Genomic DNA, 47,114 nt, shown 5'->3' on the forward strand with positions numbered 1-47,114 from the left:
CCCGTCCCGCACGCCGGCCGGGCCGGGGGCGCCGGGACGGCCGCGCGGGCGCCGCCGTCCGGCGCCGTCCCGCCGTTCCGCGTCGCCCGCCGGGACGGCCGTGCCGACCGTCCGCCCGACGTCCGCCGAGTCCACCGCACACCCCCTAGCACCGCACGGATCCCGCCAGTATTTCCGAACTTCGCGGATGGTGTGACCTGCACCGCGTTTCGGGGGCGCCGCGCGGGCGTCGTACAGGCGTCGCGCGGGCGTTCCGCGCCGTGCACGTTGACGTCGCGTAGTCGTTTACAAGGCGCTTCCGGTCCACGATCATGGCCGGGTGATTTGTCGGGATCCTGACTGACCAGGCTTGCCCCTTACCGTGTATGGGGTATCAATTCGGCAGGAACCGCCCAAGGACTGTTCAATGGGGGAGACTTGCCGGCCCTGTGCTCACAGTCCGTGACGACGCGTCCCTCCGGCGCGTCGTGCCCGCCGACAGCTAGGAGTACCAACACGTGACACTGGTGAACGACGCGGCCCCCGCCATGCGATCCACCGGTCGCAAGTTCCGCGCCTTCACGGCGAAGCACCTCGACGAGCTGACCGCTCGGGCCGGGCTCTCGCCGGCCCAGCGGCTCGCCACCCGGGCGGTCGCGACCGTCCTGCCGTTCCGGACGAACGCGTACGTCATCGACGAGCTGATCGACTGGACGGCGGCGCCCGACGACCCCATCTACCGGCTCGTCTTCCCGCAGGAGGACATGCTGCCGGCCGAGGACGTCGCGCGCCTGTCGGACCTGCTCGCCCGGGAGGCGCCCAAGGCGGAGGTGGAGGCCGCCGCGCACGCGGTGCGGATGAAACTGAACCCGCACCCGGCCGGGCAGATGGAGCTCAACATCCCGAGCTTCGGCGACGGCAAGATCCCCGGAATGCAGCACAAGTACGACGAGACCGTCCTGTACTTCCCCAAGCAGGGGCAGACGTGTCACGCCTACTGCACGTACTGCTTCCGCTGGGCGCAGTTCGTCGGCGAACCCGACCTGAAGATGGCCGGTGACGAACCCGCGCAGCTGCGCGACTACCTGGTCGCGCACCCCGAGGTCACCAGCGTCCTGTTCACCGGCGGCGACGCCATGATCATGGGCGAGCCGGTCCTGCGCCGCTACATCGAGCCGCTGCTCGACCTCGAGCAGCTCGAGTCGATCCGCATCGGCACCAAGTCGCTCGCGTACTGGCCGCAGAAGTTCGTCACCGACCCGGACGCCGACGACATGCTGCGCCTGTTCGAGCAGGTCGTCGAGTCGGGCAAGAACCTCGCGTTCATGGCGCACTTCACGCACCCGCGCGAGCTCGAGCCGCTCATCGTCACCGAGGCGTGCCGCCGCATCCGCGACACCGGCGCGATCATCCGCACCCAGGCCCCGCTGATCCGCACGATCAACGACGACGCGCGGACCTGGGAGACGATGTGGCGCGTGCAGACGCGCATGGGGCTCGTCCCGTACTACATGTTCGTGGAGCGTGACACGGGCCCGCAGGACTACTTCGCGGTTCCCCTGGCCGACGCCTACGAGATCTTCCGGGACGCCTACAGCAACGTCTCCGGCCTCTCCCGCACCGTCCGGGGGCCGTCGATGTCCGCGACGCCCGGCAAGGTCTGCGTGGACGGCGTCATGGAGCTGTTCGGGGAGAAGGTGTTCGCGCTGCACTTGATCCAGGCGCGGAACTCCGAACTGGTCGGCAAGCCGTTCTTCGCCAAGTACGACCCGAAGGCGGTCTGGCTGGACGACCTGAAGCCGGCCTTCGCGGACCGCTTCCCGTTCCAGGAGTGACCCCGGCGTGGCGTGTTCGTCCCGGAGCGACACGGACGGACACGCCACGACGCGTCGTCACGTCCGGCGCGCGCGCGGGGCGGTGCGGCCCGGCGTGTGCCCGTACTCCTTCGTGAACGCGGTGATGAACGCCGACGGGCTCGCGTACCCGACGAGCGGCGCGACCTGCGTCACCGGGGTGAAGCACAGCAGCACCCGGGCGGCGCGCAGCCGCAGCTTCGTGCGCCACTGCGTGTACGGCATGCCGAACTCGCGGACGAAGTCGCGCTGCAGCGTCTTCACGCTGACCCGCAGCCGCTCGGCCCACTCGTCCAGGCGCGTCGGGTCGGCCGGGTCGCGCGCCAGCGCCCGCCCGACGGTCAGCGCGGCGCCCGTCCCGGCCGGCCCCCGCCCGGGCGGGACGCCGAGCCCGGCCGTGATGCGGCGGCGCGCGGCGAGCGCGGTCGTCTCGTCGCAGTCGCGTCGGGCGATCAGCTCGATCAGCCGCGCCGCCTCGGCGTCGACCGTCACCGGCCCGGCGCGCAGCACCGCCAGCGCGGGGGGCACTTCGCGCAGGCAGATGCGGTAGACCGTCTGCCGGTCGCCCGCGCGCACCTCGTGGCTGACCGCCCGCCGCACCCAGTACGCCTCGCGGGGCGCGGTGATGAACCCCTGGGACGTCGCGAGCGGCCCGTCCGGCGACCAGTACAGCTGGTGCAGGAAGTCCTGCCTGCTCTCCCCGAACCCGATCCCGCCGGACGAGCGGTACTTCAGCACCAGCACCCCGCCGGGGTCGCCGAGCCCGTACCCGTACTCCTCGCGGTCCTCCGGATCCCGACTCCAGACTGGCACGGCCCCGTCCTCTCGCTGTCATGGCGAGGCACCAGCATCTCGCGCCGCCGCGGCGGCGTCGGCGTACTTTTCCGCAGGGTGGATGCCCGATCGAGAAGACGCCCGCCACGGGCGGCGGCCGAAGGCCCGGCCCTCCGGGGCGGCCGGGGGCCGGGCCGCCGCGGCGGGGTCAGCCGCCGTACTCGGCGACGATCACCGCGCGGGCCAGCGTGTGGGCGGTGATGTTGAAGCCCACCACGGCCGGGGAGGTGTCGGAGTCGAGGCCGAGGGACTCGACGTCCAGGGCGTGCACGGTGAAGACGTAGCGGTGCGGGTCGCCGGGGGGCGGGGCGGCGCCGCCGAACGCCTTCACGCCGTAGTCGTTGCGGGCGTGCACGCCGACCTTGGCGTCCTCGCTGCCGGCGCCGGTCTGCAGCTCGATGACCTCGGCGGGGACGTCGAACAGCGACCAGTGCCAGAACCCGCTGCCGGTGGGCGCGTCCGGGTCGAAGCACGTCACCGCGAAGCTCCTGGTCTCGGCGGGGAAGCCCGACCAGCGCAGGTGCGGGGACTTGTTCCCGCCGGTGAACCCCCAGTCGTCGAACACGTGCGCGTCCGGGAGCCGCCCGCCGTCGGTGATGTCGTCGCTGGTGACGGTGAACGACGGGACCTGCGGCAGGAACTCGTGCGGAAGCGGCGGCTTGGCGGCCATCGCGACCTCCTCGTGAGACGGATCTTCGTGTCGGTCCATCTCTACCAGCCGGGCGCCGCCGCGGTACGGCTCACCGGGGGACCGCCGGCACGCGGGGTGCCGCCGGCCCGCGGGGTGCCGGCGGTGGGTTACTTGCCGGTGGCCTCGTTGTACGCGGCGATGACCTCTTCCGGGGGGCCGTCCATGTGCATCTTGCCGTCGTCGATCCACAGGACGCGGTCGCACATCTCCTTCACCGTGTCGAGCTGGTGCGCGACCAGGAACACGGCCCCGGCGTCCTTGCGCAGATCGTCGATGCGGCGCTTGCTCTTGACCCGGAACTTGGCGTCGCCGGTCGCGAGCGCCTCGTCGATCAGCAGCACGTCGTGGGTCTTGGCCGCCGCGATCGCGAACCGGAGCCGGGCCCCCATGCCGGACGAGTACGTCCGCATCGGGTACTGGATGAACCCCTCCTTGAGCCCGGCGAAGTCCACGACCTCCTGGTACTTCGCCTTGGTCTCCGCCGGGGTCATGCCCATCGCGAGGCACCCGAGGACGATGTTGCGCTCGCCGGTCAGGTCCTTCATCAGGGCCGCGTTGACGCCGAGGAGGGACGGCTGGCCGTCGGTGTAGACGGCGCCGCGGTGCGGCGGCAGCAGGCCCGCGATGGCCTTCAGCAGCGTCGACTTGCCGGAGCCGTTGGTGCCGATGATCCCGATGGCCTCGCCCCGGTACGCGACGAACGACAGCCCCTTGATCGCGTGGACCTCGGTCATCGTCGGCCGGTGCTGCCGGCGGAGGATCCGGGCGAACGCGCTCGCGGCGGTCCCCTTGCCGCCGCCGCCGAACACCCGGTAGATGATGTGGAGGTCGTCCACGACGACGATCGGCTCCCGGGTGGGGTCGATCACGACGCCTCCCCGGACCTTGGTGTCAGCCACGGCCGTATCGCTCCTCGGCACGGTAGAAGTACAGGAACCCTCCGATCAGCATGGCCAGGGTCCAGCCGATCGCGTACAGCCACAACTGGGTCACGGAGGTCACGCCCAGGCTCGTCTGGACGTAGTCGCGGTACTCGCCCAGCAGGACGTACCGGCTCAGTTCGAGGAACACGTACGCGGGGTTCGCCTCCAGCACGCCGCCGAGCCACGCGTGCTTGCTCAGCAGATCGCTGCGCTCCATGAGGTCGGGGAGGCTGAAGATGACGCCGGACGCGTACAGCCACGTCCGCATGGCGAACGGCAGTAGCTGCGTGATGTCGCGGTTGAACGCGCCCAGCCGTGCCATCACCATGCTGATGCCCACGTTGAACAGCAGCTGGAGCAGCAGGATCGGGACGAACAGCAGCATGTAGAAGCTGAGGGGCTCGCCGAACGCGAGGATGATCCCGAACAGCACGAGCAGCGACACCAGCAGCTGCTGCAGCTCGACGACCGCGTACGACAGCGGCAGCGTCGCCCGCGGGAAGTGCAGCGCCCGGATCAGCGAGAGGTTGTCGCCCACCGACTTGGACCCGGAGGTGACGGACCGCTGGGTGAACCCGAACAGGAAGACACCGGTCACCAGGAACGGGATGTAGTCCGGGATGCCCCGGTTCAGCCTCAGCAGCAGCCCGAAGATCATGAAGTAGACGGCCGCGTTCAGCAGCGGCGTCAGCACCTGCCAGAGCTGACCGAGGCGAGAGTCGCTGTTCTTCGAGATGTTCTTGGCCGAAGCGAACGCCCAGATGAAGTTGCGCCTGGCCCACACGTCTCGGATGTACTCGCGCAGCGGCGGGCGTGCCGCGCTCTGCCTCAGCCCGTACCGTGCGGCGTAGTCGGACAGCTTCTCGTTCACGTGAGGAGGCTCCGCGATCGTGCCGACCGACTCGCCACCCGGGGAACCGAGCCGTTCCGGGTGACTCATGCCGGGAAGCTTATTGCAGTCGATGTTGTCCGAGTGACGTTCGCCCGCATGTGACCCCCGATTTGAGATCTTCCCGGAATCATGTCGGCGCCTCTGGGGATACCCGGAGCATGCGCGTCAACCACTCGAGGGTCCCGGCGGGCCCGCCCGGAGCCGCGCACGCCGCGTCCCGGCCCGTGCCCGCGGCCGAGCACCGACCCCGCCGTCACCGCTGGCCGTGGGTGCTGCGCCGGCTGGGGCGGGCCGACCGGTGGGCGTTCGACCGCGTCGCCGCCGCGCACCTGCCCGGGCTGGAGTACGTGCTGCCGCGGCTGTCCCGGTTCGCCGACAACGGTGTGCTCTGGTTCACGACCGCGGGCGTGCTGGGACTCGCCGGACGGCCGGCGCTGCGGCGCGCGGCGCTGCGCGGGTCCATCGGGATCGCGGTGGCGAGCCCGGCGGTGAACATCATCGGCAAGCACGCGTTCCGCCGGAAGCGGCCGGTCGTGGACCTGGTGCCGCCGATGCGGATCCGCTGGAAGCTGCCGACGTCGCACGCGTTCCCGTCCGGGCACTCCGCGTCGGCGGCCGCGTTCGCGACCGGGGTCGCGCTGGAGGCGCCCGCCGCGGTGGCCGCGCCCGTCGCGGCGACGGCCGCCGCCGTCGCGTTCGCCCGCGTCTACACCGGCGCCCACTACCCGGGGGACGTGCTCGCGGGCATCGGGATCGGCGCGCTCGCCGCCGCCGGGACGCGCCTGGTGTGGCCGCCGCGGCCCCCGGCGGCCCGCATCGGCCCGGGCGGCGTCGAGGACGTGCGCGTGGACGCGGAGGGGCGCGGGGTCGTCGCGGTCGTCAACACGGAGTCGGGCGACCGGGGTTCGGAGGTCCTGCCGGGGGCGGCCGGCATGGCGGTCGACGTCCTGGAGCGCGAACTGCCCGCGGCGGAGATCGTCCGGCTGGAGCCGGACGACGACGTCGACAAGGTTCTCGGGGAGGCCGCGGCGCGCGCGGAGGTCCTCGCGGTCGTGGGCGGGGACGGGACGGTGAACGCGGGCGCGCGCGCAGCGCTCGCACACGACGTTCCCCTGCTGACGGTGCCCGGCGGCACGTTCGACCACTTCGCCCGCGCGTACGGGATCGAGAGCCCCGCCGACGCGATCGCCGCCTACCGCAACGGGCGTCTGGGCCGGGTGGACGTCGGGTCCGTGCAGGGCCCGGACGAGGAGCAGCTGTTCCTCAACACCGCGAGCTTCGGCGCCTACACCGAGATCGTGGACCGGCGGGCGCGGCTCGAACGGCGGATCGGCAAGTGGCCCGCGCTCGCGGTGGCCGCCGTCCGCACGCTGCGGCGCTCCCGGCCCGTCGAGCTGGACGTCGACGGGCACCGGCGGCGGGTGTGGCTCGCGTTCGTGGGGAACTGCGCCTACGGCTCGCCGGGCGCCGCCCCCTCGTGGCGGCGGCGGCTGGACGACGGCCGTCTCGACGTCCGCATGGTCACGACGGGCCGCCGGGTGCCGCGCGCCCGCGCCGTTGCCGCCGTCCTGGCCGGTCACCTGCCCCTCATGCCGGGGTACCGGGCGTGGCGGGCCGCCGGGCTGGAGCTGTGGTCGCCCGCGGGCGGGCTGCGGGTGGCCCGGGACGGCGAGGTGTCGACGATGGCGGGCACCGTCCGGTTCGGCAAGCACCCGCGCGCGCTCGCCGTGTTCTGCCCCGCCTGAACGGGAAAGGTCCGAATGCTCCCGGAAGGCCCGGGTAGGGGACGGGGACGCCGCGAGAAGGAGGTACACGCGATGACGATGGGAATCGACCCGCGGGAGCTCCCCGACGACGATCTGTTCCGCGAGCTCGGGCACCTGTACGAGACCCGGTTCGAGACGCTCCGCCACGCGTCCGACCAGGCGTTCGAGGAGCACACCCGGCGGACGAACGAGCTCGAGGGCGAGTACCTGCGCCGCCGTCCGGCCCGGGAGGTCGACCCCAACCGTCTCCGCGAGGGCGCCCGCGCCCGCTGACCGGCCGCAGGTCAACGTGGAGGCCATCGCGCGCGCCTCGCGCGTTCGTTTTCCGCAGAGACTTCTCGAATAGAAGGTAAAGAGCGCCGGTTCGTCCCCCTCGCGTCAGGCAGGCTCCCGTCCCGGGGTCCCGAACGGGATCCGCGGGGGGTGTGAGCTGTGGGACGGACCCGGCGCCGTCATTACCGCCGATACCGCGCGGACCAGCGGGCGCTGCGCGACCACGTGCGGCGCTGGTGGCCGTTCGTGGCGGGCGCGCTGGCCGCCAACGGCCTCCTGGTGGCGACGTACCTGTGGGCGCCGCGCGAGCCGGCCGCCGGCGCCGTGCCCGCGCCCGACCCGGCGGCCGCCCGGCGCGCGGCTCCGGCGGAACGCCCGATGAGCACCTTCACGACCCGGTTCGACCGGGGCGAGCCGCGCGTCCGCAACATCGAGATCGCCGCCCGCCGGCTGGACGGCACGGTCGTGCGGCCGGGCGCGACGTTCTCGTTCAACGACGTCGTGGGCCCCCGCACCCGCGACCGCGGTTACGTGCCCGCGCCCGTCATCATGGGTCCCCGCCTGGTGAAGGACATCGGCGGCGGTATCTGCCAGGTCAGTTCGACCCTCTACAACGCGGTCTTCCGCGCCGGGCTCGACATCGAGAAGGCGCGCGCGCACACCATGTGGATGCCCGAGTACCCGGATGGACGTGAGGCCGCCGTCGCCTACCCCGACCTGGACTTCCGCTGGCGCAACGACACCGACGGCCCGGTCCGCATCGACGTCCAGTACACCGACTCGTCCCTGACCGTCAGCCTGTGGGGCGAGCGCCGGTACGAGGTCCGGTCGGAGACGTCCGAACGGTACGACTACACGCCCTACTGGACGACCGTCGGGAGCGGCACCCGGTGCGTTCCCACGAACGGCCGCAAGGGGTTCGAGATCGACGTGTGGCGCGTCCTGCTGGAGGACGGCCGCAAGGTCAAGCGCGAGCGCTACCACACCGAGTACCAGCCGCAGCCGAAGATCACCTGCGTCTGACGAGCGTCTCCGCCGCCGCGCGCGCCGTGGCCGCCGCGCCCGGGTCGCCGGTCACCGCGGCGGACACGATCGCTCCGTCCACGAGCATCACGAGCTGCGCGGCCAGCACGTCGTCGTCCACCAATCCGTGCAGGAACCTCCGCAGCCGTTCCTTGTGGGCGCGCACGGCGGACGCCACCGCCTCCGACCCGTTGCCCAGCTCGCCGTACGCGTTGATGAACGCGCATCCGTGGAAGTCGTCGCTCGCGAACCACGTGCCGAGCCAGTCGAACACCGCCGCCACCGAGCCGTCCCGGGCGGCGACGTAGCGCTCCAGGTCCGCGGTCCAGCGCAGGTCGCGCCGCTCGAGGTAGGCCGTCACCAGCGCCTCCTTGGAGGGGAACGTGCCGTACAGCCGCTTGAGCGAGACGCCCGACGCGGTCCGCACGTCGTCCATGCCGACCGCCTGCACGCCCCGGCGGTAGAACAGCGACTCCGCGGCGTCCAGCAGCCGGGTCTCGGCCTCCTGCCGCTCCATGTTCCTCCTTGCCCTGAGAACGATCGTTCTCTACTGTACGGGGAGAACGCTCGTTCTCCAGAGAGGAACCACGATGCGCCCACCGCTGCCGCCGTTCACGGAGGAGACCGCCCGCGCCAAGGTGCAGGCCGCCGAGGACGCCTGGAACACCCGCGACCCCGACCGCGTCGCGCTCGCCTACACCGAGGACTCCGTCTGGCGGAACCGCGACGAGTTCTTCACCGGCCGCGACGCCATCCGGGACTTCCTGCGCCGCAAGTGGGCCCGCGAGCTCGACTACCGCCTCCGCAAGGAGCTGTGGTCCTACACCGGGAACCGCATCTCCGTGCGGTTCGAGTACGAGTGGCACGACGCGGACGGCCGCTGGTGGCGCAGCCACGGCAACGAGCAGTGGGAGTTCGCCGACGACGGCCTCATGCGCCGCCGCGAGGCGAGCATCAACGACGTCCCCATCGAGCCGTCGGAACGGCGCCTGGCGGACTGACGGGCCGGGGCGGCTTCTCCGGTGCCGTACCGGTCGGGTGCGATATCTTCCGGGTTTTCGTGATCAAGGACCTTGGAGGACGCCATGTACGGGCAGGGGACGCCGCCTCAGCCGCCGGGACCGCCAGGGGCGCCGGGAGGGGCGTACCCCGGGCCGACGCCTCCGCCGGTGCGCGCGAAGACCTCGCCCTGGGTGTTCGTGGTCGGGGCCGTGGCGGCGGTGCTCGTGCTGGGCGGCATCGTCGGTTCGGTCGTCATCACGTCCCGACCGGACGGGCCGACCGGCGCGGTGAAGGCCGGCCAGTGCATCAGCGTCCGGTTCGACATGCAGAAGGAGAAGAGCTCCGTCCAGCGGGTACCGGCCGCCGAACGGGTCGACTGCGACGACCCGAAGGCCGCGGGGAAGGTCGTCCGGGTCGTCGCGGACACCGGGGGCGGCGTGTCCACGGCGCCCGACTGCCCCGACGGGGCGGACGGCGTCGCGCGCGTCCGTACCGGCGAGGAGACCCAGGTGCGGCGGCCGACGACGGTCTGCGCGCGCAACATCGACGGCCCGCACCCGGGCGACCCGGGCGCCGGCGGGGCGATGATCACGGTCGGGGACTGCGTGACGTCGTCGATCGCGTTCGGCAGTGAGACGCCCTGCACCGACGAGAAGTCGTACGCCAAGGTCGTCGCGCGGGTGAACGGCGCGAAGGAGTGCCCGTCGACGGCGCTGGAGACGATGGAGCTGAAGTCGTTCGGCGGCGACCTGCCCCGGCCGGTGCTGTGCCTCGGCGGCGAGGGGCTGATCGTGTCGGCCGGCGAGTGCATCCAGGACCCGAAGTTCGCCATCGGCGGGCTGCGGACGGCGTCCTGCGGTTCGAACCAGGCCGTCGCCAAGGTCCTCGCCCGGACCCGGGCGAAGGCGGAGTGCCCGAAGGGGACCACCCACCACCTCGAGGCCGAGGACAAGGAGAAGGCGCTGCGGCCGGTCATGTGCGTGAAGAAGCTGCGCCCGACCTTCGACGAGCGGATCAGGGGACTCGGCGGCTGACCCCTCGCACGTCCTTTCACCTGCGGCTTCTCGGTTATCGAGGAGCCGCGGGCCCTTCTCATCCATGGGACGGGAGCGCACAATGAGGGGTGAGTGACGGCACGGCAGGGCGGCGGAGATGTCCGCTCGCGCGAACGTCCCGAACCCCTCGCTCCCACGGTGGATCCTGGACGAGAGGGACGCACATGACCACTCACATCGACCCCGGCCTGCGGACGGCGTTCGCGGGCGAGGTCCTCACACCCCGCGACCCCGGCTACGACGAGGCGCGGGCGATCTTCAACGCGATGATCGACCGGCGTCCGGCGGTGATCGCGCGGTGCGCCAACACCGACGATGTGGCGCGGGCGATCGGGTTCGCGCGCGAGCGCGGGCTGGAGGTGTCGGTGCGCGGCGGCGGGCACGGCGTCGCGGGCAAGGCGCTGGTGGACGGCGGCCTGGTCGTCGACCTGCGGCTGCTGAACTCGGTGACGATCGACCCGGAGGCCCGGACGGCCCGCGTCGGCGGCGGCGCGACGATGGCCGACCTCGACCGGGCCGCCGCGGAGTACGGCCTCGCGACCACCGGCGGACGCGTGTCCACGACCGGTGTCGGCGGGTTCGTCCTCGGCGGGGGATCGGGCTGGCTGGAGCGCAAGTTCGGGCTGGCCTGCGACAACCTGGTCTCGGTGGAGCTGGTCACGGCGGACGGGACGCGCGTCCGGGCGAGCGAGGAGGAGGACCCGGAGCTGTTCTGGGCGCTGCACGGCGGCGGCGGGAACTTCGGTGTCGCCACCTCGTTCACGCTCCGGCTCCACCCGCTCCCGGCCGTCTCCGTCGCGCTCCTGCTGTGGCCGGCCGAGGCGGGCCCGGAGATCCTGACCGCCTACCGGGACTTCATGGACTCCGCCCCGGACGACGTGGGCGGGGGAGCCCTGTTCATCACGGCGCCACCGGAGGAGTTCGTCCCGGAAGGCATGGTCGGGCACCGTGCGTTCGCGTTCCTGCTCACGTACGCGGGCACGGGGTCGAGGGCCGACGAGGTGATCGGGCCGATGACGCGGCTGGGGCACGTGGGCGGCGTGCGGACGGAGATGCCGTACGCGGACCTGCAGTGCATGCTCGACGACCCGCCCGGCTACCGGAACCACTGGTCGGCGGAGCATCTCCGCGCGTTCCCGGACGACGCCGTGGCCCGTTTCTGCGAGCTGTCCGAGGACATGGTGATCCCGTCACCGTCGCAGCAGGTCCTCTTCCCGGAGGGCGGGGCGGTCGCCAGGGGACCGGAGTACCCGATCCCCTGGCGGCACGACCCGTGGGTCGTGCACCCGTTCGGGCTGTGGGAGGACCCGGCGGACGACGCGCGCGCCGTCGCGTGGGCGCACGGTCTGCGCGACGCCATGCGCCCGTGGCGCACCGGGGCCGTCTACCTGAACTTCATCGGGGACGAGGGGACCGACCGCGTCCGGGAGGGGCTGGGGGAGGAGAACCTCCGGCGGCTCACCGAAGTGAAGCGCCGGCACGATCCCGACAACGTCTTCCACAACAACCAGAACATCCGGCCCGGCGTCACGGCTTGACCGTCACGGTATGGGTGGGGCTGTTCGGGTCCGCCCACACCGACAGGACGTTCCGTTCCGCGTCCCACCGGTACTTCCAGGTGCCCCTGGGGTCGGTGGACGTCACCACGGGGGAGTCGGCCGGGAACCAGATCTCGGTCGGCCCGGACGTCCCGCTGCGCGCGCGCCACCCGACCGTGAGCGACGTCCCGTCGTAGGAGATCTCGGTCGGGGTGCCGGCGACGGCGCGCGGGTAGGGGCGCGCGAGGAGCCGGGCGAACGGCGTCGGCTTCCCGTCGCCGTCGATCACACCGCCACCGCCCGGGTCGTTGGACCAGTACGCCCAGCCGATGCCGAGTTCGTCCGCCATCCGCAGCCATTCCTCGGTGAACCGGTCGGCGCCCGGCGCACTCGCGGGCATGCCGCCGACCTCGCCGAGCCACATCGGCATGCCCAGCCGCCGCGCGGCGGCCGGCATGTTGCGCTTCCACAGGAGGAACTGCGCCTTGACCAGGAGTTCGGTGAACCCGTCGTAGGAGCCGCCGATGTCCACGCCGCCGGGGTAGAAGTGCGGCGCGAAGACGAGGCGGGGCGCGCCCGGACGCGGGTCCCGGATCGTCCCGAGGGACGTCTCGGCGCCCTCGTTCGGGCCGAGCGCCTGCGGCTCGACGAAGATCCAATTGTCGCGGTCGACCTCCCGGACGGCGTTCACGATCCCCTGGTAGAAGGGCGTGAGGACGGGCCCCTCGAAGAAGCCGAACTGGCGGGTGCCGCCGAAGGGCTCGTTGTAGAGGTCGTAGCCCAGGACGGCCGGGTCGTCGGCGAAGCGCTCCGCCACGTGCCTCCACATGGCGGTGAACCGCTGCACGAGTTCCGGATGCTTGCCCGTGTTGTTCCAGAAGTGGTCGTAGGCGCGGATGACCGCGGGCTGCACGTACGTCAGCACCCAGGGCGTCTGCGGGGTGCAGGGCAGGCCGTCGGTGTGCGTGGCCCAGGCGGGGGCGCCGTTTCCGGACCCCTCACAAGCGGCCGGGCCGTAGATGTCCTGGTGCATGTCCAGGATCACGTGCATGCCCTGTTCGCGATACCACGCGACCCGCTCGGCGACGTCGTCCAGGTACGCGTCGTCGTACCGGCCGGGTTCGGGCTCGATGTTCTTCCACTGGATCAGGTACCGGACGGAGTTCGTGCCGAGTTCGCGGGCCTCGCGCACCACGTCTTCGCGCTGGATCCAGGGCAGGCCGCTCGGGCCCTTCGCGCTGCTGGCGGTGTTGAGCCCGTGCAGGATCAGCGTCCGCCCCCGGTCGTCGACGATCGTGCGCAGCGGTTCGGGCGCGGCGTGCGCGGGCCGCGCGGGGAGGGCGGTGGCGGCCCCGGCGGCGAGCGCGCTCGCCAGGACGGTCGTCAGGGTGATCCGGCCGAGAGCGTTTCGGGCGCGCATGCCCACCTCCAGAACATGAAATTTGTTCGGATATTAGGAGGCGTGCATGGGCGGGGGAAGTGGGAGAAGTGCACGAAGGGGCCCGCATCGAATCGGCGAGAACTGCCGAACGGTGCGCGGCGGCCCAGCTCGGCGGCGCCCGGTTCTCAACCGTGCCGCGGCGGATACTCCTGCGGGTACGGCTGCGGATACCCGGGCGGGTACGGGCCGGGCGGGTACGGGCCGGGCGGGGCGTTCAGGTAGCCCTCGTACGGGCCCGAGCCGTAGTCCGGCGGCGGCAGGAACGCCGGCCGGCCGGGCTGCGGCGCGCCGAACGGCGGCGGCGCGGGCGGCCCGTGCGGACCCGCGCCCGGCCCCGGCGGCGGCCCCGCCATCACCATCGCCGGGTGCGGCACCGGCTCCTGGACGGGCAGGCCCAGCCGGCGCAGGCGGCGGGCGCGGCGCTCGGCCAGCCGCCACTGCTCGCGGTGCCGCCGCTCCGCCAGCACGGCCGACAGCATGATCTCCGGGCGGACGCCCGGCGGCGGGGGCGGGCTGACGACCGCCGCGACCTCCCCCGCGATCCGGTCGCCGAGCGAGTCGCGGACGTCCGTCCGCAGCTCCCAGAACCGCGACAGGTACTGGCGCGCGGTCATCGCCAGCTCGTCGGAGAGCATCGACAGCTCCAGCGTGCGCGCCCACGGGATCAGGTGCGCGGGCATGACGGCGACCGGCCGGTACAGGCCGGACCCGGAGCGCTCCTGGATGACGACCGTGCCCGCGAACATGTCGCCGAGCCGCTTGCCCCGCCGGTTGCACAGCGACGCGATGAGGGCGGGCGAGCCGAAGAGCATCCGGAACTCGACGAACCCCGCGAGGGCCCGCACGAGCGCCTGGCGGAACCGGATCGGGCCGCCGTCGTCGCCGACGGCCCGCAGCCGCAGCGCCATCTTGCCGAGCGTGCGGCCGCGCGTCATCGTCTCCATCACGCACGGGTAGCCGACCAGCACGAGCACGGTGGCCAGCAGCGTCAGCCCGATCGCCCAGGCTTCGTCCGCGACCAGCGAGACCATGCCGGCGAACGTGAGCGCGACGTAGAGGAGCGCGGCCTGCAGCACCATGTCGATCAGCAGGGCGCAGCCGCGGCTGGCCAGCCGCGCCACCCGGATGTCGAGCGCGACGGCCTCGCCGGTGACGAGTTGGCCCATGTGCCGATCCTCCAATGCAGGGGGTCTGGTCTATTTTGCCGGTTCGGCGGGGAGACGCGTTACTCTCCCCGGGTGGACGTCGACGCCTATGTGGCCGCGCACAACCCCGACTGGAACCGCCTCGAGCAGCTCATCAACCGCGGACGGAAGCTGACCGGTGCGGAGGCGGACGAGCTCGTCGAGCTCTACCAGCGCACGGCGACGCACCTGTCGGTCGTCCGGTCCAGCTCGCCCGACCCGGAGCTGGTGGGACGGCTGTCGTCGCTCGTGGCGCGGGGCAGGGCCGCCGTGGCGGGCGCCCAGGCGCCGATGTGGCGGGACGTCTCGCGGTTCGCCACCGTGACGTTCCCGGCCGTCGCCTACCGGCTGCGGTGGTGGTGGCTGGGCAACGCGGTGCTGGGCAACCTGCTCGCCCTCGCGCTCGCGATCTGGGTGGTGCAGAACCCCGAGGTGCAGGCGTCCGTGGGGGCGCCCGAGGAGATCCGCCGGCTCGTCGAAGAGGACTTCGCGAACTACTACACCGAGCATTCCGCGGGCTCCTTCGCGTTCCAGGTGTGGATCAACAACGCCTGGGTGTCCGCAGTGGCGATCATCTTCGGGATCCTGCTGGGGATACCGACCGTGTACGTCCTGCTGCTGAACCAGGCGAACCTGGGGCTCACGGCCGGGCTGATGTTCGCCCACGGCAAGGGCGACATCTTCTTCGGGCTGATCCTGCCGCACGGCCTGCTCGAACTGACCGCCGTGTACCTGGCGGTCGCTGGCGGGCTGAAACTGGGCTGGACGATCATCGATCCCGGGCGGCGCACCCGCGGGCAGGCCCTCGCCGAGGAGGGCCGGGCGGCCGTGAGCATCGCCATCGGGCTCGTCGCGGTCCTCTTCGTCTCGGGGCTCATCGAGGGGTTCGTCACCGGCTGGGTGCACGTCACCTGGCTGCGGGTCGGGATCGGCGTGGTCGCCGAGCTCACGTTCCTCACGTACGTGATCGTCCTCGGCCGCCGCGCGACCCGGAAGGGCGAGACGGGCGACGCCGAGCTGCGCCCCGACCTCGCGCCCGTCGCGGGCTGACCGGCGCGGCGAGCCGCCCGCAGAGCCGCGGACGCGCCCGGGCCGCCCGGGCGGGGCCACGGCGGCCACGGAGCCGCGCGGGGTCGTCTCAGAGCCGTCCGGCGGCCTTGAGGGCCAGGTAGGCGTCCGCGAGGGCGGGCGCGATCTCCTCGGGCGGCGCGTCCACGACCTCCACGCCGTGCCCGCGCAGCTCCGCGGTGAGCCGGCGGCGCTCCGCGCGCGCCCGCTCCGCGGCGGCCGCGTCGTACACCGCCGCGAGGTCGCCGCGCCCGGCGGCCATCTCCCCGATCCGCGGGTCCGACACCGCCGCGATCATGATCAGGTGCCGGGCGGTGAGCTGCGGCAGCAGCGGCAGCAGGCCCTCCTCGATCGCCGCCGTGTTCAGCTCCGTGAGCAGCACGACCAGGCAGCGCTGCCGCACCCGGGCCAGCAGCGTCGAGGTCATCCCGGCGGCGTCCAGCTCGATCAGCTCGGGCTCCAGCGGCGCCAGCGCGTGCACCATCGCGGGCAGCAGGTCCGTGCGGGACGCGCCCTCCACGCGGGCGCGGACCCGCCGGTCGTAGGCCAGCAGGTCGACGCGGTCGCCCGCCCGGGACGCCAGCGCGCCCAGCAGCAGCGCCGCGTCCATCGAGCAGTCCAGCCGCGGGATGTCGCCGACGCGCCCCGCCGACGTCCGTCCCGTGTCGAGCACCAGGTAGATGCGCCGGTCCCGCTCCGGCCGCCACGTCCGGACGACCACGTCGGCGCGGCGCGCGGTGGCCCGCCAGTCGATCGAGCGGACGTCGTCGCCGTCCACGTACTCGCGCAGCGAGTCGAACTCGGTGCCCTGCCCCCGGATCTGCGCGACGTGCGCGCCGGTCAGCTCCCGCAGCCGCGCCAGCTTCGCGGGCAGGTGGCGGCGCGACGGGAACGCGGGCAGCGCCCGGACCGTCCACGGCGCCCGCCGCGACAGCTGCCGCGCGGCCAGCCCCAGCGGCCCCACCGACCGCACCACGACCGTCACGGCCGCCCGGTCGCCGCGCCGGGTCGGCGTCAGCGTGAGCTCCACGCGGCGCCGCTCCCCGGCCGGGACGTCCACGTCGGCGGTGCGCGGCGTCGCCCCGGCGCTCGGCGGCCACACGTCCCGCAGCCGCGCCTTCAGCCGCCGCCTGCCGAGGTTCTCCACCGTCAGCGTCACCCGCGCCGACTCGCCCAGCCGCACCCGCGTGTCGCCCGACCGGTGGAACCGCAGCGCCCGCACGTTCCCCGCCAGCGCGAGGTCGGCGACCACGCCGAGCAGCAGGACGCCCCACAGCGCGAACAGCGTCCACCAGCTCGGCAGCAGGATCGGGACGAGCGCGCCGAGCAGCGCCAGCAGCCCCAGCCGTCCGGTCAGCGCCATCAGCGCGGCGCGGGGACGTGGGCGAGGATGCCCTCCAGCACGCCGTCCGTGGTCGCGCCCTCCAGCTCGGCCTCGGGGCGCAGCGCCACGCGGTGCCGCAGCGTCGGGCGGGCGAGCGCCTTCACGTCGTCCGGCGTCACGTAGTCGCGGCCCGACAGCCACGCCCATGCGCGGGACGTCGCCAGCAGCGCCGTCGCGCCGCGCGGCGACACCCCGAGCTGCAGGGACGGGGACTGGCGGGTGGCGCGGCACAGGTCCACCACGTACGCGGCGACCTTGGGGTCGAGGTGGACGGCCCGCGTCGCGGCGCGTCCCGCGGCCAGTTCGTCCGCGCCCGCGACCGGCCGGACCTCCGAAAGGTCGCGCGGGTCGAACCCGGACGCGTGCCGCTGAAGCATCGCGATCTCCTCGTCCCGCGTGGGGACGGGCACGGTCAGCTTGACGAGGAACCGGTCGAGCTGGGCCTCGGGCAGGGGATACGTGCCCTCGTACTCGATGGGGTTCTGCGTCGCGCAAACGACGAACGGGTCGGGCAGGGGGCGCGCGGAGCCCTCCACCGAGACCTGCCGTTCCTCCATGGCCTCCAGAAGGGACGCCTGGGTCTTGGGCGGGGTCCGGTTGATCTCGTCGGCGAGCAGCAGGTTCGTGAAGACCGGCCCTTCGCGGAACTCGAACTCCGCGGTCCGGTTGTCGTAGACGAGCGAGCCCGTCACGTCGCCCGGCATCAGGTCGGGGGTGAACTGCACGCGCTTGAACCCCAGGTCGAGCGCACGCGACAGGGTCTTGATGAGCAGGGTCTTCGCGGTGCCCGGGACGCCCTCCAGCAGCACGTGCCCCCGGCACAGCAGCGCGATCACCAGGCCCGTCACCACGGCGTCCTGCCCGACGACGGTCTTGGCGACCTCGCCGCGCAGCGCCGCCAGCGCGGCGCGGGCCGTCTCGGCCTGCCGCAGCGTCTCCTCGGAGAGCCGGGCGGCGCCGGGCGACGCGCCGCCCCACGTCCCCGGCTCGGCGCCCGGCCCGTACCCGGACCCTTCGCCGGGGCCTTGGCCCTTTCCGAGTTCAACAGGGTGGTTCACGACTCGCGTACCTGCCTTTCCAGGTCGTCGAGGACGTCGGTGAGGGCCAGCAGCCCGGCGTCGTCCACGGGTTCAGGACCGTACAGGGCGCCGCCCACGGCCGCCTCCTCGCGGGAGGTGCGCTGCGCGACGGCCGCGACGATCTGCTGTGCGGCGGCCGGGTCCTGCGCGGCCGACCGCGGCAGCCCCAGCAGCGGGACGATCCGTTCGCGGGCCCCCGCCCGCAGCGCGTCCGCCGCCCGGTCGCGGGCGCGGCTCGCACGGTACAGCCGGGCGCGGCCCTCGACCGTCTCGGCGGAGCGCACCACGACCGGCAGCGCCTCCGCCACGACCGGGCCGAGCCGCCTCGCCCGCCACAGCGCGACCAGCAGCACCGCGACGATCAGCTCGAGGAAGAACAGTTTCACCCCGAACGGGACCAGGTCGGCCAGCGACTTCCCGCCCGCCGCCGTGCCGGGCTCGGGAAGCTCGGGCATCAGCCACACGGTGTGGTCGCCGGGCCCCGCCAGGTTCATGCCGAGCGCCGCGTTCCCGGCGTCCTCCAGGCTCTCGTTGACGAACGGGGCCGTCGAACCGATCACGGTGACCGTCCGGCCCGACTCCCGAAGCTGCACCAAGCGGGCGCCGTCCTCCTGCCCGTAACAGGACACCGCGCCGCCCGGGGGCGTGTAGAGGATCGACTCACCGAACGAGACCGGGCCCGCGCGGTTCGCGGCGTCGAGCGGGCAGCCCGGGACGTCCACGCCGGAGAACACGCTCACCGACGTGCCGACGCCGGGCGCCAGCTCGCGCAGCGCGTACCTCGTGGGCTGGACGAGCACGAGGTTCACCGGGAAGCGGCGGAGGTCCGCCAGGTCCCGGTCGGTGAGCCGTTCGGAGTGCGTCACCACCATCGTGGCGCCGGGGCCGGATGCGGCCATCGCCTCGGGCGCGCCGCGGGCCACGTCCACCCGCGTGCCGTTCTGCTCCAGCAGCGCGGCGAGCGCGCGGCTGCCCTCCGGCCGCGGCGACGCCGGATCGAGCGTCGCCGCCGACGTCGACGGGCGCAGCGCGGCCAGGATCACCGCGATCACCGCCATCGCGAGGAGGGCCGCCAGGACGCCGCGGGACGCGCGCCAGCGGCGTCCCGCGACCTGCCGCGCGGACGGCTCGGCGGTCCCCGCGCCCGCGCCCGTCCCGGCGGGCGGCGCCTGCGTCACCATCGCGGCCCTCCGTCCTCGTCGGACCGCCCGGCCGGGACGAGGCCGTCCGCCTCCAGCGGCGCCGGACGGGCCGCGCGCAACCGGTCGTCCAGGTCCTTCACCTGCGCGTACCCGTCGGCGGTGCCGGGACGGTCGCCGTACCAGACGTCGTCGAAGATCCGCACGGCGGTGCGCAGCGCGTCCGCCAGCTCGGGCACCGCGGCGCCCGCCTCGCCCGCCAGCTCGTCGGCGGTGCGGCCCGGCCGCGGCCCGAGCACCGCCCGTTCCTCCAGGTCGCGCGCGACCGCGCGGAGCCGCTCCCGGATCGCCTCGGCCCACTGCCCGGCCGCCGCGTGCCGCTCGGCCGCGTCCCGGTGGTCGAGCGCCGTCGCGGGCCGCTCGTCGTCCAGCAGCGCCCCGCGCCGCGAACGCGGGTTGCCGCGCCCCCACATCAGCCACGCGACCAGCGCGATCGCGACGGCCAGCACCAGCACGATCACCACGATCGACAGCAGCCCGTTGCCGCCGCCCTGCGGCTGACCGCCGCCCGGCGCCTGGTTGAGCACCTCGCGCAGCCAGTCCAGGAAGTCGTTCCACCACCGTTCCAGGAACGACGGCTCCTCCCGCTGGTAGATCTGCTTGTCGAGCTCGCGGCGGGCCATTTCCCGGGCCTGCTCGCGGTCGACCGGATCGAGCGGCACCGAGCCGAACAACAAGGAACCGGACATCAGACGGCAGCCCCCGTTCCGTCAGTGGGACGCCACAGAGCGATGAAGCGTTCTCGTTCGCTTTCCTCTGCCTCGACGTCCTCCGTGCCCTGGGCACCGTCCGAGGCCGGGGCGTGCGGCGCCGCCTCCCTGGACGCCGAGCCCATGGACTCCGAGCCCCTGGACGACGTCTGCCGCAGGCGCACCTCCAGGTCGAACCCCTCCCGGCGCATCCGCTGGTCCATGTAGAGCATCGCGATGACGCCCGCGTCGAACGGCAGCACGACCGACCAGGCCACGATCCGTCCCGCCGTGTCGACGGCCAGTGCCGCCACGGCGTCGCTGCCGTCCCCGAAGAAGGCCAACTGGACCACCAGGAACGGGATCCGCAAGGCGAACAGTCCCATGAACACGGTCACCAGCAGGGTCAGCACGAGCGCACCGCACAACCGCCACCAGCGGCCCTTGGTGAGCGCCCGCGCGCGCTTGAACGCGCCCCCCACGGTGCGCCGCTCCAGGACGACCGCAGGCACCGCCTGCACGAACAACACGTACAGCCACACCATCAGCCCGAACCCCACGGAGAACCCGAGGACCGCGGCCCCCGCGACCGCCGCGGGATGCGCCCCGGCCGCCGCCAGCACGACGAACGGGGCGACCGGCAGCGCGAACGCGAGCAGCGACGCGCCCATCACGAGCGCCGACGTCCCCGCCAGCCGGCCCAGCACCGGACGGGCGTCGCGCATCGCCCGCCGCGGCGGGACCGGCACCCCCAGCAGCTCCCGGCCCAGCAGCGGCGCCAGCAGGCCCGCCAGCAGCAGGATCCCGAACCCCGACAGCACCAGCAGCAGCCCGTTCAGCGTCGCCTGCGCCCCGAACGAGCTCAGCAGCACGTCCGGCGTCACCTCGTCGCGGGCCTCGTCCCCGATGAAGAAGTACGCGGCGACCGACCCGGCCACCTGGATCACCGACGCCACCGCCGCCGACATCCCCAGCACCGCGCGGGGGCGGCGCCGGATCCCGGCGATCACACCGTCCAGCAGCTCCGAGATCGACATGGGGCGGAACGGGACGGTCTCCTCCACGGCGACGTCCCGGCCGTCCGGTCCCGGCATGGCGGCTCCCTGCGATCTCTGCGGCGTTCCCCGGCGATCTTCCCGATCCGTCCCGCGCTTCCTGCGGCGGCCGCCGGCCGGCGCCCGCGGGACGGGACCCGCGCGCCCGCCGGGTGCGTCCACCGCGTGCGTCCGGTCAGGTCATCCTGTCATGGCCGCAATGCCGGGTTCACCGTCATCGCCCGTCCCGGACGGCGATCCGCCGCGCGACACGCGGAACGGAGTGATGGAAACCGCCGCTTCCGGCCGTTCCCGCCCCGGTTTCGGGGTCTCCCTTGACAAACCCGGCACTGTATAAAGAGCGCATAAGGCGGTGCCCCGCCGCGACGAGGGGGCGGCGCCGGGCGCCGGACGCGCGGCCACCCGGCTCGGGGGAGTCATGTACGAGGCAAACGCAGGTAACCTGGCACGCCAAGGCATATCTCTCCGCGGCCAGGTGGTAAAGCGGAGCGTCGCACCACTCCACCGAACCCCGACTTTGCGATGAGGGCCATGAGAGGACGTGTACTGGTCGTCGACGACGACCTCGCGCTCGCCGAGATGCTCGGCATCGTGCTGCGAGGCGAGGGCTTCGAGCCCTCCTTCGTGCACGACGGCGACAAGGCGCTCGAGGCGTTCCGGGAGACCCGCCCCGACCTCGTGCTGCTCGACCTGATGCTGCCCGGCGCCGACGGCATCGACGTCTGCCGCCAGATCCGCGCCGAGTCGGGCATCCCGATCGTCATGCTGACCGCCAAGAGCGACACCGTGGACGTCGTCCTCGGACTCGAATCGGGCGCCGACGACTACATCGTCAAGCCGTTCAAGCCGAAGGAGCTGGTCGCGCGCGTACGCGCGCGCCTGCGGCGCACCGACGAACCCGCCCCCGAGACCCTGCAGATCGGCGACATCACCATCGACGTCGCCGGGCACTCGGTCAAGCGCGGCGACCAGCACATCCCCCTCACCCCGCTCGAGTTCGACCTCCTCGTCGCCCTGGCCCGCAAGCCGCGCCAGGTCTTCACCCGCGAGGTCCTCCTCGAACAGGTCTGGGGCTACCGGCACGCCGCCGACACCCGCCTGGTCAACGTGCACGTCCAGCGACTCCGCGCCAAGATCGAGAAGGATCCCGAGCGCCCGGAGATCGTCGTGACCGTGCGCGGCGTCGGCTACAAAGCGGGCCCCGCCTGAAGCACCGCCGGTTCCACCCCCCGCCGGCCCGATCCCTCCGGTGACACGACGATGACCCTTCGTTCGCCCGGCCCCCCGTCCGGCCTGCGGAACCGCACCGCGCGACGCCCCGCGGACTCCTCATGAACGTCTCGATGAGGAGCGCGGGGCGGTTCGGGCGGCGAGTCCTGCGCGCCGTCCGGCGGCTCCTGCGCGGCGCCGTCCGGCAGGCGTACACCCGCTGGCGCCGCTCCATCCAGGTGCGGATCGTCACCTCCACCCTGGTCATCTCCGGCGTCGTCGTGGTGATCCTCGGCGCGTTCCTGATGCAGCAGGTGTCGTCCGCGCTGATGGACAGCAAGGTCAAGGCCGCCCGCCTCCAGCTCGACGAGGGCCTCGCCCAGGTACAGCGCGACCTGGGCAACAGCTCCGGCAGCGGCAGCAGGCTGAACGCCACCATCGACCGGCTCCGGTCGAGCAGCGGCCCGTCCGGCCTGTACGAGGTGTACATCCGCGACACGAACGAGCAGTACTTCGACGGGTACGCCACCAACGAGCTGCGCGAGGCGAGCGTCCCGAGACGCCTCCGCGAGGAGATCGCGAACGCCCCCGCCGGCACCCGCGCCTACACGTACGGCGAACTGTCGTACATCGGCGACCGTCCGTCCGAACGCGGCCTCATCGTCGGGGGACGCACCGGGCAGTTCGAGCTGTACTACCTGTTCTCCCTCGAGCAGGAACAGGAGACCCTCACCACCGTCGAACGCTCCCTGGTGGGCGTGGGAATCGTCCTCGTCCTCCTCCTCGCCGCGATCGCGTCCCTGGTGACGCGCCAGGTCGTCATCCCCGTCCGGCTCGCCGCGCAGGGCGCGCAGCGCCTCGCCGCCGGACGCCTCGAGGAGCGCATGCGGGTCCGCGGCGAGGACGACCTCGCCCGGCTCGGCCGCTCGTTCAACGAGATGGCCGAGAACCTGCAGGAGAAGATCCGCGAACTCGAAGACCTCTCGCAGGTCCAGCGCCAGTTCGTCTCCGACGTCTCGCACGAGCTGCGCACCCCGCTCACCACCATCCGCATCGCCGCCGACATGCTCTACGAGAACCGCGACACCTTCGGCGACGCGGCCGTCGGCCGCTCCGCCGAACTCCTGCAGAGCCAGCTCGAACGGTTCGAGGCCCTCCTCGCCGACCTCCTCGAGATCAGCAGGCACGACGCCGGCGCCGCCACCCTCGACGCCGAGTCGCTCGACATGCGCGACCTCGTGCTCCGCACCGTCGGCGACATCCAGGGCCTCGCCGAGCGCAAGGGCAGCAAGGTCGTCCTCCAACTGCCCGGCGAACCCTGCATGGCCGAGGTGGACCGCCGCAGGGTCGAACGCATCCTGCGGAACCTGCTGGTCAACGCCGTCGAGCACGGCGAAGGCGAGGACATCGTCGTGTCCGCCGCCACCGACCGCGACGCCGTCGCCGTGGCCGTCCGCGACCACGGCGTCGGCCTCAAACCCGGCGAGGGCCAGATGGTCTTCGACCGGTTCTGGCGCGCCGACCCCGCCCGCGCCCGCACCACCGGCGGGACCGGCCTCGGCCTGTCCATCTCCCGCGAGGACGCCCAGCTCCACGGCGGCTGGCTCCAGGCGTGGGGCGAACCCGGCCACGGCTCCCAGTTCCGCCTGTCCCTGCCCCGCGTCGCCGGAGCCGAACTGCGCGGTTCCCCGCTCCCGCTCGTCCCGCCCGGTGCGGGCGACTCCCGACCCGTCTTCGCGGAACTGGAGGCCGAATGAACCGCCGGCTCGGTACCGCCCTCCTGTGCGCCGCCGTCCTGCTCGGCGGCACCGGCTGCGCCGGCGTGCCCAGCGGCGGCCAGGTCGTCACCGGCCAGCCCGCCGAACGCGCCGAACGCGTCGACGACCCGTACGTCCGGCTCGTCCCCGTCGCCCCCCACCCCGAATGGGGCCCCGCCGAGATCGTCTCCGGCTTCCTCGCCGCGTCCGCGAGCTTCGACGACGACCACCGCGTCGCCAAGCAGTACCTCAGCGCCAAGTCGCGCTGGGAGCCCGGCCCCCGCCCCTTCGTCACCGTCCTGGCGGACCGGATCCTCGCACCCCAGGTCGTCCGGGCCCAGAACGGGCAGGCGACCGTCCGGGTCACCGGCGAGCAGCTCGGCACCATCACCTCCGACGGCCAGTACACCGCCGCCCCCAAGGACCTCGACGTCACCTTCGAGCTCGCCCGGACCCCGCAGGGGAGCTGGCGGATCACCGGCCTGCCCGGCGGCGACAAGGCCGGCCTGATCCTCACCAAGGACGACGTCGAGCGCTCCATGCGCACCGTCAACCTGTACTTCTTCGCGCCCGACCGGCGCACGCTCGTCCCCAACGGGATCTTCCTGCCGGTCGTGAACCGCCAGACGCTCCCCACCCAGCTCGTCCGGGCGCTCCTCAGCGGCCCGACGTCCTGGCTGAACGGCGCCGTCCGCAGCGCCTTCCCGGACGGCACCCAGTTGCGCGGCCCCGTCGCGATCGACAACGACGTCGCGACCGTCGACCTCACCGTCGCTGCCCGCCACGGGGACATCGAACGCATGTCCGCCCAGCTCGGCTGGACCCTCCGCCAGCTCTCCGAGATCCAGCGCTGGCGGCTGCGGATCGGCGGCGAGACCGTCACCGCCGACGGCATGGACACCACCCAGTCCGTCTACGCCTGGCCGGAGAACTCGCCCGACGGCCCCGACTCCAAGGGCCACCAGAACGCGTACATGGTCGGCGAGAACGGCGCCCTCGGCACGTTCCGCGGCGACCGCGCCCACCCCGTCGCCACCGGCGGCGCCGGCAACCTGTCCCGGCCCGCCGTCTCGCCCGACTACGGGGAGATCGCCGGGCTCAGCCGGGACCACGACCAGGTCGTCGTCGCGGGCCCGGTCTCCAACGCCGCCGTGTCCCGCGTCCTGCTGAACGCCCGCGACGGCGCCCGCTTCACCGCGCCGTCCTGGAGCCCCGACGGCACCCTGTGGACGGTGGAGAGCACGTCCGAGGGTTCCGCCCTCTGGGTGCGCGGCCCCGGCCGGCCGCCCGTCCGCGCCGCCCACTGGGGCCTGAGCGGCCGCGAGGTCCTCGCCTTCCAGGTCGCCCGCGACGGCGTCCGCGCCGCCGTCATCGTCCGCATCGACGGCCGCCCCCAGATCCAGGTGGGCCGCATCGCCCACGCCCCGGACGGCACCCTGGACGTCGGGGCGTTCCTCCCCGTCAGCTCCGAACTGCAGGACGCCGTCGACATCGCCTGGCGCGACTACGGCACCCTCGCCGTCCTCGGCCGCGCCAAGCGCGACTCCCAGACGCTCCCGTACCTGATGCCGGTGAGCGGCAGCGCCATCACCCCCCTCGGCGTCGGCTCCCTCGGCGAACCCGAGACGATCACCGCCGCCCCGGGCGCGCCCGTCCTCATCGGCACCCGCTCCGGGACCGGCCAGAAGATCTGCCGCCAGCGGTCCCCCTCGCAGACCTACAGCGAGTGGATCTGCCCGGTCCCCGGCCGCGACCCCTACTACCCGCGCTGAGTTATCCACAGGCCGAGGTTTCTCCGCCGTCCCCGCGGCCCGCCGGGCATCGTCGGTCCCATGAACCTGCTGACGGCGATCCTCGACCTCGTCCTCCCCGAGAACTGCGCGGGCTGCGGCCGCCCGTCCGTCCTCCTCTGCCCCGTCTGCGCCCTGCCCCTGCAGGCCCCGGCCGTCCGAGGCCCCGCCCTCGCGGGCGTCCCGCGCCCCTGCACGGTCGCGCACTACCAGGGGCCCGTGAAGGCCGTCCTGTCCGCCTACAAGGAGCACGGCCGCGCCCGGCTGGCCGCCCCTTTGGGTGAGGCCCTGGCAACCGCCATCCGAGCCGCCCTCCAAGCCCCAAGAAAACCGACCCGCCCCCACAACGGCCCGTCCCTCACCACCCAGCCAAACCAGCCCCCACCCCGCACCACACCACCGCCCCCCAAGCCTCCCGCCGCCGACGCCGCACCCCCGGAACCCGACGCTCACCGTCGCGAGCCCGGGACGCGCGCATCAGAGGCGGCCGTGGACGGGCCGGACGCACGTGGGGCCAGGGCTCCGCCGTCCGTAGTGGGCGGCGCAAGGAGGAGGTCGGCGGAGGTGGCGGGAGTGGCGGACATGGGCGAGGTGTGGGTGGTGTGGGTGCCTTCGGGACGGGCGGCGCGGCGCCGGCGGGGGCGGGACGTGACGGGCGAGGTGGTGCGGGTGGCGGTACGGCGGCTCCGGGCGGAGGGCATCGCGGTCACCGCGGTGGACGCGCTGCGGCAGCGGCGGCGGGTGGCCGATCAGGCGGGGCTGACGGCGGCGCGGCGGGCGGCCAACCTGCGGGGCGCCATCGAGGTGCGGGCGCCCGTGGCCGGGCGGCGCGTCGTCCTCGTGGACGACGTGGTGACCACCGGGGCGTCGCTCACCGAGGCGGCGCGGGCCCTGCGCGCGGCGGGAGCCGAGGTGGTGGGCACCGCCACGGTGGCGATGACGCCGCGCCGATGGGGATGAACGGTGACTTTCTTCACGTATCCCCAAAGGTTCGACAGGTTGTTACTCAACGTGGTCGGCCTTCGCGGCCCTTGGCGGCGCCTCCGGCACCGCGCACGTGCAGCCCGACGAAGGGAGTAGATCTTGCGCAAACTCACCTGTGGGTCAGGGCGATCTGACCTGCGGGGGAGCCGGGCGCGCGAGCCCCGTGCCCAGGGGGCATCACGGCATGTGGAGGGCCCGCGGGACGTCGCTGCGGCGATCATCGATGACGGACCGTGAGTTTTTCCTCGCCTCACCCCCCTGACATTCGAGGCGTAAGGGGTTAGCGTTCCTGACATGGCACCCGCCCGGGTCCGTGGTTGCGTCGGATCGCAGCGTTCCTCGGGAACGCGGCAGACGATCCGGCTAGCCGATGCCAGGCGCAGGCGAAACGGCCCACGTAAGGCGACTTCTCGTCGACCGATCACGGTGCGCCTTAGAGGTAAGTCCTGCCCCGTCGGGGGATCCGACATCCCCCGAACCGGGAGAAGGGCAGTAGTGGCGAGAGCGCCGCGAGCCCCTCAGCAGGCGGATGTGGGGACGAAGACCAGGTCGGCCGGGCGGGTGCGACCCACCGTGCTGTGGCGCCCGAACCGGGGACGTCAGGGCCCCGGTCAAGGCGGAGAACGCAACCGGGAGAAGGGGGGAGTCCCGCGTGGACATCACCGTGAGGGGCCGGCACACCGACGTAGGCGAGAGGTTCCGTCGGCACGTCGACGGCAAGCTGGCCAAGATCGAGCGGCTCAACCAGAAGGTCATCCGCGTGGATGTGGAGGTCTCTGAGGAGCACAACCCGCGTCTCGCCGACCAGCGCGAGCGAGTCGAGCTGACGATCCGCTCCCGGGGCCCGGTGATCCGGGCCGAGGCGGCGGCCGACGACCGCTACGGCGCGTTCGATCTGGCGCTGGACAAGCTGGAGTCGAGGCTCCGCCGCGGCGCCGAGCGCCGCAAGAGCCACGGCGGCAGGGCGCGGGCGAAGCTCGCGACGATGGAACCGATCCCGGAGCCGCCGCTCCCGGCGCCGGAACCGCCGCCGCGCGCGGCCCGGGCGGCGCACACGGCCGTCCAGGAGCGGCCCGACCCCGAGACCGCGGTATCGACGGACGAGAACATCGTCCCGATCCCGATGGAGGGCGACGGGCCCGTCGTCGTGCGGGAGAAGTTCCACACGGCCGAGCCGATGGGCATCGAGCAGGCGCTGTTCGAGATGGAGCTCGTCGGGCACGACTTCTACCTGTACCGGGACAAGGCCACCGGCCACCCCTCGGTCGTCTACCGGAGAAGAGGCTGGGACTACGGAGTGATCAGGCTCGTCGAAGAGTGATCGGATGCTCGCCGACCGTCCGAACCATGTCATGATCTGAAAAGGCGTACAGCCGTTCCGCGGGCGCGGTGGTCCGGGACGGCGGGCGCGGCGCAGCCGTCGCCCGCCCGTCCGGGCCACCGTCCCGCGTCGGAGCCCGGAGGCGCGCCGCGCCCCGCCGGGAACCTCCCCGGGGCCCGCGGCAGTTCTCCGGGAGACACCCGACCGAAATCCCCCGGATCCGTCTTCGGACCCCTTAGGTTCCCGAGGACGACACAAACGCAGATTCGATCGGAGGCGACCGCAACGGCTCGATCCCGGGAGCAGACCCGGCCCCTCCGGGTCCGCCCGACCGTCCGGACACCGCCGCGCGGTGCGCCCGGGCACCGAGCGACAGAACCCGAGACCGCCCCGGGGAGGCCCGGGCACCGTACTTTCACCGGGGGCGACCCCGGACCCCGCACGGTTCCGGGACCCGGAACCGACCCTCCGGTAATCCCAGATCACCCAAAGTGAAAGGGGGAAGCGGCGTCTCCTCCACGCCGCGACTCAGGTGAGCGAGAATCCCGAGGCTCGCAGCTCCGCGGCGGCACCCCGTCGGGCCGGCGCCGGCGCGACCCCTGCCGACCGGGAGGCGGCGCAGCCGGCCGAGTCGGCCGACCCGATCCGCGTGCTCATCGTCGACGACCACGCGCTGTTCCGCCGCGGTCTGGAAATGGTCCTCCAGGAAGAGGACGACATCGAGGTCATCGGCGAGGGCGGCGACGGGCACGAGGCCGTCGAGATGGCCGGCGACCTGCTGCCCGACGTCGTCCTGATGGACATCCGGATGCCCCGCCGCAGCGGCATCGAGGCGTGCACCGCGATCAAGGACGCCGCGCCGAGCGCGAAGATCGTCATGTTGACGATCAGCGACGAGGAGGAGGACCTCTTCGAGGCGATCAAGGCGGGGGCGACCGGCTACCTCCTCAAGGAGATCTCCATCGACGAGGTGCCGCAGGCCGTCCGCGCCGTGCACGGCGGGCAGTCGCTGATCAGCCCGTCCATGGCGTCCAAGCTCATCACCGAGTTCGCGTCCCTCGCCAAACGCAGCGAGGAACGCACCCAGCAGGTTCCCGCCCCCAAGCTCACCGACCGCGAGATGGAGGTCCTGCGCCTGGTCGCCCGGGGCCTCGGCAACCGGGAGATCGCCCGCGAGCTCTTCATCTCCGAGAACACGGTCAAGAACCACGTCCGCAACATCCTGGAGAAGCTGCAACTGCACTCCCGGATGGAGGCCGTCGTCTACGCCGTCCGTGAAAAGCTCCTGGAAATAACCTGATCGCCGCCCGCACGGTGTGGGCGCTCCGCCCCGTCCGTGCGGGAGGGCGCCGGCCGGGCCGGCGCATCGCCCGTCGAGCCGCGGGCTCCGGCCGGGCGGCGCCGATCCGCGCCGTCCCGGAAGACGGTGGCCCGGGCCGGTAGGACCGGCGCGGCCCGGGGCGGGAGTCGAGGTTGCCGGTGGGCTCGTCGGGTGGCCCGGGCCGGTAGGGCCGGCGCGGTCCGGGGGACCGCGTGCCTGCAGGAGGACCCGGCCGGACGGAGCCACCCGGGGCGACCGGTAAACGAGGTTTGTCGGTGTCGTGGCGTAGCATCGCGGGCGTGATGGAGCTCAGCGCGGACGAGGCGAGACGGCTGCAGTTGCGCGCCCAGGGGTTGCTGGGCGCGCGCGGGAAGGGCGGGGTGCCCGCGGTGCTGCGGCGGCTCGGCGCCGTCCAGCTCGACACGATCTCGGTGCTCGCGAGGTCGCACGAGCTGGTGCCGTACGCGCGCCTCGGCGCGGTCGGGCGCGGCCCGGTCGAGGCGGCGTTCTGGGGCAACGGGACGCCGGTGGCGTTCGAGTACTGGGCGCACGCGGCGTCGATCCTGCCGCTGGACGACTGGCCGCTGTTCGCGTTCCGGCGCCGCGCCTACGCGCGCCGCGGCTGGCGCTGGCACAGGGTGCCGGAGGGCGTGACGGACGTCGTGCGGGAGCGGCTCCGGACGGACGGGCCGCTCACCACCCGGGAGCTCGGCGGCGCCAAGGCGAGCGCCGAATGGTGGGACTGGAGCGACCAGAAGATCGGCATCGAGTGGCTGCTGGACGTCGGCGAGGTCGTCTGCGTGCGGCGGGTCGGGTGGCGCCGGGTGTACGACCTCGCGGAACGGGCCGTCCCCGCGGACCTGCTCGCCCGCGACCTCGACGACGACGCGTGCCTGACCGAGCTCGTGCGGCGGGCCGGACGGGCGCTCGGGGTGGCGACGCGTGCGGATCTCGCGGACTACTACCGGGTCCGGCAGGACGAGGTCGAGCGCGTCATCGAGGGTACCGGGCTCGTCCCCGTCGAGGTGGCCGGCTGGAACCGGCGCGCGTGGGCCAACCCGGAGGCGCTGGACGCCCCGGCGCGGGGGCGGCACGTCACGACGCTGCTGTCGCCGTTCGACTCGCTGGTGTGGGACCGGGCGCGGACGTCTCGCGTGTTCGGGTTCGACCACCGGCTGGAGGCGTACGTGCCGAAGGCCGAGCGGGTGCACGGCTACTTCACGATGCCGCTGCTCGCCGGGGGGCGCCTCATCGGCCGCGTCGACCCCGCCCGCGAGGGCCGCACCCTGGTCGCCCGGCAGGCGTCGTTCGAACCGTGGGCGGTCCGGACCGCCGCGCGGGCGGAGGCGTCGGCCGCGGCGCTCGCGACCGCCCTGTGGCGCGCCGCCGAGTGGGTGGGCTGCGACGACGTGCGGGTGGAGCGGATCGACGCCGACCCGGCCCTCGTCGCCGCCGCGCTGGCCGCCGAGCGCCCCTGACCGGACGGCCCGGCCCCCGGCCGGGTGGGCCGGGGGCCGGGCCTGGGGCCGCGGTGCCGGGAAGAATCAGCCGTGCGGGGTTTGTTGTGGGTCGGTGGCGACGGGACGGTCGAGGGCCTCGCCCCGAGGGCCGCCGCGGCGCTTGTCGCTGCGGGAGCCGAAGAGCGAGTAGTCGACGATCTCGGGGATCACCCGCGGGGCGTCGACGACGACGTCCGCGAACAGGTGCACGAAGCCGCTGACGATCATTCCCAGGACGATGATGCCGACGCCGATCCAGAACATGATCCAGGCGGGGCCGATGCACAGGGCCACGCCGCCGACGACGAAACCGGCGAAGATGATCGACACGGCCAGCCAGGAGCCGGGGCGTCCGGCGTGCGTACCGCTGGCCTCTTCGGACATGGGGGCCTCCCTCCGTCGTGTGAAAGATCCTCTCCGTGACCCGGAGGATCAAACAGGGCGCAACGATTGCGCCGCGGGAGTGAGCTAGACCATTCTGGGTCTCGCCTACGATGGGCATCGTACGAGTGGTGTGCGTGCCGCCGGGAGCGGTCAACCACGATCTGCAAGGAGCCTTCGAGAGTGCCGCCAGTCATCGACAAGATCCTTCGTGCGGGCGAGGGAAAAACCCTGCGCAAGCTCAAGAAGCTCGCGGATCAGGTCAACTCGATCGAGGAGGACTTCCTCGATATGAGCGACGCCGAGTTGCGCGAGCTGACCGACAAGTACCGGGAACGCATCGCCGACGGCGAGAGTCTGGACGGCCTGCTCCCCGAGGCGTTCGCGACCGCGCGTGAGGCAGCCAAGCGGGTGCTGGGGCAGCGGCACTACGACGTCCAGCTGATGGGCGGGGCCGCGCTGCACCTGGGCAACATCGCCGAGATGAAGACCGGCGAGGGCAAGACCCTGACGTGCGTGCTCCCCGCGTACCTGAACGCGCTCGACGGCAAGGGCGTTCACGTGGTCACGGTGAACGACTACCTGGCCAAGCGGGACGCCGAGTGGATGGGGCGCGTGCACCAGTTCCTGGGGCTCGAGGTCGGTGTCATCCTCCCGCAGATGACGCCGGACGAGCGCCGGGCGGCGTACAACGCCGACATCACCTACGGGACGAACAACGAGTTCGGCTTCGACTACCTGCGCGACAACATGGCGTGGAGCCTGGACGAGTGCGTCCAGCGCGGCCACAACTTCGCCATCGTCGACGAGGTCGACTCGATCCTGATCGACGAGGCCCGGACCCCGCTGATCATCTCGGGTCCGGCGGAGCAGAACTCCAAGTGGTACGCGGAGTTCGCGAAGATCGTCCCGCGGCTGAAGCGGGCCGAGCTGATCAGCACCGCCGGGCAGGTCGACGAGTACGGCCCGGGCGACTACGAGGTGAACGAGAAGAAGCGCACGGTCGGCATCACCGAGTCGGGCGTCGAGAAGGTCGAGGACTACCTCGGCATCGACAACCTGTACGACTCGGTGAACACGCCGCTGGTGAGCTTCCTGAACAACGCGCTGAAGGCCAAGGAGCTGTACAAGCGCGACAAGGACTACGTCGTCATGAACGGCGAGGTCCTGATCGTGGACGAGTTCACCGGCCGGATCCTGCACGGCCGCCGGTACAACGAGGGCATGCACCAGGCCATCGAGGCCAAGGAGGGCGTGTCCATCAAGGACGAGAACCAGACGCTCGCCACGATCACCCTGCAGAACTACTTCCGCCTCTACGACAAGCTGTCCGGGATGACCGGCACCGCCGAGACCGAGGCGGCGGAGTTCAACAAGACCTACAAGATCGGCGTCGTGCCGATCCCGACGAACAAGCCGATGATCCGCGAGGACGTCGCCGACGTCGTCTACAAGACCGAGCAGGCCAAGTTCGAGGCCGTGGTCGACGACATCGCGGAGCGGCACGAGAAGGGCCAGCCGGTCCTGGTCGGCACCACGTCGGTGGACAAGTCGGAGCGGCTGAGCAAGATGCTCAAGCGGCGCGGCATCCCGCACCAGGTGCTGAACGCCAAGCACCACGAGCAGGAGTCCGCGATCGTCGCGGAGGCGGGCCGCAAGGGCAGCGTCACCGTCGCGACGAACATGGCGGGCCGCGGCACCGACATCATGCTCGGCGGGAACCCCGACTTCCGCGCCGACCTGGAGCTGCACCAGCGGGGCCTGTCGCCGCTGGAGACGCCGGAAGAGTACGAGACGGCGTGGCCGGAGGCGCTCGAGAAGGCCAAGGAGGCCGTCAAGGGCGAGCACGAGGAGGTCGTCGAGGCGGGCGGCCTGTACGTGCTGGCGACCGAGCGGCACGAGTCGCGGCGGATCGACAACCAGCTGCGCGGCCGGTCCGGCCGGCAGGGCGACCCGGGCGAGTCCCGGTTCTACCTGTCGCTCGAGGACGACCTGATGCGGCTGTTCAACTCGGCCCGCGTCGAGGCGATCATGACGCGGCTGAACATCCCGGACGACGTCCCGATCGAGTCGAAGATCGTGACGAACGCGATCAAGTCGGCGCAGAGCCAGGTCGAGCAGCAGAACTTCGAGATGCGCAAGAACGTCTTGAAGTACGACGAGGTGCTGAACCGGCAGCGCAAGGTCATCTACGCCGAGCGCCGCAAGGTGCTGGAGGGCGAGGACCTGCAGGAGCAGGTCCGCCGGATGATCGACGAGGTCGTCGGGGGCTACGTCGCGGGCGCGACCGGCGAGGGCTTCGCCGAGGAGTGGGACCTCGAGAAGCTCTGGAAGGCGTTCAAGCAGCTCTACCCGGTCTCGATGACGGTCGACGAGCTGGTCGAGGACGCCGCGGGCGGCGACATCTCGAACCTGGACGCGGAGACGCTCGCGGAGAAGATCCGCGAGGACGCGCAGAAGGCGTACGAGAAGCGCGAGGAGGCGCTCGGCTCCGAGGTCATGCGGGAGCTGGAGCGCCGCGTCGTCCTGTCGGTGCTGGACCGCAAGTGGCGCGAGCACCTCTACGAGATGGACTACCTCCAGGAAGGCATCGGCCTGCGGGCCATGGCGCAGCGCGACCCGCTGGTCGAGTACCAGCGCGAGGGCTACGACATGTTCAACGCGATGCTGGACGGCATCAAGGAGGAGTCGGTCGGCTACCTGTTCAACCTCGAGGTCGAGGTGGAGGAGCAGCCGCAGGCCCCGAAGGTCGGCGCCGAGCCGGTGTCGGTGGCGAAGTCGGCCTCGGCGGACACCGCCGAGGACGAGGCCGCGGAGAAGGCCGGGGACGGCGCGAAGGACGACGGCGAGGCCGACGAGGCCCCGGCGATCGTCGCGAAGGGCCTCGGCGAGCCGGACCGCCCGAAGAAGCTGGAGTACTCGGCCCCGACCGTCGACGGTGAGGGCGGCGTCGAGACGCACAGCGAGGAGGCGGACGACCCGTACGCCGGTGTGGGGCGCAACGAGCCGTGCCCGTGCGGGTCCGGCAAGAAGTTCAAGCGCTGCCACGGCGACCCGCGCGCGAAGAAGTAGCGGAGCCGGCGCTCGCGCAGGCGGCCCCCGGGGGACACCTCGGGGGCCGTTCGCGTGTCCGGCCCTAGAACGCCGTGGTCTCGACGGCGGTGCAGCGCCACCGGCCGCGCAGGTGCTCCAGCCGCAGCGCCAGGGCGTGCACGCGGCCCGCGACGACGATGACGGCGCCGGTCTCGGCCGCCGTCGGCGCGGGACGCTGCAACCAGCTGGTGAGGACGCGCGGGGGGACGACGCGCCGTGCGGGCGGCGCCGCGCGGCGCGTGCCGAGGGCGTGGCACACCTCGGGGACGGCGATCAGCGAGAGCCGCGCGGGCGGCCGGGTCCCCGCGAGGGTCTCGGCGACCATCAGCAGCGCCGTGTCCGCGACCCTGCGCACCTCGGCCTCGGCGTCGTCGCCGGGCCGCACGATCCGCAGCGCGCCGTCGAGCGCCTGGGCGCCCGGGACGCGGGCGAGCGCGAGCGCGCCGTCCGTGCGCGGCGAGGCCCGGTGCCGGCCGATGCGGACGATCGTGGGCGCGTCCGGGCCGCGGCCGGTGCCGGGTCGGCGGTTCGGGATCGGGCGACGGCTCATCGGGACCTCCTGCTCGGGTGCTGCCGAGACAAAGAGGCGCCGGGCGCCCGCGGAAATACGGGCTGGCCGGATGCGGCCGATCACGTATCCGCCGCACCCGCGCGGCGTGCGTTGCGAGCTGGGTGCGTTGCGAGCCGGGTGCGTCACGGGCGGGGTGCGTCGCGGGCGGGCGGGGTGTACGCGAAGCGGCGGCGGGGCGCCCTGGGAGGGGGCGCTCCGCCGCCGCGGGGGCGAGTCCCGATGGGAGGTGCGGGAGCCGGGACTCAGCGGGGCCGGACGGCCGGTGGGGCGGCCGCCCGGGGATGGTTCAGCTGCTCGGCGGGGTGTCCCGCGACGAGCCGGAGTCGTCGCCCGCGCCGTCGCCGTCGCCGGACGAGCCGGTGGCATCGGACGAGCCGCTGGCGTCGGACGAGCCGCTGGCGTCGGACGAGCCGCTGGCATCGGACGAGCCGCTGGCGTCGGACGACGGGGCCTCCGCTTCGCGCGCCTTGCCCTTGCCCTTGCCCTTGCTCTTGCTCTTGGCGGCGACGCCCGCCATCTCCGGGTCCGCCCCCGGGTCGGCGGCGACCGACTCCATGTCGTCCGGCTCGCGGCCCGGCGTCGGGATGTTGAACCGCACGATCATGAATCTGAAGATGGCGTAGTAGAGGAAGAAGTACAGGACGCCCATCCCGATGATGAGCAGCAGTCCTTCGGTGTTGTCCTTCCGGGCGTTCAGCAGCATGTCGATGAGGCCGGCGGAGAAGCCGAACCCGAGCTGGGCTCCGGCGGCTTCGAGGATGGCCATCGAGATGCCGGTCAGGACGACGTGCACGCCGTAGAGCAGCGGCGCGACGAACATGAACGCGAACTCGATGGGCTCGGTGACGCCGGTGACGAACGCGGTGAGCGCGGCGGAGATCATGATGCCGCCGACCGCCGGGCGGCGGTGCTTGGGCGCGGCGTGCCACATGGCGAGGGCGGCGCCCGGGAGGCCGAACATCAGCACGGGGAAGAACCCGGCGAGGAAGCCGCCCGCGTCCGGGTCCCCGGCCAGGTACCGGTTGATCTCGCCGGTGGCGACGCCGCCGTCGGCCGTCTGGTACTCGCCGAACACGAACCAGATCAGCGAGTTCGGGATGTGGTGCAGGCCGAACGGCAGCAGGAGGCGGTTGATGACGCCGTAGATGCCGGCGCCCGCCGCGCCCGCGCCGGTGATCCAGTCGCCGAAGTCGGTGAGCCAGCCGCCGAGGACGGGCCAGACGAAGCCGATGACGACGCCGAGCACCAGCGCCGCGCCCGCGGTGACGATCGGGACGAACCGGCGGCCGCCGAAGAACGCGAGCCACGTCGGCAGCTTGATCCGGTAGAACCGCTGGTAGAGCAGGGCGGCGACGAGGCCGATGAGGATGCCCCCGAGGACCTGGGTCGGGTTCTTGGCGCCCCAGTCGATGGCCTGGGTCTCGGTGCCGTCGACCATCTTGGTGATGACGACGCTGCCCTGGAGTTCGTCGGTCTCCGCGAACATCACCTTGGTGACGCGGTCGAACACCAGGTAGCCGACCACCGCGGCGAGGGCGGTGGAGCCGTCGGACTTCTTGGCGAATCCGATCGCCACGCCGACGGCGAAGAGGATCGCGAGGTTGTCGAGCAGGGCGCCGCCCGCGGCGGCGAACACCTCGGCGACGCGGTTCCAGCCGAGCCCGTCCTCGCCGAGCATGTCGGCCTGGCCGAAGCGCAGCAGCAGCGCGGCGGCGGGAAGGACGGCGATCGGCAGCATGAGGCTGCGGCCGATGCGCTGGAGCACCGCCAGCACGCTCGACCCTCGGCGTGGCGCCGAGTCCACGGTTGTCGCTGTCATCGGGGGTTCCTCCTTGGGGGTTTAGGAGTGCGGCGGGGGGTTGCCGAGGGCCGTGTGGATCTGGTAGCGATCCGCTCTGTAGGTGGACACGCCCAGTTCGGCGCACACGCCTCCGGTGTAGGAGCGGCGTTGCAGCAGCAGCACGGCGCTGCCCTTGGAGATCTGCAGGTGCCTGGCGTCGGCGGCGTCGGCGAGGCCGGCGTCGATGGTCTGGTCGCCGGCGTCGAAGACGATCCCGTAAACGGCTTCGAGGACGCCGTACAGGGAGCGGTCGGCGAGCCGCCGGTCGAGCAGGTCGGGGGCGAGGGACGCGAGGATGTGGGCGCGTTCGAGGGCCATCGGCTCGCCGTCGGCGGTGCGGAGCCGCTCGATGACGTGGACGGGGGTGCCGGGCTCGACGTCGAAGACGCGGGCCAGGTGCGCGTCGGCGGGCACGGTGCGGCGGTCGAGGTCGACGGCGCCGGGGCGCAGGCCGCGGCTCAGCATGTCCTCGGTGAACGACACCAGCCGCAGCGGCATCTCGATCTTTGGCCGGGCGACGAACGTGCCCTTGCCGGGGACGCGGTAGAGGCGTCCCTCGGTGACGAGCTGGTCGACCCCCTGCCGGACGGTCATGCGGGACAGCTCGTACCGGGCGCACAGTTCGCGTTCCGAGGGGATGGGGGCGTCCACGGGCAGCTCCGCGCTCTCGATGAGGTCGAGGAGGATCGCGCGGAGCTGGAAGTACTTCGGGACGGGACTGTGCGGATCGATGGTCACGGGGGTCCTCGATGGCCGGAGCCGGATCGATGATCGTCGGGGTGTGCGGGTGCGCGTCGGTTTCGGACTGGTCTAGGCCGGACTAGACCACAAGGACGAAACGCATGTCAATGCACGAAAAGATAACGGGGCGATCACGAGGACGGCCCCGCAAGATCGACGTTCTTGCAGGTCAGCGGGCTCGCTTGGGCGGGGCGTCCGGTTTGGACTCCGGCGGCATGTCCTCTTCCGGCTCCCGTCCGGGCGTCGGCAGGTCGAACCGCCGGATCACGAAACTGAAGATCGCGTAGTAGAGGAAGAAGTACAGCACGCCCATCCCGACGACCAGCCACAGGTGCCGGGTGTTGCTCTTGGTCGCGTTGAGCAGCAGGTCGATGAGCCCGGCGGAGAAGCTGAACCCGAGCTGGGCGTCGAGGGCGGCGAGCACGCCCATCGAGATCCCGGTCAGCACCACGTGGATCGCGTACAGGACGGGCGCCACGAACATGAACGAGAACTCGATGGGCTCGGTGACGCCGGTGACGAACGCGGTGAGCGCCGCGGAGATCATGATGCCGCCGACGGCGGGACGGCGGTGCGGGGGCGCGGCCCGCCAGATGGCGAGGGCGGCGCCGGGGAGGCCGAACATGAGCACGGGGAAGAACCCGGCGAGGAACGACCCGGCGTCCGGGTCGCCCGCGAGGTACCGGTTGATCTCGCCGTGGACGACGTCGCCGCCCGGCTCCCGGTAGGTGCCGAAGACGAACCAGATCAGCGAGTTCAGGATGTGGTGCAGGCCGAACGGCAGCAGCAGGCGGTTCGCGACGCCGTACAGTCCGGCGCCGACGGCGCCCGCGCCGGTGAGCCAGTCGCCGAAGTCGTTGATCCAGCCGCCGAGGGTCGGCCACACGAACCCGAAGACGACGCCGAGGACGAGCGCCCCGGCCGCGCTGACGATCGGGACGAACCGGCGCCCGCCGAAGAACGCGAGCCACGCCGGGAGCTTCACCCGGTAGAACCGCTGGTAGAGCAGCGCGACCATGATCCCGACGACGATCCCGCCGAGGACCTGCGTCGGGTTCTGCAGCCCGTACGCGATGGTCTCCTCCAGCGACCCGTCCTCCTGCTGCACCCGCTGGACGACGGACGCGCGGAGCTCGTCGGTGTGCGCGAACATCACCTTCGAGACGCGGTCGAACACCAGGTAGGCGGCGACGGCGGCGAGGGCGGTGGAGCCGTCGGACTTCTTGGCGAATCCGATCGCCACGCCGACGGCGAAGAGGATCGCGAGGTTGTCGAGCAGGGCGCCGCCCGCGGCGGCGAACACCTCGGCGACGCGGTTCCAGGCGAGCCCGTCCTCGCCGAGCATGTCGGGCTGGCCGAGGCGGAGCAGGATGCCCGCGGCCGGCAGCACGGCGATGGGCAGCATGAGGCTGCGTCCGATGCGCTGCAGCACGCCGAACGCCGCCGACCAGGCGCGGCGCACTCCGCCGTCGCCGGAGCCGCCGTCGCCGGTCGCGGTTGCCGTACTCATGCGCCGATGACCTCCCCGAGCTGGGCCCGATGGGAGGAGTTCGGGCCGACATCTTTAGTTGCATCCGATTCGTGCAGTATGGTGCTGACTGGTCTAGTCCGGACTAGACCAGTCGCCGGAGGCGACGACCAGCGACCACCGCGTCACGGAGCGTGCGCAGAGATGTCACTACTGATCACGGCCGAAAGCATGATCACCACCCCTGCCGGTGGTCCTACCCGCGTGCTCTCCCCGGGATACGTCCGAGTCGAGAACGGCGTGATCGCCGAGGTCGGCGAGGGCCGCCCGGACGGGACGCCCGACATCGGGCTGCGCGACGGCCTCCTCGCGCCCGGACTCGTCGACCTCCAGGTGAACGGGTTCTTCGGGTACGACATGGTCGACGCCGACGAGGAGGGCTGGCGGACGGTCGTGTCGCGCCTCCCCGAGACCGGCGTGACCTCGTTCCTCCCCACGTTCATCACCGCGCCCGTCGAGACGCAGGCGGACGCGCTGCGCCGCGTCCGCGGGCTGCTGCCCCGCCTCCCCGCCGGGACGCGCGTCCTGGGCGTCCACCTGGAAGGCCCGTTCCTTTCGGAGAAGCGCAAGGGCGCGCACAACGCCGACTTCATCACCGACCCGGCGCCCGAGGCGATCGCGGCGCTCCTCGAGACGGGCCTGGTCAAGCTCGTGACGCTCGCGCCCGAACGCGACGGCGCCCTCGACGCGATCCGGACGCTCACGAACGCGGGCGTCCTGGTGAGCGTCGGGCACAGCGACGCGACGGCCGAGCAGGTCGCCGCCGCCGCCGACGCGGGCGCCCGCAAGGTCACGCACATCTTCAACGCGCAGTCCGGCGTCCACCACCGCGACCCGGGCGTCGCCGCGCAGGCGCTCATCGACGACCGGCTCAGCCCCGGGCTGATCCTCGACCTGCACCACGTGTCCGCGACGGCCGCGCGCCTGGTGTTCCGCGCCGCCGCGGGACGCACGGTCCTGGTCACCGACGCGGCGGCGTCCGCCGGGATGGCACCGGGCACCTACGACCTCGGCGGCGAGCCGATCACCATGCCCGCGGAGGGCCCGCCGCTGCGCGCGGACGGGACGATCGCGGGTTCGGGACTGCGGCTGGACGAGGCGGTCGGCAACGCGATCGCGATCGGCGTCGACCCGGCCGCGGCCGTGGACGCCGCGACGCGCGTCCCCGCGGACCTGATCGGCCGCGCTGACCTGGGCCGCATCGCGCCCGGCGCGGTCGCCGACCTGGTGCATCTCGGCCCGGACCACCGGGCGCGTACGACCTGGATCAACGGGCAGGAAGTCTTCGGAGGGGATTCATGACCAGTCTCATGCGCGCCGAGGTCGGCCAGCAGCCGGACGCGCTGCGCCGGACGATCGACGCGCTGCTGCCGCGCACCGCCGACATCGCGAAGCTGGCGGCGCAGACGCGGCAGGTGCTGTTCATCGCGCGCGGCTCGTCGGACAACGCGGCCGTGTACGGGCGGTACCTGGTGGAGTCGCACGCGGGCCGGCTGGCGACGCTGGCGGCGCCGTCGATCGCGACGACCTACCGGCGGAGGCTGGACCTGTCGGGCGTGCTCGCGGTCGCGATCAGCCAGTCCGGCAAGACCGAGGAGATCGTCGAGACGCTGGACTGGGCCGCCGACTGCGGCGCCCGCACCGTGGCGGTCACCAACGGCGAGGGCTCGCCGCTGGCGGAGGCCGCCGAGGTCGCGCTGCTCACGCGGGCCGGTGACGAGAAGGCCGTCCCGGCGACCAAGACGTACACGACGCAGCTCGCGGCCCTGTCCGTCCTCGGGCTCGGCCTCGGCGCCGACGTCGCGGAGGACGACCTGCGCCGCGTGCCCGACGAGGTCGCGGGGCTGATCGAGGCCACCGAGGCGTCCGAGGCGCTGCCCCGGATCGTCGAGGAGCTGGCGGGCGTCCCCGGCGCGGTCGTGTCCGGGCGCGGGATCGCGTTCGGCACCGCGCTGGAGCTCGCGCTGAAGATCAAGGAGGCGTGCTACCTGCACGCGATGGGCCTGTCGTACGCGGACCTGCTGCACGGCCCGATCGCGGTCGTGGACGCGCAGACGCCCGCGCTGCTCGTCGCCGCCGGCTCCGGCCCCACGCTCTCCGGGACGATCGCGCTCGCCGAGCGCGTGCGGGGCGCGGGCGCGGCCGCGTACGGCGTCGGCGGCGGGCCGGGCCTGGCCGCCGCGTGCTCGGCGGCGCTCCCCGGCCCCGGCCTGCCCGAGTGGGTGGCGCCGCTGGGCCTGATCGTCCCCGGCCAGATCCTGGTCGAGAACCTGGCGCGTCGGCTCGGGCTCGACCCCGACGTGCCGCGCGGCCTGAACAAGGTGACTCAGACGACCTGAGCACCGGCACCCGAGGACCGTTCACCAGAGGGTCCAGCCCACCCCGGACCGAGGAGAGACGACATGGACAAGGCCGAGGCGATCGTCGCCGCGCTGGGCGGCGCCGAGAACATCGAGGAGATCGAGCCGTGCGCGACGCGGCTGCGCACGGAGGTCTCCGACCCCGGCAAGGTCGACGAGGCGGCGCTGAAGGCGGCCGGCGCGTTCGGCGTGATGAAGAGCGGCACGGTCGTGCAGGTCGTGGTGGGCCCCGAGGCCGACACGATCGCCAGCGACATCGAGGACATCCTCGACTGACGCGTCTGTCGAAGGCTGCCGAGCGAGGCTGCACGAGCGAGGCTGAACGAACGAGGCTGAACGAACGACAAGGGGCCTGCACATGACCCGAGTACTGTCCCCGGTGTCCGGCCGCGTCGTCGGCCTGGCCGGGGTGCCCGACCCGGTGTTCGCCCAGGCGATGGTCGGACCGGGCACCGCGGTCGATCCCGAACGCGGTCCCGGGGAGGCGATCGCCCCCGTCACCGGGAAGATCGTGAAGATGCATCCGCACGCGTACGTCGTGGTGGACGCCGAGGGGCACGGCGTCCTGGTGCATCTCGGCATCGACACCGTCAAGCTGAAGGGCGAGGGGTTCGAGCTGCTCGCCGCCGAGGGCGACGAGGTGACCGCCGGGCAGCCGCTGGTCGGCTGGAACCCGGCGGTGATCGAGGCGGGCGGCCGCTCCCCGGTCTGCGCCGTGGTGGCGCTGGACGCGGGCGACGGCGCGCTGTCGGACGTCGTCGAGACGGGCGAGGTGGAGAAGGGGGCCGAGCTCTTCACATGGCGGTAGAGATCCCGCTGCGCGCCGCGGTGTTCGACCTCGACGGCACCCTGATCGACAGCGAGCCGCGCAACCGCGTCATGTGGCGCAAGCTGTTCGAGTCGCACGGCGTCCCGCACGACGAGGCGCTGATCGCCTCGTTCGCGGGGCGCCGCGGCCTGGAGGTGCTGCGCGACCTGCTGCACCTGTTCCCGGGCCGGACGGCCGAGGAGCTGTTCGACGAGGCGGTCTCGTACGAGTCGCTGCCGGGGATGCCGCCGCCCGTGCCCGTCCCGGGGGCGGTCGCGCTCGTCCGGTCGCTGGCGGACGCGGGCCTGCCGCTCGCCGTCGTGACGTCCGGGCAGCGCGAGTACGCCGAGCGGCTGCTGGCCCTCCTCGGCGTCCGCGACCTGCTGGACATCGTGCTGACCGCCGGGGACGTCACGACCGGCAAGCCGCACCCGGAGGGGTACCTGGCGGCGTCCCGCGACCTCGGCGTCCCGCCGGACGAGGCGATCGGCTTCGAGGACGCCCCCGCCGGTGTCGCGGCGGTCAAGGCGGCGGGGATGACCTGCGTCGGCATCACCACGACCCAGCCGGCCGCGGCGCTCGCCGAGGCCGACCACGTGGTCGCCGACCTGCAACAAGTGAACGTCGCGCCGGGGCCCGCGCTGCGCGTGCCCGTCTCCGGTGCGGACGAACGTAAAGAACAAGGCGTCCGGTGAGGAGTGTGCTGTGAGCGAGCGCAATGTGAGGATCGAGTCGAAGGTGGGCCTGCACGCGCGCCCCGCCGCGCTGTTCGTGCAGACCGCGGCGAAGGCGCCGATGGACGTGACGGTCGCCAAGCGCGGCGGCGAGCCGGTGAACGCCAAGAGCATCCTCGCGGTGCTGGGCCTGGACGCCCGGCACGGCGAGGAGGTCGTGATCTCCGCCGAGGGGGAGGACGCCGACGCGCTGCTCGACAGCCTGGAGGCGCTCCTGTCCTCGCCGGAGCCCGAAGGTGCCTGAGGGGGTGCCCGGCCCGCTGCAGGGCGCGGGCGTCAGCCCGGGCGTAGGGTTCGGGCCGGTGCGCGGCATCGCGGGCGCGGTGCCGGAACCGCCGGCCGGCGCGCGGCACGGGGGCGACGCGGAGGCCGAGAACGCGGTCGCCCTCGGCGCGCTCGAGGCCGTCGCCGCCGACCTGGAGGAGCGCGGCGCCCGCGCCGCCGACGCCGGCAACACCGACGGCCGGGACGTCCTGAACGCGCAGGCGCTCATGGCGCGCGACCCCGGCCTCGCCGACGGCGTCCGCGCCAAGATCGGCGAGGGGACGGCCGCGGCCCGCGCGGTGTTCGAGGCGTTCGGCGTGTACCGGGAGATGCTCGCGGGCGCGGGCGACTACCTCGCCGCCCGCGTCACCGACCTGGACGACATCCGCGACCGGACGATCGCGCGGCTGCTCGGCCTGCCGATGCCGGGGGTGCCGGAGTCGGACGAGCCGTTCGTGCTCGTCGCCCGGGACCTCGCCCCCGCCGACACCGCCGTCCTCGATCCCGCGCGGGTCGTCGCGTTCGTGACCGAGGAGGGCGGCCCGACCAGCCACACCGCGATCATCGCGCGGACGATGGGCGTGCCCGCCGTCGTGGCCCTGCCGGGCGCGACGGAGCTGGCCGACGGCACCCCGGTGCTCGTCGACGGCGCCGCGGGCACCGTCCGCCCGGACCCGTCCGACGACGAGGTGGCCGCCGCGCGGGCCGCCGCGGCGGCCCGCGCGTCCGCGCTGGCCGAGTCGGCCGGGCCGGGGGCGACGAAGGACGGGCACCGGGTGCCGCTGCTGGCGAACATCGGCGGTCCGAAGGACGTCGAGGCGGCGCTCGCGAACGGCGCCGAGGGCGTCGGCCTGTACCGCACCGAGTTCCTGTTCCTGGACCGGGCGGCGCCGCCGTCCGACGCCGAGCAGGAGGAGGCGTACCGGAAGGTGCTGGAGGCGTTCCCGGAGGGCCGCGTGGTCGTCCGGACGCTGGACGCGGGCGCCGACAAGCCGCTCGCGTTCCTGCCGCCCCCCGGCGAGGAGCCGAACCCGGCGCTCGGCGAGCGCGGCCTGCGGATGTCGCTGCGGCATCCCGACGTGCTCGCCGCGCAGTTGCGCGCGCTCGCCCGCGCGTCCGCCGGGACGACCGCGAAGCTCCAGGTCATGGCGCCGATGGTGACGGACGCGGCGGAGGCGGCGTTCTTCGCGCGCGAGTGCGGCAAGGCCGGCATCGACGCCCCCGGCGTCATGATCGAGGTGCCCGCGGCCGCGCTGCGCGCCGGCGACCTGGCGTCCGAGGTGGCGTTCTTCAGCATCGGCACCAACGACCTGACGCAGTACGCGTGCGCCGCCGACCGGCAGATCGGCGGGCTCGCGCACCTGCAGGACCCGTGGCAGCCCGCCGTCCTCGACCTGGTCGCCCCCGCGGCCGCCGCGGGCGTCCCGTGCGGGGTGTGCGGGGAGGCGGCGGGCGACCCGGCGCTCGCCTGCGTGCTGGTCGGGCTCGGCGTGACGTCGCTGTCGATGAGCGCGCCGTCCCTGCCGCTGGTGCGGGCCGCGCTGTCCCGGCACACCCTCGGCCAGTGCCGGGAGGCCGCCGCGGCGGCGCGCACGGCCCGGACCGCGGTGCAGGCCCGCGACAGCGCCCGCGGGCTGCTCCCCGGTCTGGACGAACTGGGCATCTGAGGTTCCGCGCGCGGCGCGTCCGGCCGCCGGGGCTCGCGCCCCGGCGGCCGGACCCGTCCTACCGGTAGTCCAGTCCGTGCCCGACCGGCTGCCCGCCTGCCGGGACCGGCAGCTTCCCGGTCGGTTTCACCGTGCCCGCGAGCACCCGCGCGAGGCCCCGCAGCGACGCCGTCCCGGACGAGTACGCGGCCACCGCGGCGGCCGCGCCGCCCGCCGAGTTCAGGTCGTAGGGGCTGCCGAGCGCGGCCACCACCACGGGTTTCCCGCCGAGCGCCCGCACCCGCGCGGCCGTCGCCGAACCGGCGTCGTCGGTCGTCAGCACCGTCACGTCCGCCGAGCCCGGGGACGCCGTCCGGACGCCCTGGTCGCGCAGCGCGCCCGCGAGCGTTTCGGCCTTCGGGCCGGTGACCGCGACCGTCTTGCCCTTCAGCGGCAGCACCTCGCCCCGGTCGGCGACGACCGTGATCGCCTTCTCCGCGACCTGCCGCGCCGTCGCCTCGTGCCGCGCGCCGCCGATGACCGACGCGGCCTTCGCGGGGTCCGCGCGCGCCTCCCGGAACAGCCCGCGCCGCTGCTTGAGCCGCAGGATCCGGGTGACCGAGGCGTCCAGCCGCCGCTCGGTGATCTTCCCGGACTCGACGGCCCGCACGACCGCCTCGTACGCCTCCGGCAGGTCGGGCGGCATGAGCAGCTGGTCGGCGCCCGCCTGGATCGCCCGCACCGCGACGGCCCCGTCGCCGTACTTCGTCCGGACGCCCTCCATCCGCAGCGAGTCGGTCGTGATCACGCCGTCGTAGCCGAGCCGCTCGCGGAGCAGGCCGGTCAGCACGTTCCGCGACAGCGTCGCCGGATCGCCCGAGTCGTCGAGTTCGGGGACGACGATGTGCGCCGTCATGATCGCGTCCACCCCGGCGCCGATCGCGGCCTCGAACGGGGGCGCGTCGGTCTTCCGCCACTCGTCCGGGTCGTGCGAGATCACCGGGAGCCCGGTGTGGCTGTCGGTGGCGGTGTCGCCGTGGCCGGGGAAGTGCTTGGCGACGGCCGCGACCCCCGCGTCCTGGTAGCCCCGGACGGCGCCGGCCACCATCCGCGACACCCGCGCCGGGTCGGACCCGAACGAGCGGACGCCGATGACCGGGTTGCGCGGGTTCACGTTGACGTCCGCGACGGGCGCGTAGTCGAGGTTGATCCCGACGGCGCGCAGCTCGGCGCCCGTGACGCGCGCGGCGGCGCGGGCCTGCGCCGGGTCGGCCGTCGCGCCCAGCGCCATGTTGCCGGGGAACCGGGTGATGAACGGCGTGCGGGTGACGATGCCCTGCTCCTCGTCCACGCCCAGCACCAGCGGGATCTTGGACGCCTTCTGCAGCGCGTTCGACTGCGCCGCCGTCTCCTCCGGGGAGCCGAAGTTCTCCGGGAAGTAGATGAGGCCGCCCACGTGGTACCGGCGGATCGTGCGGAGCGCGTCGGCGCGGCTGTAGAAGGTCGGGACGAACAGCTGCCCGACCTTCTCCTGCACGCTCATCTTCGCCACGTGCCCGGGGATCCAGGCGTCCGGCGGCGCGGACGCGCGGGCCGAGGCGGACGCGCCGGACCCGCCGCGCCCGTCCGTCCCGCCGTCGCCGTCACCGTCGCTGCACGCGGCCAGCGTCGACGCGCCGAGCGCGAGCGCCGTCGCGAGCGCGAGTGAACTCCGTGGAAAACGCACCTGACCAGGCCCCCCGACTTGGTCTGCGGTTCGATCGTCGTCACAGGTTAACCGCGGCGCGGAGATGCGACGGGACATGGCCGGCTCACCCATCAGTGGGGAAGGGGATGCCCCAGCCTACGCAGGGCGAGCCCCGCCGCGCCGACCGCCCCGTCGCCCGCGCTGCGCGGCGCCTCGGGGAACCGGTGCCGCAGCCCGGTCCGGACGGCGTCCGCGACGGGGCCCTCGCGCAGCACCGACCCGTGCATGACGACGGGCGCGCACGGGTCCGACAGCGCGGGCCGCACGGCGTCCACGTCCCGCAGCAGCGACGCGGCGGCCTCCTCGGTGATCCGCTTGGCGACCGGATCGCCCGCCGCCGCGGCGGCGGCGACGACCGGGCCGAGGCGGCCCAGCGCCGACGCCGGCCGGCCGTAGACCTCCTTGATGATCGCCTGCGCGAGCTGCGGGTTGGGCGGGGTGCCGGGATGCTCCGGGTGCCCGGACGGCCCGGACGGGCGCGGACCGGGCGGCGGGACGGCCTCGTGCACCAGCACGGCCGTCCCGCCGCCCGCCGGGAGCGTCGCGGGCTGCGGCGCCCCGTGGACCGCGTGCGGCGCCGGACCGCCGCGGC

Annotated in this window: 40 protein-coding genes and 2 pseudogenes; 23 read left to right on the forward strand and 19 right to left on the reverse strand. The window is 73.2% G+C overall.

The genetic code is table 11. The annotated features are described in order from the left end of the window. The first annotated feature begins 527 nt into the window (after positions 1-527). Positions 528-1,814, forward strand: a complete 1,287-nt coding sequence (locus tag ACFQ11_RS23260) for a KamA family radical SAM protein (protein WP_378302105.1) — start codon at positions 528-530, stop codon at positions 1,812-1,814. A gap of 57 nt (positions 1,815-1,871) precedes the next feature. Here the strand turns inward: ACFQ11_RS23260 and ACFQ11_RS23265 are convergent, their stop codons facing one another. The 4 genes from ACFQ11_RS23265 to ACFQ11_RS23280 all read right to left on the reverse strand — a co-directional run bounded on the left by ACFQ11_RS23265 (position 1,872) and on the right by ACFQ11_RS23280 (position 5,220). Continuing rightward, positions 1,872-2,645, reverse strand: a complete 774-nt coding sequence (locus ACFQ11_RS23265) for a helix-turn-helix transcriptional regulator (RefSeq protein WP_378302037.1) — start codon at positions 2,643-2,645, stop codon at positions 1,872-1,874. 169 nt (positions 2,646-2,814) lie between these two features. Continuing rightward, positions 2,815-3,336, reverse strand: a complete 522-nt coding sequence (locus tag ACFQ11_RS23270; protein WP_378302038.1) for a YbhB/YbcL family Raf kinase inhibitor-like protein — start codon at positions 3,334-3,336, stop codon at positions 2,815-2,817. A gap of 128 nt (positions 3,337-3,464) precedes the next feature. Continuing rightward, on the reverse strand, positions 3,465-4,256 hold the full coding sequence (locus ACFQ11_RS23275) for an ABC transporter ATP-binding protein (RefSeq protein WP_378302040.1): 792 nt from the start codon (positions 4,254-4,256) through the stop codon (positions 3,465-3,467). Continuing rightward, on the reverse strand, positions 4,249-5,220 hold the full coding sequence (locus tag ACFQ11_RS23280; protein WP_378302042.1) for an ABC transporter permease: 972 nt from the start codon (positions 5,218-5,220) through the stop codon (positions 4,249-4,251). The genes ACFQ11_RS23275 and ACFQ11_RS23280 overlap by 8 nt, the downstream gene beginning before the upstream one ends. A 110-nt stretch (positions 5,221-5,330) precedes the next feature. Here ACFQ11_RS23280 and ACFQ11_RS23285 point away from each other — a divergent pair, with 110 nt between their 5' ends. From ACFQ11_RS23285 to ACFQ11_RS23295, 3 genes are all read left to right on the forward strand, one after another. Then, on the forward strand, positions 5,331-6,917 hold the full coding sequence (locus ACFQ11_RS23285; protein WP_378302044.1) for a bifunctional phosphatase PAP2/diacylglycerol kinase family protein: 1,587 nt from the start codon (positions 5,331-5,333) through the stop codon (positions 6,915-6,917). Positions 6,918-6,989: 72 nt separating this feature from the next. After that, positions 6,990-7,211, forward strand: coding sequence for a DUF6158 family protein (locus tag ACFQ11_RS23290; RefSeq protein WP_075896691.1), 222 nt, complete (start codon positions 6,990-6,992; stop codon positions 7,209-7,211). Positions 7,212-7,370: 159 nt separating this feature from the next. Further along, positions 7,371-8,234, forward strand: a complete 864-nt coding sequence (locus tag ACFQ11_RS23295) for a VanW family protein (RefSeq protein ID WP_378302046.1) — start codon at positions 7,371-7,373, stop codon at positions 8,232-8,234. Here ACFQ11_RS23295 and ACFQ11_RS23300 read toward each other — a convergent pair. Next, positions 8,221-8,751, reverse strand: a complete 531-nt coding sequence (locus tag ACFQ11_RS23300) for a TetR/AcrR family transcriptional regulator (protein WP_378302048.1) — start codon at positions 8,749-8,751, stop codon at positions 8,221-8,223. The two genes, ACFQ11_RS23295 and ACFQ11_RS23300, sit on opposite strands and share 14 nt — an antisense overlap. Before the next feature lie 73 nt (positions 8,752-8,824). Here ACFQ11_RS23300 and ACFQ11_RS23305 point away from each other — a divergent pair, with 73 nt between their 5' ends. The 3 genes from ACFQ11_RS23305 (at position 8,825) to ACFQ11_RS23315 (ending at position 11,829) form a co-directional block, all read left to right on the forward strand. Continuing rightward, positions 8,825-9,235, forward strand: a complete 411-nt coding sequence (locus ACFQ11_RS23305) for a nuclear transport factor 2 family protein (RefSeq protein WP_378302050.1) — start codon at positions 8,825-8,827, stop codon at positions 9,233-9,235. 168 nt (positions 9,236-9,403) lie between these two features. After that, complete coding sequence (locus tag ACFQ11_RS23310) at positions 9,404-10,270, forward strand: hypothetical protein (RefSeq protein WP_378302052.1); 867 nt, start codon at positions 9,404-9,406, stop codon at positions 10,268-10,270. Between the two features lie 185 nt (positions 10,271-10,455). After that, positions 10,456-11,829 (forward strand): FAD-binding oxidoreductase, encoded by a 1,374-nt coding sequence (locus tag ACFQ11_RS23315; RefSeq protein WP_378302054.1) that lies wholly within the window; start codon positions 10,456-10,458, stop codon positions 11,827-11,829. On the opposite strand, the gene ACFQ11_RS23320 is transcribed toward ACFQ11_RS23315, so the two are convergent. Together ACFQ11_RS23320 and ACFQ11_RS23325 are read right to left on the reverse strand one after the other, a co-directional pair. Continuing rightward, the gene (locus tag ACFQ11_RS23320; RefSeq protein WP_378302056.1) at positions 11,819-13,249 is read right to left on the reverse strand and encodes a cellulase family glycosylhydrolase; all 1,431 of its coding nucleotides are present in this window, start codon (positions 13,247-13,249) and stop codon (positions 11,819-11,821) included. The two genes, ACFQ11_RS23315 and ACFQ11_RS23320, sit on opposite strands and share 11 nt — an antisense overlap. A gap of 146 nt (positions 13,250-13,395) precedes the next feature. Further along, positions 13,396-14,436, reverse strand: a complete 1,041-nt coding sequence (locus ACFQ11_RS23325; RefSeq protein ID WP_378302058.1) for an RDD family protein — start codon at positions 14,434-14,436, stop codon at positions 13,396-13,398. 72 nt (positions 14,437-14,508) lie between these two features. Between ACFQ11_RS23325 and ACFQ11_RS23330 the strand changes: the two genes are divergently transcribed. Further along, positions 14,509-15,504, forward strand: coding sequence for a stage II sporulation protein M (locus tag ACFQ11_RS23330; RefSeq protein WP_378302060.1), 996 nt, complete (start codon positions 14,509-14,511; stop codon positions 15,502-15,504). 88 nt (positions 15,505-15,592) lie between these two features. On the opposite strand, the gene ACFQ11_RS23335 is transcribed toward ACFQ11_RS23330, so the two are convergent. The 5 genes from ACFQ11_RS23335 to ACFQ11_RS23355 form a co-directional block, all read right to left on the reverse strand. Continuing rightward, positions 15,593-16,885 carry a DUF58 domain-containing protein gene (locus tag ACFQ11_RS23335; RefSeq protein ID WP_378302062.1) on the reverse strand — a complete coding sequence of 431 codons (1,293 nt, stop codon included), beginning with the start codon at positions 16,883-16,885 and terminating at the stop codon, positions 15,593-15,595. After that, positions 16,885-17,838 carry an AAA family ATPase gene (locus ACFQ11_RS23340; protein ID WP_378302107.1) on the reverse strand — a complete coding sequence of 318 codons (954 nt, stop codon included), beginning with the start codon at positions 17,836-17,838 and terminating at the stop codon, positions 16,885-16,887. Before ACFQ11_RS23340 ends, ACFQ11_RS23335 begins: the two co-directional genes overlap by 1 nt. A gap of 122 nt (positions 17,839-17,960) precedes the next feature. Continuing rightward, positions 17,961-19,166, reverse strand: coding sequence for a DUF4350 domain-containing protein (locus ACFQ11_RS23345; protein WP_378302064.1), 1,206 nt, complete (start codon positions 19,164-19,166; stop codon positions 17,961-17,963). Beyond that, positions 19,160-19,873, reverse strand: a complete 714-nt coding sequence (locus ACFQ11_RS23350) for a DUF4129 domain-containing protein (protein WP_378302066.1) — start codon at positions 19,871-19,873, stop codon at positions 19,160-19,162. Before ACFQ11_RS23350 ends, ACFQ11_RS23345 begins: the two co-directional genes overlap by 7 nt. Then, a complete protein-coding gene (locus ACFQ11_RS23355; protein WP_378302068.1) occupies positions 19,873-20,967 on the reverse strand; it encodes a hypothetical protein in 1,095 nt (364 codons plus the stop codon). Before ACFQ11_RS23355 ends, ACFQ11_RS23350 begins: the two co-directional genes overlap by 1 nt. Positions 20,968-21,459: 492 nt before the next feature. Here ACFQ11_RS23355 and mtrA point away from each other — a divergent pair, with 492 nt between their 5' ends. The 7 genes from mtrA (at position 21,460) to ACFQ11_RS23390 (ending at position 30,788) form a co-directional block, all read left to right on the forward strand. Continuing rightward, positions 21,460-22,137, forward strand: a complete 678-nt coding sequence (gene mtrA, locus ACFQ11_RS23360) for an MtrAB system response regulator MtrA (protein ID WP_075896669.1) — start codon at positions 21,460-21,462, stop codon at positions 22,135-22,137. A gap of 122 nt (positions 22,138-22,259) precedes the next feature. Beyond that, positions 22,260-23,894, forward strand: coding sequence for an MtrAB system histidine kinase MtrB (gene mtrB / locus ACFQ11_RS23365; RefSeq protein ID WP_378302071.1), 1,635 nt, complete (start codon positions 22,260-22,262; stop codon positions 23,892-23,894). Beyond that, positions 23,891-25,666, forward strand: coding sequence for an LpqB family beta-propeller domain-containing protein (locus ACFQ11_RS23370; protein WP_378302073.1), 1,776 nt, complete (start codon positions 23,891-23,893; stop codon positions 25,664-25,666). The genes mtrB and ACFQ11_RS23370 overlap by 4 nt, the downstream gene beginning before the upstream one ends. Positions 25,667-25,726: 60 nt before the next feature. Beyond that, on the forward strand, positions 25,727-26,644 hold the full coding sequence (locus ACFQ11_RS23375; protein WP_378302075.1) for a ComF family protein: 918 nt from the start codon (positions 25,727-25,729) through the stop codon (positions 26,642-26,644). A gap of 676 nt (positions 26,645-27,320) precedes the next feature. Next, positions 27,321-27,989 carry a ribosome hibernation-promoting factor, HPF/YfiA family gene (hpf, locus tag ACFQ11_RS23380; protein ID WP_378302077.1) on the forward strand — a complete coding sequence of 223 codons (669 nt, stop codon included), beginning with the start codon at positions 27,321-27,323 and terminating at the stop codon, positions 27,987-27,989. Between the two features lie 649 nt (positions 27,990-28,638). Further along, the gene (locus tag ACFQ11_RS23385) at positions 28,639-29,289 is read left to right on the forward strand and encodes a response regulator (protein ID WP_262401820.1); all 651 of its coding nucleotides are present in this window, start codon (positions 28,639-28,641) and stop codon (positions 29,287-29,289) included. A 323-nt stretch (positions 29,290-29,612) separates the two neighbouring features. Next, positions 29,613-30,788: a winged helix-turn-helix domain-containing protein gene (locus ACFQ11_RS23390; RefSeq protein ID WP_378302109.1), complete on the forward strand. Its 1,176-nt coding sequence runs from the start codon at positions 29,613-29,615 to the stop codon at positions 30,786-30,788. Between the two features lie 66 nt (positions 30,789-30,854). Here ACFQ11_RS23390 and ACFQ11_RS23395 read toward each other — a convergent pair whose 3' ends face one another. Continuing rightward, positions 30,855-31,193, reverse strand: coding sequence for an HGxxPAAW family protein (locus ACFQ11_RS23395; protein WP_378302079.1), 339 nt, complete (start codon positions 31,191-31,193; stop codon positions 30,855-30,857). Between the two features lie 180 nt (positions 31,194-31,373). Between ACFQ11_RS23395 and secA the strand changes: the two genes are divergently transcribed. After that, positions 31,374-34,262, forward strand: a complete 2,889-nt coding sequence (gene secA, locus ACFQ11_RS23400) for a preprotein translocase subunit SecA (protein WP_378302081.1) — start codon at positions 31,374-31,376, stop codon at positions 34,260-34,262. 64 nt (positions 34,263-34,326) lie between these two features. Here the strand turns inward: secA and ACFQ11_RS23405 are convergent, their stop codons facing one another. From ACFQ11_RS23405 to ACFQ11_RS23420, 4 genes are all read right to left on the reverse strand, one after another. Then, on the reverse strand, positions 34,327-34,833 hold the full coding sequence (locus ACFQ11_RS23405) for an Rv3235 family protein (protein WP_378302083.1): 507 nt from the start codon (positions 34,831-34,833) through the stop codon (positions 34,327-34,329). A 307-nt stretch (positions 34,834-35,140) separates the two neighbouring features. Next, the gene (locus ACFQ11_RS23410) at positions 35,141-36,673 is read right to left on the reverse strand and encodes a PTS transporter subunit EIIC (RefSeq protein WP_378302085.1); all 1,533 of its coding nucleotides are present in this window, start codon (positions 36,671-36,673) and stop codon (positions 35,141-35,143) included. 21 nt (positions 36,674-36,694) lie between these two features. After that, positions 36,695-37,432, reverse strand: coding sequence for a GntR family transcriptional regulator (locus ACFQ11_RS23415; protein ID WP_378302087.1), 738 nt, complete (start codon positions 37,430-37,432; stop codon positions 36,695-36,697). A gap of 172 nt (positions 37,433-37,604) precedes the next feature. Next, positions 37,605-38,945 carry a PTS transporter subunit EIIC gene (locus tag ACFQ11_RS23420; RefSeq protein WP_378302089.1) on the reverse strand — a complete coding sequence of 447 codons (1,341 nt, stop codon included), beginning with the start codon at positions 38,943-38,945 and terminating at the stop codon, positions 37,605-37,607. A 222-nt stretch (positions 38,946-39,167) separates the two neighbouring features. Here ACFQ11_RS23420 and nagA point away from each other — a divergent pair, with 222 nt between their 5' ends. The 7 genes and pseudogenes from nagA to ptsP all read left to right on the forward strand — a co-directional run bounded on the left by nagA (position 39,168) and on the right by ptsP (position 44,796). Beyond that, positions 39,168-40,265: an N-acetylglucosamine-6-phosphate deacetylase gene (gene nagA / locus ACFQ11_RS23425; RefSeq protein ID WP_378302091.1), complete on the forward strand. Its 1,098-nt coding sequence runs from the start codon at positions 39,168-39,170 to the stop codon at positions 40,263-40,265. Then, positions 40,262-41,302: an SIS domain-containing protein gene (locus ACFQ11_RS23430; RefSeq protein ID WP_378302093.1), complete on the forward strand. Its 1,041-nt coding sequence runs from the start codon at positions 40,262-40,264 to the stop codon at positions 41,300-41,302. The genes nagA and ACFQ11_RS23430 overlap by 4 nt, the downstream gene beginning before the upstream one ends. Positions 41,303-41,362: 60 nt before the next feature. Further along, a pseudogene (locus ACFQ11_RS23435) lies at positions 41,363-41,599 on the forward strand (glucose PTS transporter subunit EIIB); the annotation flags it as partial. Positions 41,600-41,681: 82 nt separating this feature from the next. Further along, positions 41,682-42,131, forward strand: a complete 450-nt coding sequence (locus ACFQ11_RS23440) for a PTS sugar transporter subunit IIA (protein WP_378302095.1) — start codon at positions 41,682-41,684, stop codon at positions 42,129-42,131. Beyond that, a complete protein-coding gene (locus ACFQ11_RS23445; RefSeq protein WP_378302097.1) occupies positions 42,122-42,826 on the forward strand; it encodes an HAD family hydrolase in 705 nt (234 codons plus the stop codon). Before ACFQ11_RS23440 ends, ACFQ11_RS23445 begins: the two co-directional genes overlap by 10 nt. Before the next feature lie 10 nt (positions 42,827-42,836). Next, positions 42,837-43,109 (forward strand): HPr family phosphocarrier protein, encoded by a 273-nt coding sequence (locus ACFQ11_RS23450; RefSeq protein WP_378302099.1) that lies wholly within the window; start codon positions 42,837-42,839, stop codon positions 43,107-43,109. Then, positions 43,102-44,796 carry a phosphoenolpyruvate--protein phosphotransferase gene (gene ptsP, locus ACFQ11_RS23455; RefSeq protein ID WP_378302101.1) on the forward strand — a complete coding sequence of 565 codons (1,695 nt, stop codon included), beginning with the start codon at positions 43,102-43,104 and terminating at the stop codon, positions 44,794-44,796. Before ACFQ11_RS23450 ends, ptsP begins: the two co-directional genes overlap by 8 nt. Positions 44,797-44,854: 58 nt before the next feature. Here the strand turns inward: ptsP and ACFQ11_RS23460 are convergent, their stop codons facing one another. Then, positions 44,855-46,501: a glycoside hydrolase family 3 protein gene (locus ACFQ11_RS23460; protein WP_378302103.1), complete on the reverse strand. Its 1,647-nt coding sequence runs from the start codon at positions 46,499-46,501 to the stop codon at positions 44,855-44,857. Positions 46,502-46,593: 92 nt separating this feature from the next. Continuing rightward, positions 46,594-47,114, reverse strand: a pseudogene (locus tag ACFQ11_RS23465) (hypothetical protein); the annotation flags it as partial.

The organism is Actinomadura sediminis, from assembly GCF_042675525.1.
In the GTDB taxonomy this organism is placed as follows: domain Bacteria; phylum Actinomycetota; class Actinomycetes; order Streptosporangiales; family Streptosporangiaceae; genus Spirillospora; species Spirillospora sediminis.

Excerpts from the sequence above, each read along its gene's own strand:
- ACFQ11_RS23260 (WP_378302105.1), top strand. The coding sequence starts at position 528 with ATGCGATCCACCGGTCGCAAGTTCCGCGCCTTCACGGCGAAGCACCTC.
- ACFQ11_RS23270 (WP_378302038.1), bottom strand. The coding sequence starts at position 3,336 with ATGGCCGCCAAGCCGCCGCTTCCGCACGAGTTCCTGCCGCAGGTCCCG.
- ACFQ11_RS23280 (WP_378302042.1), bottom strand. The coding sequence starts at position 5,220 with ATGAGTCACCCGGAACGGCTCGGTTCCCCGGGTGGCGAGTCGGTCGGC.
- ACFQ11_RS23285 (WP_378302044.1), top strand. The coding sequence starts at position 5,331 with ATGCGCGTCAACCACTCGAGGGTCCCGGCGGGCCCGCCCGGAGCCGCG.
- ACFQ11_RS23290 (WP_075896691.1), top strand. The coding sequence starts at position 6,990 with ATGACGATGGGAATCGACCCGCGGGAGCTCCCCGACGACGATCTGTTC.
- ACFQ11_RS23300 (WP_378302048.1), bottom strand. The coding sequence starts at position 8,751 with ATGGAGCGGCAGGAGGCCGAGACCCGGCTGCTGGACGCCGCGGAGTCG.
- ACFQ11_RS23305 (WP_378302050.1), top strand. The coding sequence starts at position 8,825 with ATGCGCCCACCGCTGCCGCCGTTCACGGAGGAGACCGCCCGCGCCAAG.
- ACFQ11_RS23315 (WP_378302054.1), top strand. The coding sequence starts at position 10,456 with ATGACCACTCACATCGACCCCGGCCTGCGGACGGCGTTCGCGGGCGAG.
- ACFQ11_RS23320 (WP_378302056.1), bottom strand. The coding sequence starts at position 13,249 with ATGCGCGCCCGAAACGCTCTCGGCCGGATCACCCTGACGACCGTCCTG.
- ACFQ11_RS23325 (WP_378302058.1), bottom strand. The coding sequence starts at position 14,436 with ATGGGCCAACTCGTCACCGGCGAGGCCGTCGCGCTCGACATCCGGGTG.
- ACFQ11_RS23335 (WP_378302062.1), bottom strand. The coding sequence starts at position 16,885 with ATGGCGCTGACCGGACGGCTGGGGCTGCTGGCGCTGCTCGGCGCGCTC.
- ACFQ11_RS23345 (WP_378302064.1), bottom strand. The coding sequence starts at position 19,166 with ATGGTGACGCAGGCGCCGCCCGCCGGGACGGGCGCGGGCGCGGGGACC.
- ACFQ11_RS23350 (WP_378302066.1), bottom strand. The coding sequence starts at position 19,873 with ATGTCCGGTTCCTTGTTGTTCGGCTCGGTGCCGCTCGATCCGGTCGAC.
- ACFQ11_RS23355 (WP_378302068.1), bottom strand. The coding sequence starts at position 20,967 with ATGCCGGGACCGGACGGCCGGGACGTCGCCGTGGAGGAGACCGTCCCG.
- mtrA (WP_075896669.1), top strand. The coding sequence starts at position 21,460 with ATGAGAGGACGTGTACTGGTCGTCGACGACGACCTCGCGCTCGCCGAG.
- mtrB (WP_378302071.1), top strand. The coding sequence starts at position 22,260 with ATGAACGTCTCGATGAGGAGCGCGGGGCGGTTCGGGCGGCGAGTCCTG.
- ACFQ11_RS23370 (WP_378302073.1), top strand. The coding sequence starts at position 23,891 with ATGAACCGCCGGCTCGGTACCGCCCTCCTGTGCGCCGCCGTCCTGCTC.
- ACFQ11_RS23375 (WP_378302075.1), top strand. The coding sequence starts at position 25,727 with ATGAACCTGCTGACGGCGATCCTCGACCTCGTCCTCCCCGAGAACTGC.
- ACFQ11_RS23390 (WP_378302109.1), top strand. The coding sequence starts at position 29,613 with ATGGAGCTCAGCGCGGACGAGGCGAGACGGCTGCAGTTGCGCGCCCAG.
- ACFQ11_RS23395 (WP_378302079.1), bottom strand. The coding sequence starts at position 31,193 with ATGTCCGAAGAGGCCAGCGGTACGCACGCCGGACGCCCCGGCTCCTGG.
- ACFQ11_RS23405 (WP_378302083.1), bottom strand. The coding sequence starts at position 34,833 with ATGAGCCGTCGCCCGATCCCGAACCGCCGACCCGGCACCGGCCGCGGC.
- ACFQ11_RS23410 (WP_378302085.1), bottom strand. The coding sequence starts at position 36,673 with ATGACAGCGACAACCGTGGACTCGGCGCCACGCCGAGGGTCGAGCGTG.
- ACFQ11_RS23420 (WP_378302089.1), bottom strand. The coding sequence starts at position 38,945 with ATGAGTACGGCAACCGCGACCGGCGACGGCGGCTCCGGCGACGGCGGA.
- ACFQ11_RS23430 (WP_378302093.1), top strand. The coding sequence starts at position 40,262 with ATGACCAGTCTCATGCGCGCCGAGGTCGGCCAGCAGCCGGACGCGCTG.
- ACFQ11_RS23440 (WP_378302095.1), top strand. The coding sequence starts at position 41,682 with ATGACCCGAGTACTGTCCCCGGTGTCCGGCCGCGTCGTCGGCCTGGCC.
- ACFQ11_RS23445 (WP_378302097.1), top strand. The coding sequence starts at position 42,122 with ATGGCGGTAGAGATCCCGCTGCGCGCCGCGGTGTTCGACCTCGACGGC.